The following is a 57,671-nucleotide window of genomic DNA, read 5'->3' on the forward strand; positions in this document are numbered from 1 at the left end:
CAATCTCCCAGACGTCAATCAGAGACGGGGAGTGTGACATTCCAACTTTGCAGAAACAGGACACTTCAACTTTGCGGCCACATCCAAAGATCGCATAAGACAGCTTATGGAACTATAATATCACCCGGCCCAAACCGATACAGCAAGCGTGTTTCGGCATAGTCCATGAATATCGCTGTTGAACCGCACGACTCGTGCCCTCTCGATTTTTGAGTTTTTCCGATAATCTTTCCTTGCAGACCCATGGAAATCCATCCGAGAAACGTCTCATTCCCAAAATAGACGATTGCGGGTCGGCTTCGGGTGGACGCGGAATTGGATGCAGAGCTCATAGAACGGGCGCAGCGCGGTGACCGGGAGGCCTTCGGGCAGTTCGTCTCGCAGCACTATGATTTTATCCACGCCATGGCATGGCGATGGTCGGGCAGCTCAACCGACGCCGACGATATCGCCCAGGAGGTCTGCGTCAAGCTCGGCTCGGCCATCCGGGGCTTTCGCGGCGCCAGCCGGTTCAGGACATGGCTCTATACGCTGACGCTGAACGCTGCCCGCGACCACAGGCGCAAGCACGCGCGCGAGCAGCAGACGGTTCGTGCCTACACCGACGAACCGCAGCGGGACACGACCGAAGAAGACGATACGGTCTCGACCGAGCTGTGGACGGCGGTGCGGGCTCTGCCGGAACGTCAATGCGCGGCTGTGCTGCTCGTCTATGGCGAAGGCCTCAGTCATGCCGCCGCCGCCGATGCGCTGGGGTGCTCGGAGGCGACCGTTTCCTGGCACGTCCACGAAGCGCGCAAGAGGCTGAAGGCCATGTTCGGCAAGGAAGAGGTATGATCTTGGACAAGGAACTCGAAAAACTCTCCCGCCAGATGCCGCCGACGCCGGATCCGGAGGCGCGTGCGCGCGCACTTGCTGCGGCGATGCAGGCCTTCGACGAAGCGGCAGATCAATCTCTGACCCAAGGAAATACGAAGGGCCGGCGTCAAAGCTCCATCTTCAACTGGATATGGAGTCCCGCCGTGAACAAGAAATTCCTCGCCGGTTCGGCCCTTGCAACCCTGCTCGTCGTCGCCCTCGCCGGCTATCTCACGATCGAGATGAGCCGTCACGGCGTGCCGATCAGCAATCAGGACAGCATTGCTCTGGACGAGGAGCGGCCCGCCGCTCCTGAACCGGGTATTGCGGAGACGACGGGCTCCGGCGACGCCGAGACCGCCGCGCTCAAAGGAACGGCAAAGAGTGCCGCCGAAGCCCAGGACGCCGTTGAGCTCCCGGCGCCTGCCGCATCGAGCGTCGTCGCCACGAAGCCGCAGTCGGTCGCTCCAATGAGCGCACCCTCCCTCGCCCCTGTTCCACTCATGGGGGAGAGCGGCCTGTTTCAGCCCGATCAGAATCGCGAGCGGTTCGCCAACGCCGATGATAATCCGATCAGGAGCGTGGCGACGGATCCGGTTTCGACCTTCTCCGCCGATGTCGACAGTGCGTCCTATTCCTTCGTTCGTCGTTCCCTGACCGGGGGGGCGATGCCCGATCCCCAGTCGGTCCGCGTCGAGGAGATGATCAACTATTTCCCGTATGACTGGCCCGGCCCCGAAAGCGCCGATGCGCCCTTCAAGGCGACCGTGACCGTGATGCCGACGCCGTGGAATCGCGACACGGAACTGATGCATGTGGCGATCAAGGGCTATGATCGCACGCCGGCAACGACGCCGCGTGCCAACCTGGTGTTCCTGATCGACGTGTCGGGCTCGATGGACGAGCCGGACAAGCTGCCGCTGCTCAAGAGCGCGTTCCGTCTCCTGGTCAACAGGCTGAAGGCCGACGACACGGTCTCGATCGTCGCCTATGCCGGCAATGCCGGGATCGTGCTCGAACCGACACCCGCGGCGGAGAAATCAAAGATCCTCTCGGCAATCGACCGACTGGAGGCCGGAGGCTCGACCGGCGGCGCCGAGGGGATCGAGGCGGCCTACGAGCTCGCGCAGCAAGCCTTCGTCAAGGATGGCGTCAATCGCGTGATGCTGGCGACGGATGGCGACTTCAACGTCGGGCCGTCGAGCGACGAGGACCTGAAGCGCATGGTCGAGGCGAAACGCAAGGACGGCATCTTCCTGACCGTCCTCGGCTTCGGGCGCGGCAATCTCAACGATTCCCTGATGCAGACGCTTGCACAGAACGGCAATGGGAATGCCGCCTATATCGACACCCTGGCAGAGGCGCGGAAGACGCTGGTCGAGGAAGCCGGATCGACGCTGTTTCCGATCGCCACGGACGTCAAGTTCCAGGTGGAATTCAACCCGGCGCGCATCGCCGAATACAGACTGATCGGCTACGAGACACGGACCCTCAACCACGAGGACTTCAACAACGACCGTGTGGACGCCGGCGACATCGGCTCCGGCCACAGCGTCACGGCGATCTACGAGATTACGCCCAAGGGAAGTCCTGCTGTCATGAACGACGACCTGCGTTACGGCGCGAGCAGCGCGGTTCCGGCGGAGACATCAGGCGACGCCCATCGGGGCGAGCTTGCCTTCGTCAAGATGCGCTACAAGCGGCCGGGCGAAGAAAAGAGCGCCCTCGTCACCCTGCCTGTCGACGACAAGAACGCCGTCACCTCGCTCGACGCCGCGCCGCAGGACGTCCGCTTCTCGGTGGCTGTCGCCGCCTTCGGCCAGAAACTGCGACGCGCCGCCCTCCTCGACTCCTATTCCTACCAGGCGATCGCCGATCTCGCGTCTGCAGCGCGGGGCCCGGACCCCTACGGCTACAGGTCGGAATTCGTCGGGCTTGTGCATCTGGCCGAGGGCCTCGACCAGCGATGAGGAGCCAGCGGAGCGCCGATGAATGTCCCTCGTCGGCGCTTGCCACGGCACTTCTGGCGTGACGAGATCTCGGCAGACCCGAAGCCCCCGTGCAAACGCATCACGCCGTCGCGCCTGCGAACACCTCGAAGCCGGTGTCGAAAACTGAAGGTTCCGGCGGGCGCTGCGGTGACTCGAACGCCTTCTCGATCGCAGTACGGCCAATGAGAAAACGGTTCGAGCGGATCGTCGAAAGCGGCTGCGGCAGCTCCCGGCCGATATCGAGACCGTTGAAGCCGAAGATCGCGAGCTGGTCCGGGATCGAGATTCTAGCGGCCATGCAGTGGAAAATGCCGCCGACGGCCATGTCGTCGTTGGAATAGACGATGACATCGAGCCCGGGATGCTCGGCACAGAGCCGTGCCGTCATCTCCTTGCCGACGCCGACGGAGCTCGGCGCTTCCGCGATCGCTTCCGCCGTGATCGTCAGGCCGGCGTCCCGCAGCGCGTCCACAAGGCCGTCGTAGCGAAGACGCGCCCGCCGGTCCGCCGTCCAGTCGTGGCCGGCATAGCCGAAGCGGCGATAGCCGCGCCCGACGAGATAACGCCCCGTAGCGTATCCGGCACGCCGGTGCGACATGCCGACGGCGATATCGATCGGAACCGCATCGATATCCATCATTTCGACGACGCGGATATCGCTTTGAATGAGCATGCGGCGCGTCGCGTCGGTGTGTTCGAAACCGGCAATCAGGATTGCGCTCGGTTTCCAGGACAGCAGCCCGCGCACGACCGCCTCCTCGCGGTCCATGTCGTATTCGGTGACGCTGATGACCGGCTGGTTCTCACTGTCCCGCAGGGCGGCGTGGATGCCCTGAAGCACTTCGGGAAAGACGATGTTCGAGAGCGAAGGGATGACGACGCCGACAAGATGGGAATCGAGCGAGGCCAGCGAGCCGGCAATCTTGTTCGGCACGTAGCCGGTGGCCCGTACCGCTTCCATCACCCTCTTTCGTGTTTCCTCCGCGACGGGGCCCTTGTTGCGCATGATGCGCGAGACGGTCGACTCGCCCACACCGGCACGCTGGGCAACGTCCTTGACGGTGACCTTGCTCTTCCTGTCGGGCAAACGCAGCCTTGGTTGCGTAGCTTCTCCCATTCTTTTTGCTCCAGTGCCGGTTCAAGAAGACCTGTCGGCTGTTTCCAACCGTTCGTTCCCGTAGAACCTTTATACCAAGTCGTCCGACGCTGCGAAGAGCGCCGGACGACTTGTTTCACAAGAGGCCGTGGCGCGAACGGCGAATACGCTTCACTTCTGTCCGACGTATTTCCGCCACGAGTGCTGCTCCCGGAAGCCGAGGATCTCGCGTGCCTTGCGATTCGACAGCAGGCTTTCGTATTCTCCCATCGGACGCGTGACCTTTACGCCCGGATAGAAGCGGTCGATCAGTTCCTGTGTCGGGAGGTCGGAAGAGGTTTCGTCGTTGGCGGCGTTGAACACCTCAAAGCCCAGCCCGTCCTTGTGAACGGCGAGCTCGACGATCTGACCCAGATCCCGTGCGTCGATATAGCTCCATGCAATTCTCTTGCGGAAACCCGGATCGGCAAACCATTTGGGGAAGAGTTCGTATTCGTGCGGCTCGATCACGTTGCCGATGCGGATGGCATAGATGTCGATGCCCGACCGTAGGGCGAAGGCCTGCGCGGTCTTCTCGTTGCAGATCTTCGACAGTGCATAGCTGTCCATCGGGTCGACGGGGTAATCCTCCTCCAGCGGGAAGTGGACCGGATGGCGGGGCTCGTTGGCGAACACGAGACCGTAGGTGGTCTCCGACGAGGCGATGATCACCTTCTTGATCCCGAGCTTCACCGCCGCCTCGATGACGTTGTAGGTCCCCATCGTGTTGATGCGGAACATTTCGTTGTCCGGCGTGAGCATGATCCGCGGGATTGCCGCAAAGTGGACGACCGCATCCACGGGCTGGGCCCGCAGCGACGGGTCGAATTCGTGCAGGCCCATGTAGCTCGAGAAGGCACTGAACACCTGGCCGCTGTCGGTAATGTCGGTGATCAGCGTGCGCACCTTGGGATTATCGAGCGGCTTGGTGTCGATGTTGAGGACCTGGTGGCCCTGTTCGACGAGGTACTGGACGACATGCTTTCCAGCCTTGCCGCTGCCCCCGGTGAACATAATGCGTTTGCTCATCTCATTCTCCATTGCTGCTGATGCTGCTGTAGGGGATGTCGCCTGCCCGCGGGGTCAGCCCGTCGCGGCGAACATCACGTTTTCCTGGCTGGCTTCCTGGTGGGTGAAGCCACCGGTGATACGGCCCTCCCTGAGGACGATGACCCGGTCGCTGATAGCGAGAACTTCCGGCAGGTCGGAGGAGACCACGATGATCGACATGCCTTCCGCGGCCAGCTTGTTGAGCAGGGCGTGGACCTCGGCCTTCGCGCCGACGTCGATGCCGCGGGTCGGTTCGTCGACGATGAGAATGCGCGGCTTGCGTGCCACCCATTTGGCGATGATGACCTTCTGCTGGTTGCCGCCCGACAGATTGACGACCTTCTGTTCCGGACTCGGCGTCTTGATCCCGAGCGCCTGGATGAATTCCCGGCAGCGCTTCGTCTCGCGGCCGCGATCGACGAAATCGAGCCGGCAATAGTCCGAGAGATGCGTGAGGCTGAAATTCTCGCGGACCGACATGTCGAGCACGAGCCCCTGCCCCTTGCGGTCCTCGGTCACGAAGCCCAGACCCTCGCTGATCGCAACCGAAGGGTCGCTCATTCTGACCGGCTTGCCATCGATCAGGATCTCGCCGACATAGGCCCGGCTGCCGAAGATCATTTCCATGACTTCCGTGCGACCCGCTCCGATGAGCCCGAAGAAGCCGAGGATTTCACCCCTGTGCAGGTCGAAGCTCACATCCCTGACATGGGCGGAATGATGCGTCGGGCGATACATGCCGAGATTGCGCACCGACAGCAGCACTTCGTCGGTGGCATGGGAGACGTGTTCGCCGAAGAACTGCGACAGTTCGCGATCGACCATCTTGCGCACCAGAAGGTCGCGCGTCATTTCGCCGACGGGACGGGAATCCACGGTCTCGCCGTCGCGCATGACGGTCACCATGTCGGCGATCTCGAAGATTTCCTCGAGCCGATGCGAGATGTAGACGATGCCGATATTCTGCGCGGCGAGCCGCTTGACCATGCGCAGCAGGACCGTCGCCTCGTGATGGCTGAGCGACGCGGTCGGTTCGTCCATGATGATGAGTTTCGACTGATAGGAGATCGCGCGGGCGATCTCGACCATCTGCTTTTGTCCGATGCTGAGGTCGCCGACCAGCATCGCCGGATTGAGTTTCATGTCGAGTTCGGCGAGAACGGCGGCGGCGGCCGCATTCATCTTCCGCCGGTCGATCAGCCCGGCCGCATTTACCGGTTCGCGGGCGAGGAAGATGTTCTCCGCGATCGAGAGATTATCGACGACCGCGAGCTCCTGGTAGATGATCGATATGCCGAGGGATCTGGCATGCACCGGATCGGAGATCACGACTTCCTCGCCTTCGACCGAGATCGTACCGCCGGGATCACAGCGCTGCACGCCGGTCATGATCTTCATCAGCGTGCTTTTCCCCGCCCCGTTCTCGCCCGCGATGGCATGAACCTGTCCGCGATAGAGGGTGAGATCGACCCCTTTCAACGCCTTCACGCCCGGAAAGGTCTTTGAGATGTTTCGCATTTCGAGAAATGGGGTCATGGTCTGCTCGAATACCGCTCCGGTGTGAATGGATGCGGAAGCAGTCGGCTCCCGCACCCGAGTTCTGCAGGTGTTACTTCGTGTAGCTGCCCAGATTTTCGGCCGTGACGACCGTGACGCCGGTATCGACGTCCGCCGGGCTCTTCTCCTCACCGGTGATCTGCGCCACCAGGTGCTCGACCGCCAGACGTCCCATCGTGACCGGACGCTGAACCATGATGCCGTCGATGAAGCCGTCCTTGACGCCCTTGACCGTGTCCGGCAGGTCGTCGAAGGCGAACACCTTCAGCACGCCCTTGCGATCGGAGAATTCCTTCTCGGCGAGAACCTTGGCGACCGCGGGACCGCCGACCTGGCTGATACCGAAGATGCCCTTGAGGTCCGGGTTGGCGCGCAGCAGCGCTTCCGTCACCGACACACCGCGGGCCAGATCGTCCTCGGTGCCTTCGGTGGCGGCGATGGTGATCTTCGGATAGGCTTCGAGTGCCTTCTTCACGCCGGCGATGCGTTCGTTCAGGTTCGATGCGCCGAGCTGACCGGTGACGATCGCCACCTTACCCTCGCCGCCGATGGCTTCCGCCATCGCCTTGCCCATGGTCTCGCCCGCAGCTTCGTTGATCGTGCCGATATACATGCTGCGGCCGCTGTTGGCGCTGTCGCTGTCGAAGGTGAGAACGGCAATGCCGGCATCGACGGCCTGCTTGATGATGCCTTCGACGGACTTGGGTTCGTTCACCGAGATCGCGATCCCGTCAACATGCCGCGCGATCAGGTCCTCGATGATCTTGACCTGCGTCGAACCCTGGGTGTTCTGCGGAACGACCCACTGATACTGCACGCCCAGCTTGTCGGCGGCGTCCTTCGCTCCGGTGTTGCAGTCGTCGAAGAACGGGACGGCAACCTTCGGAACGACGGCGACGGTAATGTCGGCCTTGTCCTTGGCAAAGGCTGCACCCGTTGCCAGCAGCGACATCGTCAGGATCGCCGCACGAGCGGAATTGAAAAGTACACGCATGAAATCCTCCTCCTCAACAAGCTCTCCTCGAGCCTGGATTCTTCGTGATTGATTTAGACGTTCGGCATGCTCATTCGTCTTGGCTCAGTTCTTTCCTCCCATGATCCTGCTCCGCAGCACGTCGAGGCTCACGGCGATCAGGATGACGCCGCCGGTGATGGCCTGTTGCGCATAGGTATTGATGTTGAGCAGCACGACGCCGTTGGCGATCACGCCGACGAGCGCCGCGCCGATGACCGCGCCGGTCACGCTCCCTGCCCCGCCGGCCAGACTCGCTCCACCGATCGCGGCGGCGGCGATGACGTCGAGCTCGGACCCGAAGCCGGAAGCCGGCTCGGCCGAAAGATAGCGGGAGAAACCGATGACGCCGGCCAATGCGGCAATCGTTGACGACAGGACATAGACCGACAGCTTGATACGGTCGACCTTGACGCCACTCAGCCGCGCGGCGTGCTCGTTCCCACCCGTCGCATAGACGTGCCGGCCGAAGCGGGTGCGGCGCATGATGACCGCAAAGAGCAGCATCAGGACGACCATGATGATGACCGGAACCGGCACGGGGCCGAGATACCCCTGCCCGAGGACGGCAAATCCCTCCGGCGTCTCGGGCGTCACCGGCACACCGCGGGTGATCATGTACATCAGCCCGCGCCCGATGCTCAGTGTTCCGAGTGTCGCGATGAATGGCGGCAAACCGATGAAGGTAATCAGGAGGCCGTTGCAGAGGCCGAAAACCAGGCCGACGCCCAGCCCGGCGGCAACGCAGATCTCGGTCGGGTAGCCCGCGCTGAAGCAGAGGGCGGTCACGAGCGAGGCAAGCCCCATGGCCGATCCGACCGACAGGTCGATGCCGCCGGTGATGATGACCATGACCATGCCGATGCTCATGATCGCCGTCAGCGAGAAGGCGCGGAACACACCCATCAGGTTGTTCGTCGTGAAAAAGTAGGGCGTATAGAGGCTGATCAGGGCCCCGACCACGACCAACGCGATCAGGACGTTGAACTCGCGCACCTGGAACAGCTTGCCGGCTTCGGTCAGCAGGCGGGAATGCAGCGATCCGGACGCGGTTTGGTGCTGATCGGTCGCAAGCATTTCTCATTCCTCCCAAAAGTTGCTCCGTTGCGCTGCCGCCTTGACCCAAGGGGCTCCTCAACCCCTTCGGCCGTCTCTGTCACCCATTCTCCGGTCGAGAACTGACGGCAGAATGGTCATCGAATGGCAGCGCTGTCATTTTCTTCGTTCAACTCATCGGTCTTGTCAACCGGCTTTTTACGATTTGCGGATATTCGCAATTCATCTGCGGATTCCCGCAAGTCGTGAGCAATGGAGGAGATGCGGCGCTTTTTGGATGTTGCGTTCATCCGTATACGGACGATAATATGGCAGCGCTGTCATCATAAAATCTGCTCGAACCTGATCGCAGGCGAGAAATCGAACCGGAGAGCCCGCTGATGCCCGACGCGACAAAGGCCGCCATGTCCATCGCCATGATTCATACGGTTGCAGGCCTGGTTCCGACACTGGACAAGCTTGCCAGGCGTGAACTGGAGGGCTGGGAGCCCTTCAACATTCTCGATGAAAGCCTGCTGAGGAATACGATCCGGGAGGGTAGCCTCTCGAAAGCGACGATGCGGCGCCTGACACAGTACGTTTGGTCGGCCGTCGACGGCGGTGCCGATGCCGTTCTCGTCACCTGCTCCTCGCTCGGTCCGGCCGTTGATGCCGCGCGACGCCTTTGCCCCGTGCCACTCTTCCGCATCGACACGGGCATGGCCCTCGAAGCGGTGTCGAAATCGTCGCGGATCGGCGTCCTCGCTACGTTGCCGACGACGCTCGGCCCCACCGGCGACGTCATCAGGAGGGCCGCGGCCGATACCGGGCGCGCCGATTGCCGCGTCACGGAAGAGCTGTGCGAGGGAGCGTTCCAGCGCCTGTCGGCCGGCGCCCGCGAGGAACACGATGCCATCGTGGTCGACGGTTTCCGGCGGCTTGCGCCGAAGGTCGACCTGATCGTCCTCGCCCAGGCGTCGATGGCGAATGCGCTCGCCCCTCTCGGCCCCGAGCCGGGCGGCGTGCCGGTGCTGACCAGCCCCGAACTCGGCATGCGCCACGTCAGGGAGCAGCTTTCAGCAGGCGTGCCCCGGCGGTGAACGCGCCGGGGCCTGCTCGTGCAGACCACGACATCAAGGCTGCCGGGCGGTGTCCCGGGCAGCGTCAAGCCAAGGAGTAGAATATGGAATATCGGCAACTCGGCCGCTCTGGCCTCAAGGTCTCGGCGGTGAGCATGGGCACCTTCTCGTTCGGCGGCAAGGGCGATTTCGCCATGGTCGCAAGCCAGGGCGTCAAGGAGGCGCAACGGCTGGTCGACACCTGTATCGACGGTGGCATCAACCTCTTCGATACCGCCAACATGTATTCCGCCGGACGTTCGGAGGAAATTCTCGGCGAGGTCCTGGAAGGACGTCGTGACAAGGTTCTCGTCTCCAGCAAGGCGCGAATGCGGATCGGGGACGGCCCCAACGACGAAGGCGTGTCGCGCTATCACCTCATCCGCGAATGCGAGCGGAGCCTGAAGCGCCTGCGCACCGACCATATCGACATCTATTTCATGCACGAATGGGACGGACTTACCCCGGCCGAAGAGATGCTTTCGGCGCTGGACACGTTGGTCAGTCAGGGAAAGGTCCGCTATGTCGGCTGCTCGAACTATTCCGGCTGGCACATCATGAAGGTGCTGGGGGTTGCGGATCTCAAGAATTATCCCCGCTTCGTCACGCAGCAGATCCACTACACGCTGGAAGCGCGGGAGGCGGAATACGAGCTCCTGCCGATCTCCGTGGATCAGGGCCTCGGCGTCATGGTCTGGAGTCCGCTCGCGGCCGGTCTTCTTTCAGGCGCGTTCCGCCGCGATCGGACGCCTTCCGACTCTCGCCAGGCGGCCGGGTGGAGCGAACCTCCGATCCGCGACAAAGAGCGCCTGTGGACCATCGTCGACGTTCTGGTCGAGATCGCCGGAGCACGAGGCGTCACGCCGGCTCAGGTCGCACTGGCATGGACGCTGTCACGACCGGCAATTGCCTCCGTCGTCGTCGGCGGGCTGACTGAACAGCATTTCCGCGACAACATCGCCGCGGTCGACCTGGAACTGAGCATTCAGGAGCTGGAACGACTGAACGCCGTCAGCCGTCTCCCCTACATCTATCCCTATTGGCACCAGCACAACTTCGCCAGGGAACGCTTCTGCGCAGGCGACTGGGCTCTGCATCAAAGCTACGAAGATCTCGGGAAAATCTGAGGAAGGCAGGCGGGTCCGGGACCCGCCTCCAAGACTTGCCTCCATCTCCGGCCGGATCAGCCGGCGAACGCCTTCAGCCAGCCGAGCCCGGCGACGGTTTCGCCCGCCGGGCGATATTCACAGCCGACGTAGCCGGCATAGCCGAGCGCATCGAGCTCCCGGAGAACCCGGAAATCATCGAGTTCTCCGGTTCCCGGTTCGTTGCGTGTCGGCACCGATGCGATCTGGATGTGGCCGGTGATCGGCATCAACTCGCGCAGCCCTCGGATCACGTCGCCATGAATGATCTGGCGATGATAGATGTCGAACTGCAGCTTGAGATTGCGGCGGCCCATATCGGCGATGAGGTCGGCGGCGAAATTGAAATCATTGAGGAAATAGCCCGGCATGTCGCGCGGGTTGATCGGCTCGATCAGCACGTCGAGGCCCGCCTCCCCGGCTTTGTCGCAGGTGAACGCCAGCGAGGAACGGTACGTGGCGCGGGCCTTGGCGTCCGAACGATCGGCGAGCCCGCTCATCACATGCAGCCGCCCGACACCGGTCGCCCGCGCATAGCGCAATGCCGTCTCCACGGATTGGCGGAACTCCCCTTCCCTTCCTGGCACCGCAGCCAGTCCGCGTTCTCCGCCCGCCCAATTGCCGGGCGGGAGATTGAACAGCGCCTGGGTCAACCCGGCGGCGTCCAGCCGCGCGCGGATGACGTCCGGCTCGAAGTCGTAAGGGAACAGAAACTCGACCGCCTCGAAACCGGCGGCAGCGGCAGCCGCGAACCGGTCGAGAAATCCGGCCTCGTTGAACATCATGGTCAGATTTGCGGCAAAGCGCGGCATGCTCACTGCCTCCCCGGCGCTTCGGGCAGTTTCAGTCCGGCGACCTGCGCCAGAAGGCGGGCAACCGAGGCGTCGTCGTCACGCCCCATGCCGGCGGCCGACGTCATGATGAACATCTGCAGGGCCGTCGAGGCGATCGACAGCGGGAACTTCAGGTCCCGCCCGATATCGGAAACGATCCCGAGATCCTTCGTGAAGATATCGATCGCGCTCCGCGGCGCGTAATCGCCCTCGAGGATATGCGGAACGCGATTTTCGAACATCCAGGAGTTGCCGGCGGACGCGGTGATGACTTCGTAGACCTTGTCAATGTCGAGGCCCAAGGCCTTGGCGAAAGTGATAGCCTCGCATGCAGCCGCAATGTGAACGCCGGCCAGCAACTGATTGACAATCTTGAACGACGCGCCGATTCCGGCCCGATCCCCCAGCTCGTAGACCTTCTGCGCAATGGCGTCGAGCACGGGGCGAACCTTGTCGAAGGCCTCCGGCCGGCCCGACGCCATGATCGTCAGCTGGCCCGCGGCGGCCTTACCGGCGCCGCCGCTGATCGGTGCGTCGATATAGTCGCGCCCCTGCGCCTGCACACGCTCTTCGAAGCCGCGTGCCATATCCGGCCCCATCGTGGCGAAGGAGAGCACGACGCCGCCCTTCGCCATCGCCGCAACCACACCGTGGTCGCCAAAGAGGACGGTTTCCGTCTGGTTCGCATTGACGACGACGGTGATGACGACATCCGCGCCGTCGGCCGCTTTGGCCGGGTCGCCGTTCGCCTTTCCGCCGGCCTCGACAAAGCGCGTCATCGCGGCCTCGCTGACGTCGCAGCCGGTCGTCTCGAAGCCGGCGCGCAGCAGCGAGGTGGCGACCCCCATTCCCATGGACCCGAGCCCGACGACGCAGACTTTCAAACCCGTTTGATTGCTCATCTATGAAAACACCTTCTGATCCGTCGTCATCCTGCCGCTCCGCAGGCGCTTGCTTTTCCTCTCCCGGAAAAGTAATGATAGCGTTGCCACTACATGGTTAGCCCATCTGCGAATTCCATTGCAAGCCCTTATTTTCGCCAGAAGATCAACGGCTTCGATGCGTTTCCGGAGGGCCGGCCCGCGGCCGGGCGGCCGCAGTCATATCTGGGAGGAAGAATGTGCTGATTGGCGCTGTTGCCGATGACATCACCGGGGCCACGGACCTGTGTCTCATGCTCTCTCGCGAGGGCATGCGCACGATCCAGGTGATTGGCGTGCCAACCGATGATGTCGAGCTTACTGACGCGGACGCCGTCGTCGTTGCCCTGAAATCGCGCACGATCCCGGCCGCAGAGGCGGTCGAGATGTCGTGTGCCTCCGCCCGCGCGCTTCTGGCCGCCGGCGCCGAGCAGCTCATCTTCAAATACTGTTCGACATTCGACTCCACGGATGCCGGCAATATCGGGCCGGTCGCGGAAGCGCTGCAGGATCTGACCGGGGCGCCGGTGACGATCGCCTGTCCGTCGTTTCCGGCCGCCGGGCGCACTATCTACAAGGGACACCTCTTCGTCGGCGACAGGCTGCTCTCGGAAAGCCCGCTCAAGGATCATCCGCTGACGCCAATGCGTGATCCCGATCTGGTGCGGGTGCTGCAGCGGCAGTGCCGCCGGCCGGTCGGCCTCGTGCAGGCCGAGACCATTGCGAAGGGTCCGGACGCCGTGAAAGCCGCCTTCGCCGAGCAATATGCCGCCGGCAAGCGCATACTGATCGTCGACACGCTGAGCGACGCCGATCTCAGGACAATCGGCAAGGCCTGCGTCGGGATGAAGCTCGTGACGGGCGGTTCCGGCGTCGCCATGGGACTGCCGGAGAATTTCAGGCAGAGGCGCGGTTTCGTGCCGCCGCCGAGGGAGACGCGGATGGCGGCCCCGGCCGGCCGCGCGGCCATTCTCGCCGGCTCATGTTCGGCGGCGACGCGCGGCCAGATCGAGGCAGCGAAAGCCGCAGGGCTGCCCGTGCTGCGGCTCGACATCGCTGCCGTCGCGGATGGGCGCCAGACGGCCGCCGATCTCGCCCAGTGGGCGATCAACACGCCGGCCGATCGACCGCCGCTGATCTACTCCAGCGCCGGTCCCGACGAACTGGCCGAGATCCAGACGCGGATGGGACGCCACGAGTCCGGTGCCCTAGTGGAAAGAACCCTGGCGGACGTCGCGCGTCGCCTCGCGGGCGCCGGTTTCTCCCGCTTTCTCGTCGCCGGCGGGGAAACGTCCGGCGCGATCGTCGAGGCGCTCGGTGTCAAGGTCCTGCTGATCGGGCCGGAGATCGACCCGGGCGTGCCGTGGACGCGAAGCATTTCGGGTCCCGATCTCGCACTGGCGCTCAAATCGGGAAATTTCGGTGCCGCGGACTTCTTCCTGAAGGCATGGGATCTGCTTGAATTGGAGACCGCAGATGCATGATCTCAACCGTCTGCGTGACGAGGTCTGCCGTGTGGGTCAGTCGCTGTTTCAAAGGGGGCTGACCTCCGGATCGACTGGCAATATCTCGGTCAGGACGCCCGACGGCGGCTGGCTGATGACGCCGACCAATGCCTCGCTCGGGAACCTCGACCCCGCTCGCCTCTCCCTGTTCGACGCGGAGGCCCGCTTCATCGACGGGGACGCGCCGACGAAGGAAGCGTTCCTGCATTTTTCGATGTACGGCGAACGTGCGGATGCCGGCGCCGTCGTGCACCTCCATTCGACCCATTCGACCGCGGTAAGCATCATGGCCGATGTCGATCCCGAGGATGTACTGCCGGCACTGACCGCCTATTACGTCATGCGCGTCGGGCGCCTGCCCCTCGTTCCCTATTACGCGCCCGGCGACAAGGCACTCGCCGAGGCGGTGCGCAGCCTCGCCAGCCGGCACCATGCCATGTTGCTCGCCAATCACGGACCGGTCGTCGCCGGGACGAGCCTCGCCAACGCGCAGTATGCAACGGAAGAGCTCGAAGAGACGGCAAAACTCTTCCTGATGCTGCAGAACCACGCCAAGCGCGTCCTGACGCCCGAGCAGGTCGCGGATCTGCGCCGACGCTTCGCCCTTCCCTGACCGGCCGCGCCGATCAGCAAACCCTATTTTCGATAGATTCGCAGGAGAAGAAAACTATGAACACGACGGCAAATGAAACGGTGGGCTTCGTCGGGGTCGGCCTCATGGGTCACGGCATGGCCAAGAACATCGTCGAGAAGGGATATCCCCTGACGGTCATCGCTCACCGGAACCGCAAGCCGATCGAAGATCTCGTCTCCCGCGGCGCGACGGAAGCGAAGTCGCTCGAAGAGCTCGCTGCCGCGTCCACCATCGTGTTTCTCTGCCTCACCAGTTCAAGGGAGGTCGAAGCCGTCGTCAACGCCATGAAGCCGAAGCTCGCCCGCGGGGCCGTCATCGTCGACTGTTCGACGGGGGACCCGACCGTCACCGCCCGGCTGGCGGACGAACTGAAGGCGCTCGGCATCCATTTCGCCGATGCCCCCTTGAGCCGAACGCCGAAGGAAGCCTGGGAAGGCACGCTCGATGCGATGGTCGGCGCCGACGATGATATCTTCGCACGAATCCGTCCGGTGATTGCGACCTGGGCCGGGAAGATCGTTCACATCGGCGGCATCGCCGACGGTCACCGGATGAAGCTGCTGAACAACTTCATCGCGCTGGGCATGGGCGCGCTGTTCGCGGAGGCGATAGCGCTGTCACGCAAGGTGGGGATTTCGGTCGACCGGTTCGACAGCGTGATCCGCGGCGGTCGCATGGACAGCGGCTTCTACCAGACCTTCATGGGCTATGTCCTCGAAGGCAACAGGGAAGCGCACCGGTTTACGTTGTCGAACGCCTACAAGGATCTCAAATACCTGGAATCCATGGCGAATGCGGCGACCGTCGCGACGCCGCTCGCCAGCGCGACGAAGAACTCCTACGCGGTTGCGGTCGCCGGCGGCGGCGGCGGACCGGAAGACTACGTGCCGCATCTCGCCGACTTCATCGCGAGACTCAACGGGCTGGAGACGAAATAGGCCGGCCATCCGGGATACGTGACGAGGGGCAATCGGGCGTGAGGTGTTTCCGCGCCGGAGCCTCTCGTCCGGGCTCCACGTCGGCGCACATCCCCGGAACGCGTGTCGGCGTCTTCACTAACCGCCCAGAACCGACATGTGGCGCCCAATACCGCTCTCGGCCGGACGAAAGGCGTCGAATGTGTGGCCTTTCGGCTTGCGCGACAAGGCACCGCGGATCAGTTGGTCAACGACCGACAAGTCGCCGGACCCGCGCAGAGCATCGCGAAGGCCGATAGCGCCCTCCTGCCCAAGGCAGGTGAAGAGATCACCGGTGCAGCTGACGCGCACCCTGTTGCAGCTTGCGCAGAAATCGCAAGACAAGGGCGTGATGAATCCGAGGCGGCCATTCGTTTCTGCGACCTGCACATAGCGAGCGGGTCCGCCGCTGCGATCCGGGACAGGGACGAGTGTCCACCGTTTCTCGAGCGACCGCCGCAAATGCTGGAGAGACAGGAAACTGCCGCTGCGGTCGTGGCCGGTATTCCCGAGAGGCATTTCCTCGATCAGCGTCAGGTCCATTCCGCGACGATGGGCGAAGTGGATGAGGTCATCCACTTCCTCTTCGAACGCTCCGGACATCGCGACCGTATTGATCTTCACCCTGAGGCCGGCGGCGAGCGCCGCGTCGATACCGTCGAGGACCGGCGGCAGGCGTCCGCGGCGCGTGATCTGCGCGTAGCGGTCGGCGTCGAGAGTATCGAGTGAGACATTGACGCGGCGCACGCCCGCCGCAAAGAGAGCCTCGGCATGACGGGAGAGAAGCGTGCCATTGGTGGTCAGGGTCACTTCGTCCAGATCGCCATCGTCCAGATGCGGTGCAAGAAGCTCGAACAACTGCATGACGTTCCTGCGCACCAGCGGTTCGCCACCCGTCAGCCTGATCTTGCGCACACCGCCCCGCATGAACACGCATGCCAGCCGATAGAGTTCCTCGAGCGTCAGCACCTCGCGCCGTGGCAGGAAGGCCATCTGCTCGCTCATGCAATAGACGCAGCGAAGATCGCAACGGTCGGTCACGGACAGGCGCAGGTAGGTGACCTGCCGTCCGAAACCGTCGACCAACGGAGAGTGCGCCGAGTGAGTTGCCGGGGCGAACCCCCGTTCATGCCGCATCGCGAAGGTTCCTTGCCGCCCGCACCGCGTGCCGCGCCCAATCGAGGACGTCTTGCCGATCAGGCGCGAGAAGACACCCGAGTTCGCCGGAAAACTGGTTCCACGCGGGCAGGTACTCGTCGCGCACGACCGTCAGCACCGGGATGCCCCGGACGCATGCCTCCTCGATCACGGCCCGGAATCCCTGCCCTTCGGACTCGCCCTTGCCGAAACGGTTGAGAACGAGCAGGTCCGTATGGTCGTCGAGGCGCGCCAGCAACGATCCGGCGACCGCCGCAAGGGCCTGCGGGTCGAGCCTGCATCCGCGCGCGCCGGAGCCCAGCGCTTGCGAGATCGCGACCAACTCGCCGGTGCCTATATCCTGGAGCGCAATCTCGCCGCAACATTCGCCGTCGCCCGTGCCTTCCCACTGCAGGAAGCCGATGACCTTTTGTCCGTCCACGCCGAGCACCACGGCGGTCGCCTTAAGGATGTCGTCCACCGGACAGTCTCTCTGGACATGGATGGCAGCCTGAAGCGGAAAGGCGAAGTCGTTCATGTGATCTTCCATGAGAGGTCCTTCCTGCAGAAGGGCATCCAGTCGATGACGTCGCCGCGCGCCACATGCATGGAATCGGCAGCGAGTACGATAACGCCGTCGCCGAGCGACAATGGCATGAGCGCCGCGGAACTGCCATGCCCGAGGGGCTCGACGATCGGCAGGCCGCTCTCGGTTCGGCCGACCACTTGCCCCGGCAGATACTCGGTCCGCCCCGGCCTGCGCTCCCATCCGACGCCGGCCACGGCCGTCTCCGGCCTCGCGCTCGGGCCACCAAGCCCGAGCATCGCGCCGATCTGACGGGCGACGAAGAGCTGGAAGCCGACATAGGCCGACAGGGGATTTCCCGGCAATCCGGTCACCAGCGTGCCTGCGATGCGACCGAAGAACACCGGTTTGCCGGGCTTGAGCGCGACGCGCCAGGCCTCCACCGTTCCGCCGGCGGCAAGGAGTGCCGGCCGGACGAAATCCCTGCCGCCGACCGAAGCGGCGCCGGAGGTGAGGATCAGGTCGAAGCGGCCGGCCGATGTGAGGAAGATATCGGTCATCCTGTCCATGTCGTCCGGGCAGATGCCGAGGTCGGTCATCTCGGCCCCGAGCCCTTCGCAAAGCGCAAGCAACATCGGTCGATTGGCATCGTGAATACTCGCGCCTTCCTCGCCGAGCTCGTCGCCGGTCGAAAGCACCGCGATCCGCGGCCGGCGGACAACCGGAATGTGACCATGACCGTTGCCGGCAAGAAGACCGACGTGGCGACCGCCCAGCATCGTGCCCGCAGAAACGAGCAGATCGCCCGATGCGATGTCCTCGCCTGCCCGGCGGATGTTGTCGCCACGCCGGGGGCGAACGTGAATCAACACCGTGTCACCCCGGTCGTCGCACTTCTCCTGCATCACCACCGCGTCCGAGCCGGCGGGGACCGGCGCACCGGTGAAGATGCGCAAGGCCGTTCCTGCCGTAAGGACGAGTGCCGCCGCACCGGCGGCGATCGTGCCGGCCACCGGGAGATGCCAGGGCCCCTCACCCGCGAAATCGGAAAATGCCACGGCAAAGCCGTCCATCGCCGAATTGTCGAAGAGCGGCATCGGGCGTCCGGCGCGGAGGCTCCGGGCCAGCACCCGCCCGCGAGCCTTGTGGACGGCGACATCTTCCACAGCCGTCAACGGCTGCACCATGCCGACTGCGATTTCGACGGCCTTTTCGACGGGCTTGAGGGGGACGTGGTCTCGCCCCCCGTCGCATCCGCAGACCAACTCGGGCAACCCGTCCATCATACCCTCCCTTCGTGTTCGGTCGCGGTTTGCGTCTCATCACAGCGAAACTCGGCGGTTTTCCTGTCGCAACCGCAGCCGAGGTCGCGCAACAGGCCGTCGCGCAAGCCGTAGATCCACCCGTGGATCGCAAGACTGCGCCCACGCTTCCACGCCGACTGCACGATCGGTGTATGAGAAAGATCTTCGACCTGGTGGGCGACGGTCAGTTCACACAGACGGTTCAGCCGCTCCTCCTCGTCGACAATCGCATTCAACTCGCGACAGTGGGCCTCGGCGACATCGCGGATCGGCTGCAGCCAGTGGTCGATTATGCCGTGCCGATGCCCGTCCATTGCTGCGCGCACCCCGCCGCAACCATAGTGACCGCAGACGATGATGTGCTTGACCTCCAGTGTCTCGACGGCAAACTCGAGGACCGACAGCAGGTTGAGGTCCGCCCGGTGGACGAGGTTTGCGACATTGCGGTGGACGAAAACCTCGCCCGGTTGCAGGCCGGTGATGACATTGGCGGGAACCCGGCTATCCGAGCATCCGATCCACATGTATTCCGGCCGTTGCAGCGCCGACAGTCTTTCGAAGTAGCGGGGGTCCTCCGCACGCTTCGCCGCGGCCCATCGAACATTGTGATCAAAGAGGTCGGAGAGCATCAGGGCGCCCCTGCCGTGCGCAAAGGCTTGCCGGTGATGTTGTCGGGCAGCAGACACTGCATCATTGCACCAGTGGCCCGTCGGCGCCGAGCAGGTCGATCCCGGTAATCGTGGCGTCCGCGGCAAGGATTGCGATATATTGCGACACCGCCTTCGACCAGGTGGAGGCTTCGAGCCAGCCGGCGATGCGCTGTTGCACGAAATCAAACGGCAGTTGCTCGCCGTCGATCCGCCGCTCCAGCCGGATGATATGATACCCGAACCGGCTTTCGACCGGCCGTGTGGTGATCTCACCCTCGGTCATCCGCGCCATCGCCCGCTCGAACTCCGCGACCGTGCTGCCTCGAGTCAGCTGTCCTAGATTGCCGCCCTGGGCGGCCGACGGACAAGCGGAATGCGTGCGTGCCATGGTCTCGAACTCGACCGGATGTTCGGCGAGCACCGCGGCCAGCCTCTCGGCATCGCCGCGCGCTGCGGCGCGGGCTTGCTCGTCGGCCGGGTCGGCGGCGATCAGAATGTGGCTCGCCTCGAAGATCGGCTCGCTGCGGAACTTGGCGCGGTTGTTTTCATAAAAGCGCAGACACTCCTCCGCCGTCGCCGAGGGCACAGAGACCTCCTCCTCGATCAGCCGGCGTATGGCGGCATCCTCGTCCGTTTCGCTGCGGCCCTCGGGGTCGGTCTCAGGCGAGACTGCAACCCGCCGTTCGCGGGCCCGCTGCAGCAGCAGTTCCCGGACGGCGAGCGCCCTTGCCGCGGCGAGGAGTGCGGCGCCGGGGTTCTCGGCCGGATGGTTCTGCGCCTCGGCGAGGATCTCGCTTTCGGCGATCGCCACCCCGTTGACCGAGATGGCTCCAAGGACCGGTCGCGCCTTCGGCGGAATCCGGGTGTCGGGTTCCTGGTAGGTCGAATAGCTGTCCTTCACACTCGCGCGCAAAGGAGCGGCGCCATTGGAGGCCTTGTCGAAAAGCGTGACCATGGTTCACTCCGCAGGGATTCGGTTGACGGAAGCACTCCGATTGCGCTGACGAACGACCTGGTAGCCGGGCCGCCAGAGGTAGCGCACCGGTGCACTCAGCATGTGAACGAGCCTCGTGAACGGGAAGAGCAGGAAGATCGTCAGCCCGAGGAAGAGATGCAGTTTGAAGACCAGCGCCGCGTCGGCGATGTAGGAAGCGGCCTGCGGGTCGAACGTGAAGATGCCCTGTGCCCAGCTCATGAACTTCACCATTTCATAGCCGTCGAGATGGGCGAGCGACGTCGGAATGGTCGAGAGCCCGAGGAAGAGCTGCATCCACAACAAGATGATGATGAGCGTGTCGGTCGTGCTCGACGATGCGCGCACGCGCGGATCGAAGAGCCGGCGATGAACGAGGAGCGTAGCGCCGATGATGGCCATCGTGCCGGCGATGCCGCCCGCCACCACGGCCAGCAGTTGCTTGGCGCTGTGGCTGATGCCGAGCGTGTCGAAGATCACGATCGGGGTCAGCAGACCGACGAGGTGGCCGGCGAAGATGAACAGCACACCGAGATGGAAGAGCACCGAGCCCCAGATCAGCTGTCTGCGGCGCAGCAGCTGGCTGGAACCGGAGCGCCAGGTATAGGGCTCGCGATCATAGCGGATGACCGAGCCGAGGATCAGCACGACGAGCGCGATATAGGGGTAGATGCCGAACAAGAGTGAATTGAGAAAACCAGACATGTTCTGCCTCCTAGACCGGTATCGTGTTCAAGGGATCGTTCGGCTTGCGCGCCGCCGCCCGCATCTGCGTGCGCAGTCGGTCCGGGCCGCAACTGTTGTCACCCGCGTTTCCGCCGAAGGTCACCGCCTCGTCCTCCCAGATACGATCGAGCGCGGAGAGATCGTTCGGATCGTCCTCGGCGCCGTCGAGCAGCTCCTTGAGCAGCTTCTGGTCCGGTGTCGTCTTCGACAGCAGGCGCAGCGCCAGGAAGGGGTCGGCGTAGACCGATTGACGTTTCTTCAACCGCTCGCCGAGCGCCGCCGTGATGTGGGCGGTCTGGGCGAGCAGGTCGTCGACCTCCTCGACGGAGCGGGTCGACAGGAATTCGAGGAAGAGCGGCAGGTAGTCCGGCAGTTCCTTCGCATCGATGACGAAGCCGTTGTCCTCGTACATCGTCATCAGGTCGACCATCGCCTGACCGCGGTCGCGGCTCTCGCCGTGCACATGCTCGAAGAGATGCAGCGACAGCGAGCGGCTGCGGTCGAACAGGTACACGTATCGCTCCTGCGCGTCATAGAGGTCCTGGCCGGCGAGATCGTCGAGCAGACGGCCTAGCAGAAGCTTGACCTCCCGGGCGATCGTATCGTCGCCGTCAAGCGCCGATTTCAGCTCCGGCGCCCCCGCCAACAGTTCGTCGCTCGGATAGCTCAGCAGCAGTGAGATGATTTTCAGCGCCTTGTGCATCAGACCTGCTCCTTGAAAATGTCGGTCGGGGTCTGGACGACCTTGCGACGCTTGGCGCCGAAGAGATCGCTGTCCGACGTGCCACCCGAGCAACCGTTGCCGAAGGAGAAACCGCAGGAACCGCGGACGTCATAGGCGTCCTCGGTCACCTCGCGATGCGTCGTCGGAATGACGAAGCGATCCTCGTAATTGGCGATGGCCATGATGTGGTACATCTCCTCGATCATCTCGGCGCTCATGCCGACCTTGGCGGCGATCGAGGCGTCGATGACGCCGTCGATCGTCTTCGAGCGCATGTAGGCGCGCATGGCGAGCATGCGCTCCAGTGCCGAAATGACGGGAGCTTCCTTGCCGGCCGTCAGCAGGTTGGCGAGATAGCGGACCGGAATGCGTAGCGAGCGCACATCCGGCAGCGGCCCGTCCATGCCGAGCTTGCCCGACTGGGCCGCCGACTGCAGCGGCGACAGCGGCGGGATGTACCAGACCATGGGAAGCGTGCGGTATTCGGGGTGGAGCGGGAAGGCGATCTTCCAGTCCATCGCCATCTTGTAGACCGGCGAATGCTTGGCCGCTTCCAGCCAGGCATCAGGAACGCCGTCCTGGCGCGCCTGGTCGATCACGGCGGGGTCGTTCGGATCGAGGAAGATCTTCAACTGTTCTTCATAGAGATCCTGCTCATTGGCCGTGGAGGCAGCCTCTGAAATCCGGTCGGCATCGTAGAGGATGACACCGAGGTAGCGGATGCGGCCGACGCAGGTCTCCGAGCAGACCGTCGGATGGCCGGCCTCGATACGAGGATAGCAGAAGATGCACTTCTCGGATTTGCCGGAGCTCCAATTGTAGTAGATCTTCTTGTAGGGACAGCCGGAAACGCACATGCGCCAGCCACGGCACTTCTCCTGGTCGATCAGGACGATGCCGTCATCCTCGCGCTTGTAGATCGCTCCCGAAGGACAGGCGGCCGCACAGGTCGGGTTGAGGCAGTGCTCGCACAACCTCGGCAGGTACATCATGAAGGTATTCTCGAACTGGCCGTAGATCTCCTTCTGCACGCCTTCGAAATTGTAGTCCTTCGAGCGCTTCTCGAATTCACCGCCGAGAATTTCTTCCCAGTTCGGACCCCATTCGATCTTTTCCATCCGCTCGCCACTGATCATCGAGCGAGGCCGGGCTGTCGGCATTGCCCGGCTTTCGCCGGCGGTCTGCAAATGGCCGTAGTCGAAGTCGAACGGCTCGTAATAGTCGTCGATTTCCGGCAGGTCGGGATTGGCGAAAATCTTGGCGAGGATGCGCCACTTGGCGCCCATCTTCGGCTCGATCTTGCCGTTCGATTTCCTGACCCAGCCGCCGTTCCACTTCTTCTGGTTTTCCCATTCCTTCGGAAAACCGATGCCGGGCTTTGTCTCGACGTTGTTGAACCAGGCGTATTCGACACCCTCGCGATTGGTCCAGACGTTCTTGCAGGTGACCGAGCAGGTATGACACCCGATGCACTTGTCGAGGTTGAGGACCATGCCGATTTGTGCACGGATTTTCATTCTGCCGCCTCCTTGTTGTCTGCGATGCCTTCGCTGTGCGGCCCTTCGAGCCAATCCACCTTGTCGAGCTTGCGAACGACGACGAACTCGTCGCGGTTGGCGCCGACCGTGCCGTAATAGTTGAAGCCGTAGGCCTGATGGGCATAACCGCCGATCATGTGGGTCGGCTTGGTGATGACGCGCGTGACCGAGTTGTGAATACCGCCGCGCTGGCCGGTGATCGGCGAGCCGGGCGTGTTCACGATCTTCTCCTGCGCGTGGTACATGAAGATCGTACCGTCCTTCATGCGCTGCGAGACCACCGCACGCGCGACGATCGCACCGTTGGTGTTGTAGACCTCGACCCAGTCATTGTCGGCAATGCCGGCCCGCTTGGCGTCGGGCTCGGAAATCCATACGACCGGACCGCCGCGATTGAGCGTCAGCATCATCAGGTTGTCGCTGTAGGTGGAGTGGATGCCCCACTTCTGGTGCGGCGTGATGAAGTTCAGCACGAGATGCGGCTTGCCGTCCGCCTTCGAGCGGATCGCCGGGTTGATCGTCTTGGTATCGATCGGTGGCCGGTAGACGCAGAAGCCTTCGCCGAAGGCGCGCATCCACAGGTGATCCTGATAGAGCTGCTGGCGGCCGGTCAGGGTGCGCCAGGGGATCAGTTCGTGCACATTGGTATAACCGGCATTGTAGCAGACCTTTTCCGATTCCAGGCCCGACCAGGTCGGCGACGAGATGATCTTGCGCGGTTGCGCCACCACGTCGCGGAAGCGGATCTTCTCGTCCTCCTTCGGGATCGCGAGGTGGGTATGATCGCGGCCGGTGAACTTCGACAGCGCCTCCCACGCCTTCACCGCCACTTCGCCATTGGTTTCCGGCGCAAGCGACAGGATGACCTCCGTCGCGTCGATGTCGCTCTCGATCCGCGGACGTCCCTTGGTGACCCCCTCCTCCTGGACGACACCGTTCAGCCGGGCGAGCAGATCGACTTCATGCTCGGTGTTCCAGGCGATCCCCTTGCCGCCATTGCCGAGCTTGTCGAGCAGGTTTCCGACCGAGGTGAACTTCTTGTAGAGGTTCGGGTAGTCGCGCTCGACGACGACCACCGCCGGCATGGTCTTGCCGGGGACCGGCTCGGTCTCGCCCTTCTTCCAGTCCTTGACGTCGAACGGCTGGGCAAGTTCGCCTGCCGTGTCGTGGAGAGTGGGCACGAGCACGACGTCCTTCTCGACGCCGAGGATTTCCGGGGAGACGTCGGAGAACGCCTTTGCGATGCCCTTGAAAATCTCCCAGTCGCTGCGCGCTTCCCAGGCCGGATCCGCTGCGCTCGACAACGGGTGGATGAAAGGGTGCATGTCGGAGGTATTGAGGTCGTTCTTCTCGTACCAGGTGGCGGTCGGAAGGACGATGTCGGAATAGACGCAGGTGGTCGACATGCGGAAGTCGAGGGTGACCAGGAGGTCGAGCTTTCCTTCCGGCGCCTCGTCGTGCCAAACCGCTTCCTTCGAAGCCTGCCGGCCCTCTTCGCCGAGATCCTTGCCGAGCACGCCGTGCTTGGTGCCGAGCAGGTGCTTGAGGAAGTATTCGTGCCCCTTGCCGGACGAGCCGAGCAGGTTCGAGCGCCAGACGAACATGTTGCGTGGCCAGTTGGCCTTGTCGTCAGGGTCTTCGCACGACATGGAGAGCGTCCCGGCCTTCAGCTGTTCGGCGACGTAATCCCTGGCCTCCTTGCCGGCGGCCGCTGCCTGTTTCGACACCTCGAGCGGATTGGTCTTGAGCTGCGGCGCCGAGGGGAGCCAGCCCATGCGCTCGGCCCGGATATTGTAGTCGATCAGCGAAGCGTCCCACGGACCTTCGGGCGCGGTCGGCGACAGGATGTCGTCGATCTTCAACGTCTCGTAGCGCCACTGGTCGGTGTGGGCGTAGAAGAACGACGTCGAGTTCATGTGGCGCGGCGGACGGTTCCAGTCGAGGGCAAAGGCAAGCGCTGTCCAGCCCGTCTGGGGCCTCAGCTTCTCCTGTCCGACATAGTGGCTCCAGCCCCCGCCTGACTGGCCGACGCAACCGCACATCACCAGCATGTTGATGATGCCGCGATAGTTCATGTCCATATGGTACCAGTGGTTCAGGCCGGCGCCGAGAATGACCATGGAGCGCCCCCTGGTCTTTTCGGCATTGCTGGCGAACTCACGGGCGACCGCGATGATCTGGTCGCGCGGAACGCCCGTGATCTTTTCCGCCCAGGCCGGCGTATAAGGCAGGTTCTCCTGATAGGATTTCGCCGAGTTCGGATCATTGAGGCCGCGATCGAGCCCGTAATTGGCTACGAAGAGGTCGAAGACAGTCGCGACGAGCGCTTCACCGTCGGCGAGCTTGACCTTGCGAGCCGGCACCTTGCGCACCAGCACGCTGTCATGGTCGGTGCCTTCGAAGTAGTCGTGCTCACGATTGCCGAAATAGGGAAAGCCGACATTGGCGATCGTGTCATGGTCGTCGTCGAGGATGAAGCTCATGGCGAGTTCGACGTCCGCGCCCTTGCCGTCCTTCGCCTCGAGGTTCCACTTGCCCTGTTCGCCCCACCGATAGCCGATGGAGCCGTTCGGCGAGACGAACTGCTTCGTCCTGGCGTCGACCGCGACCGTTTTCCATTCCGGATTGTTCGTCTCGTCGAGCGCGCCGGTGAAATCGGAGGCGCGCACGAAGCGGTCGGCGACGAAGTGCCCGTCCTTGCCGGTGAGCTTCACCAGCATCGGCATGTCGGTATAGCGACGACAGTAGTCCTCGAAATACTCGGCCTGCCGGTCGAGATGGAATTCCCTGAGGATGACGTGGCCGATCGCCATGGCAAGCGCGGCGTCCGTCCCCTGTTTCGGATGCAGCCAGAGATCGGAGAATTTCGCGGCTTCCGAATAGTCGGGCGAAACCACGACCGACTTCGCCCCCTTGTAGCGCACCTCGGTATAGAAGTGGGCATCCGGCGTGCGCGTTTGCGGCACGTTGGACCCCCAGAGCATGAGGAAGCCGGCATTGTACCAGTCGGCCGATTCCGGCACGTCCGTCTGCTCGCCCCAGGTCATCGGCGATGCCGGCGGCAGGTCGCAGTACCAGTCGTAGAAGGACATGCAGACGCCACCGAGCAGCGAAAGATAGCGCGAGCCGGCGGCATAGGAGACCATGGACATGGCCGGGATCGGCGAGAAGCCGACGACCCGGTCCGGTCCGTAGGTCTTGGCGGTATAGGCATTCGCGGCGGCGATGATCTCGTTGACCTCGTCCCAGGTCGCGCGAACGAAGCCTCCGAGGCCGCGCATCTTCATGTAGTCGGCACGCTTCTCCGGATCTTCCTGGATTGCGGCCCAGGCGCCGATCGGCGTCCGCATCAAGCGCTCCTTCCGCCAGAGCTTGAGCAGACGCGAACGGATCAGCGGATGCTTCACCCGATTGGCCGAGTACATGTACCAGCTGTAGCTGGCGCCGCGTGCGCAACCACGCGGCTCGTGGTTGGGAAGATCCGGCCGCGTGCGGGGATAATCCGTCTGCTGGGTTTCCCACGTGACGATCCCGCCCTTGACGTAGATCTTCCACGAACACGAACCCGTGCAGTTCACGCCGTGTGTCGAGCGCACGATCTTGTCGTGCTGCCAACGCTTGCGGTAGGCATCCTCCCAATCCCGGCTTTCTGTCGTGGTGACGCCGTGTCCTTGCGAGAATGTGCCGGCGTTCTTGCGCGCCAGGAAGTTCAGGCGATCGAGCAGATGGCTCATAGTGTTCTCCTCCGATTTCAGGCGGTTGCGGCAGCCGGGCTGACCCGACCGCGCTCGAGGTCGTAGAGCAGCCCGCCCCTGCGGGTGTAGACGGCCCAGGTGATCGCCAGGCAGGTGACGTAGAAGATCAGGAAGGACCAGAGTGCCGCTTCCGGTCCGCCCGTCAGCATGATCGACGTGCCATATCCCTTGGGGATGAAGAAGGCTCCGAAGGCCGCGATCGCGGAGGTGAAGCCGGTGATCGCCGCCGATTCCTTCTCGGCCTGCAGGCGACGCTCTTCCGCAGTCGCCTGCGGCATCAGCCGGCCCATCTCCTTTCGCATGATCGCGGGGATCATCTGGAAGGTGGAGGCATTGCCGACACCGGTTGCGAAGAAGAGCAGCAGGAAGGAGGCGAAGAAGCCCCAGAAGGCATTCGGCTGCTCCTTGATGCCGATGAAGTAGAGCACGCCCGAGACACCGATCATCATCAGGACGAACGCCCAGAAGGTGACGCGACCGCCGCCGAACCTGTCGGACAGCCAGCCGGTGCCGGAGCGCGAAAGCGCGCCGACCAGCGGGCCGAGGAAGGCGAACTGCAGAACATTGACGTCCGGAAACAGCGTCTTGGTAAGCAGCGGGAACCCTGCGGAATAGCCGATGAACGAGCCGAAGGTGCCGGTATAGAGCCAGCACATGATCCAGTTGTGCTTGCGCTGGAAGATCACCGCCTGCTCGGCGAAGGAAGCCTTGGCCGAGGCGATATCGTTCATGCCGAACCAGTTGCCGAGGGCCGCCAGGATGATGAACGGCACGAAGATGAAGCCGGCATTCTGCAGCCAGAGGGGAGCCTCGCCTGTCGCGGACGCGACCATCGTCGGATCACCGCCAAGTCCGCCGAAAACGCCGGCTGTGATCGCCAGCGGCACGACGAACTGCACGACGCTGACGCCGAGATTACCGAGGCCCGCATTGAGGGCGAGCGCATTGCCCTTCTCCGCCTTCGGAAAGAAGAAGGAGATGTTCGACATGGAGGAGGCGAAGTTGCCACCGCCGAAGCCACAAAGCAGTGCGAGCAGGAGAAGGATTACATAAGGCGTGTCGGGATTCTGCACCGCATAGCCGATGCCGAGCGCCGGTATGATCAGCGACCAGGTCGTGAGCGTCGTCCACAGCCGCCCGCCGAAAACCGGCACCATGAAGGAGTAGAAGATGCGAAGCGTTGCGCCGGAAAGGCCCGGCAATGCCGCCAGCCAGAAGAGCTGGTCAGTGGTGAAGGTGAAGCCGACCAGCGGCAGCTTGGCCACGACGACAGACCAGACCTGCCAGATGGCGAAGGACAGAAGCAGCGCCGGGATCGAGAGCCACAGGTTGCGGCGCGCGATGGCTCGGCCCTTCTCGTTCCAGAAGGCAGGATCTTCGGGCCTCCAGTCGGTGAGAACGGTGGTGTTCTCCTTGACCGGCTTGCGAACGCCTTCCCCCATGCCCTTCATTTCCGGGAAGAACGGCAGCTCGGCCAGCTTCTCGCCGACAGCCTCCTTCTCCATCTGGCGGACGGCAAGATGCATCCAGGTGAGCGATCCGAGCGCGATCAGGAAGAGAAGCATGAAGCAACTCGTCCAAAGGCCAGTGAGATCAAGCAACATGCCGAAGACGATCGGCAGGATGAAACCGCCGAGACCGCCGATCATGCCGACCAGGCCACCCACGGAGCCGACACTCTTCGGATAGTAAACCGGGATGTGCTTGAACACCGCGGCTTTGCCGAGTGCCATGAAGAAGCCGAGGATGAAGACCGTGACGGTGAAGCCGATCAGGCCCATCTCGGCATGGAAGGCGATCGGGCCGTTGACGCCCTGCACCACGTAGTCGGTCGGCGGATAGGCGAGCAGGAAGGTTGCGGCGACAGAGACCAGGAAGGTCCAGTACATGACGCGGCGAGCGCCGTAGACATCAGAGAGATGCCCGCCATAGGCGCGGAACAGACTGGCCGGAACAGAGAAGAAGGCGGCAATCATGCCCGCGGCGCGAATGTCGACGCCATAGACGTTGATCAGGTATTGCGGCAGCCAGAGCGCGAGCGCGACGAAGGCGCCGAAGACAAAGAAATAGTAGAGCGAGAAGCGCCAGACCTGGACGTTCTTCAGCGGCTCGAGCTCCATCCAGGTGCTCTTCGGCTTTTCACCGGTGCGACGGCGCTCGACGAGAACCGGGTCATCCTTGGTGGTGAACCAGAAAACGATTGCCATCACCACCAGCGCGCCCGCCCAGACCTGGGCGACAGCGTGCCAGCCGAAGGCGACGAGGACCAAGGGGGCCAGGAACTTGGTGACGGCCGAACCGACATTGCCGGCGCCGAAGATACCGAGCGCCGTGCCCTGCTTTTCCGGCGGATACCAGCGCGACACATAGGCGACCCCGACGGCAAACGACCCGCCGGCGATGCCGACGCCCAGGGCTGCGACCAGCATTTGCGGGTAGGTCGTGGCGTAGGTCAGGAAGAAGGTTGCGACGGCGGCGGCCAGCATGGTGGCGGTGAAGACGACACGACCACCATAGCGATCCGTCCAGATGCCCAGGATGACGCGGATGAGCGAGCCCGTCAGGATCGGCGTGCCGACCAACAGGCCGAATTGGGTTTCCGAGAGATTCAGGTCCTTGCGGATCTGAATGCCGATGATTGCGAAGATCGTCCAGACGGCGAAACAGACCGTGAAGGCGACGGTACTCATCGCCAATGCTGTCTTCTGCCCCTGAGGACTGCCACCCACTGAGTTTGGCATTGCCATGCTCCCGTTTCGAAGTTCCAGGTATTACACAGCACACAAAATCGCAGATTCGCGGTAATCGTCGTTGATTTGGGTCAATAGACCTTTGACGCGAATTATTCGTACACTAATAGAACTATTTAATACGATGACTTGATATCTTTTGACTGCAAATTACAATAATTTATACTTCTTAATTGACATTTTTCGTGTTGTGAATTGAAATCGCTGGAGAGTGAGGCAGGTGCTTTAGAATGCATATCGACGACATCGAGAAACTGAAGCGTCTGAACATTTTCCAGGACGTGAAGGAGAGCACCTTCAGCCGGGCCATAGCCCCGAGCTTCCTGCAGTCTTTTCCGGCCGGGACCGTACTTCTGCGCGAGAATACGTCTGCTGACTTCCTCTATATCGTTCTCGAAGGGCTAGTCGAAATGTCGGCAGCCTCGGACGACAGCGACACTGTTACCGAAATTCTCGGCCCGGTAAACCTGTTTATACTTGCGGCCGTCTTGAACGATAACGTCTGCCTTCAGTCCGCCCGCACGCTCACGCCGGCGCGCATTCTCATGATCCCGGCTCCGCTGATCCGCGAACTGCTCGGCCAAGACCAGGGCTTCATGAGGGCGGTCGTGTTCGAACTGGCGCGAGCGTATCGTCGCACCGTCAAGGAACTGAAGAAGCAGAAACTGCGCAGCGGGGCAAAGCGTCTCGCCAACTGGATCCTGCGCGAATATGTCAGGCAGGGGCAAAATGTCGCGATGAAGCTGCCGTTCGAAAAGCGCGTGCTCGCCTCCTATCTCGGGATGACGCCCGAGAACCTGTCCCGCGGCTTCGCCACGCTTGCGCAATACGGGGTGCAGGCCAGTGGCGGCAGTGTTCTCCTGTCGGATCTTGCCGCCCTGACCGGCTACGCCAATCCGTCTCCGCTGATCGACGGAGAGGAGCCGAGCGTGATGACCACGCGGGGAGACGACGGCCGGATGGAGCCACCGACGGTTTGAACCGTCCCCACGGGGCAGCGACCCGCTCGACCGCCGACCTGTTCAGAGATTCTCCTTCAGCAGGATCTCGATGCGTATCCGTTCCTGCGAGACGATGGGTTCGCGCTGTTCGAGGCGCGCGCGCATGATGCGGGTCGCGCTTCTGACGGCATGGCCCGGATCCTGGGCAATGACGGCGTCGATCCTTTCGTCTCTGAGCGCTTCCTCGCTGAAAGGCGTGAGCTCGTGGACGACGACGGTCAGCGGTCGCGGATCGGTGACCGCCTCGATGGCAGAGACCGGGACCCTTGCCTCGGCGCTCAGCACGTAGACCGCCGCGATATCCGGATTGTGCTCCAGTGTCCTGCGGATCACGAGGCCGGCGCGACGCTCGTCGCCATAGGTTTCCAGTGACGGCAAGGGGACAAGGTGGGGGAACTGGTCGTCGATGATCCTGTCGAAGCCGAGCCTGCGCTCTATGCTGTCCTGTGCCATCATGGTTTCGGCCACGACCATGATCTTCCCCGGCGTGCCCGCGAGAAACCGGCCGACCAGCTTTCCCGCCGTGGCGCCGGCGGCGAAATTGTTCACGCCGACGAAATCCGCCGCCGGCAGCTTTTCATGACCTGAAAGAAATTGAACGACCTTGATGCCGCGCTCGATCAGCCGGGCCATGGCATCGCGCACCTGCGGCGATTCCGGCGCCATGATCGCCACACCGTCGAGTTCGCCCGGTTCGAGTCCGGAGAGATACCTCGCGACCGCATGCGGGTCGGACATCGGCATCTGCATCAGATCGATGTCGGTGAGATCCGAACGCAGCGCTTCGCGCGCCTCCCCCACCTCCCTGAGGATCCGTTGGAGATACTGATCGCCCGCGAGCGGCAGGACGAATCGGAAGCGATAGATGCGGTTGCGCGCGAGATTGACGGCCGCCGGATTGCGCACGAAGCCGATCCGCTCGATCGCCTCGTTCACCTTCCGCGCCGCCTTCGCGCTGACATTCGGCCGATCGTTCAGCACACGGTCCACCGTGGCAAGACTGACACCTGCGGCTTCCGCGAGGTCCTTCGCTGTGGGTCTCATGACGCCTTTCTACATATCGACACCGGAGTCGGCATAGACTTCTCCAACAATTTCAAACGAAAAGCAAGAAATTGAGGTGCGCACCTCACAATTTCCTTGCATTGAGGTGCGCACCTCAATTATAGACTCTTCCAAGGTCGAGAACCCGGACGCGAGCTGCGTCCGGCAAGCACTCGATATCGCGGCCGGAGGAGGAAAACTGCCGGCCCGGAGGACTGCGCATTGCATTGGTTGCCCTGGAGGGGGCGTCGAACGCATCCCGATGGAGATCGGGATCGGTCAAGGGAGGAGAACGTCATGAAGTCAGCATTCCTGAAATCCACGGTTGCCGCGGGCATACTTGCCTGGGCGAGCCTGTCGGGCGCGGCCGCAGTCAAGGCCGAAGAACTCACATTGTGCTGGGCCGCGTGGGACCCGGCCAACGCACTGGTCGAACTCAGCAAGGATTTCGAAGCCAAGTCCGGCCACAAGATGAAGTTCGAATTCGTGCCGTGGCCGAACTTCGCCGACCGCATGCTCAACGAGCTGAATTCCGGCGGCAAGCTGTGCGACCTGATGATCGGCGACAGCCAGTGGATCGGCGGCGCCGCAGAGAACGGTCAGTATGTGAAGCTCAACGATTTCTTCGACAAGGAAGGAATCAAGATGGAGAACTTCATCCCTGCGACCGTTGTCGGCTATGCCGAATGGCCGAAGAACTCGCCGGACTACTGGGCCCTTCCCGCCTTCGGCGACGTGGTCGGCTGGACCTATCGCAAGGACTGGTTCGCCCGCCCCGAACTGCAGGATGAATTCAAGAAGAAGTACGGCCGTGATCTCGCCGTGCCGAAGACCTTCGCGGAACTAAAGGACATCGCCGAGTTCTTTCAGGGGCGCAACATCGACGGCAAGACCGTCTACGGCGCGGCGATCTATACCGAGCGCGGCTCGGAAGGCATCACCATGGGGGCGATGGACGTCCTCTATTCCTTCGGCTTCGAATACCAGAATCCCGACAAGCCCTATGACATGGAGGGCTTCGTCAACTCGCCCCAGGCGATCGCAGGTCTCGAATACTACAAGACGCTCTACGACTGCTGCACGCCTCCCGGTTCGTCCGACACCTACATGTCGGAGAACATCGATGCCTACAAATCGGGCCAGGTCGCGCTGCAGATGAACTTCGCCTTCATCTGGCCGGGGATCAACGCCGACCCGAATGTCGGCGGCGACAAGTCCGGCTATTTCCCCAATCCCGCAGGTCCCGACGGCAAGCAGTTCGCCCAGCTCGGCGGCCAGGGCATCTCGGTGGTCGCCGCCTCCGCGAAGCAGGATGCCGCACTCGAATACATCAAGTGGTTCGCCCAGCCCGAGATCCAGCAGAAATGGTGGTCGCTCGGCGGCTATTCCGCCCTCCGCTCGGTCGTGGAAGATCCGGGCTTCGCCACCAGCCAGCCCTATGCCCAGACCTTCCTCGACTCGATGGCCATCGTGAAGGACTTCTGGGCGGAGCCGTCCTATGCCTCGCTCCTGCAGGCGACGCAGAAGCGCTTCCACGACTATGTCGTTGCCGGACAGGGCACGGCCAAGGAAGCTCTCGACGGCCTCGTCAAGGACTGGACCGAGGTCTTCGAGGACGAAGGCAAGATCTGAGCCCCTGCCCCGGATCGCTCGACCCGGGCGATCCGTCCAAGCGGTGCCGGCATCAGCCCGGCACCGCAGCCCATTCTCTTTTCCATGCGGGGGTTAGCCCATGTCCGAGAGCGCCATCGACCGCCTCGCGCGCACAACGCCGTCCGGTATCTCCAGGAGGGTCTCAGGCCTCTCCGACCGGGCGATCGCCTGGATCTTCGTGACGCCGACGATCCTCCTTCTCTTGGCGGTCAACATCTTTCCCTTGATCTGGACGGTCAGGCTGAGTTTCACCAATTTCCGGGTCAACAGGCCCGGTGAGGCACCGGAATTCGTCGGACTGCGGAATTACTCCCGCATCCTCACCGATGGCGACATCTGGCTCACGATGCAGGCGACGGCGCATTTCCTGTTCTGGACGATCGCGCTTCAGGTGCTGATCGGCTTCACGCTTGCCTACCTGATCAACAAGAAGTTCCGTGGAAACGATCTCTGGACGACGATCATCGTGCTGCCGATGATGCTGAGCCCGGCCGTCGTCGGCAACTTCTGGACCTTCCTCTACCAGCCGCAGATCGGCCTCTTCAATTACGTGATCGGCTTCTTCAGCGGCGTCGATCCTTCGAGCTTCTCGATGATCGGCGATGTCTCGCTCGCACCCTGGGCGATCGTCATCGTCGACACCTGGATGTGGACGCCTTTTGTCATGCTGATCTGCCTCGCCGGATTGCGGTCCATCCCCGACAGCATCTACGAGGCGGCCGAATGCGACCGGGCGAGCAAATGGCGGCAGTTCTGGACCATCACCATTCCGCTGGTTCTGCCCTTCCTGATGCTCGCGATCCTGTTCCGGGGCATCGAGAACTTCAAGATGTTCGATCTCGTCGTGCAGCTGACCGGCGGCGGGCCGGGCTCGGTAACCGAACTCACCTCGATCAACCTCAAGCGCGAGGCCTTCGAGAAATGGCGAACAGGCTATGCCTCGGCCTATGCGGTGATCCTCTTCGTCACGGTCTTCGGCCTCGCCTCGATCTATGTGAAAGCGCTGAACAAGGTGAAAGAACGATGAGCAATTACTCCGTCACCGAGCCTTCGGCTCGCCAGAAATGGTTCGCCGGCATCCTCGTCGTCTTCTATGCCGTCGTGACGATCTTGCCGCTCGTCTGGATCATCGCCACCGGCTTCAAGAGCCCTTCCGACGCGATCGCCTACCCTCCGAAGGTGCTGTTCGAGCCGACGCTCGAAGGCTACGTGAACCTCTTCACGACCAGGACCCGCGTCTCGGATGCGGACCTCCAGGCCCTCGGAGAACCGAAGACCTGGTATGAGAGACTCGTGCGGAAGGACGGGCTGGTGATTGCTGGCCCCTCCCGCTTCGGCGAGCGTTTCTACAACTCGGTCGTGATCGGCTTCGGGTCGACGCTGCTCTGCATCGTGCTCGGAACGGCGGCGGCCTATGCCTTCTCCCGCTTCAAGGTGCCGCTGAAGGACGACCTGCTGTTCTTCATCCTGTCGACCCGCATGATGCCGCCGATCGCCGTTGCGATCCCGATCTTCCTCATGTTCCGTTCGCTCGGCCTGAGCGACACCCATGCGGGCCTGATCCTTCTCTATACGGCGGTGAACCTGTCGCTCTCGGTCTGGCTGCTCAAGGGCTTCATCGACGAGATCCCGATCGAATACGAGGAAGCGGCACTGATTGACGGCTACACGCGCTTCCAGGCCTTCTACAAGGTCGTGCTGCCACAGGCCGTGACGGGCATCGCGTCGACCGCGATCTTCTGCCTGATCTTTGCCTGGAACGAATATGCCTTCGCGGTGCTCCTGACCTCGGGCACGGCGCAGACCGCGCCGCCCTTCATTCCGACGATCATCGGCGTCGGCGGTCAGGACTGGCCGGCCGTCGCCGCCGGTGCCACGCTCTTCCTCGTTCCGGTCGTCGTTTTCACGATCGTCCTGCGCAAGCATCTCCTGCGCGGCATCACCTTTGGGGCTGTACGCAAATGACCCAATTCTTCAACAGGCTTCGCCGGCTGCGGCGTAACGAATGGGAGCTCGTCGCCTCGGCGCTGATCGCTCTCGGCGTCTTCATGATGATGCAGCCCTTCGCGCTGTCGCTCTATACCTATTCCTTCGTCGTGACATTGGTGGGCACCGTGATGTTCGTCATCGTCAGCCACTTCCCGGAGTAAGACATGGCGCAGATCAAAATACAGAACCTGCGCAAGGAGTTCGGCGCCTTCACCGCCGTCCAGTCCTCGAGCTTCACGATCGAGGACGGCGAGTTCTTCATGCTGCTCGGACCCTCCGGCTGCGGAAAGACGACGACGCTCAGGATGATGGCGGGCCTCGAGCTGCCGAGCAGCGGCGAGATCCATATCGACGGCGAGGAGGTCGGCATGAAGCCGGCGAGCCAGCGCGATATCGCCTTCGTCTTCCAGATGTTCGCGCTCTATCCGCACATGAACGTGCGCCGGAACATTTCCTACCCCCTGTTGAGCCAGGGCGTTCCCAAGGCGGAAGTCAGGACGCGGGTCGAGGAGGTGGCGAGAATCCTGAGGATTGAAGACATCCTCGACAAGCCGGTGGGCGGGTTGTCGGGCGGCGACCGCCAGCGTGTGGCGCTCGGGCGTGCGATCGTGCGCCGGCCGAAGGCCTTCTTCATGGACGAGCCGCTCGGCGCACTCGACGCGGAATTCCGCGAGCACATGGCGGAAGAATTGCGGGCGCTTCACGACCGGATCGGCGCGACCACCGTCTATGTGACCCACGACCAGCTCGAAGCCATGCAGATGGGCGACAAGATCGTCGTCATGAACCATGGCGTGGTCGAGCAGTTCGGCCAACCGCAGCAAATCTACGACTGGCCGGCGACCCGCTTCGTTGCCGACTTCATCGGTTCACCGCCGATGAATTTCCTGGAGTTCGAGGGCATGATCGGTATCGGCGGCGACCACGTCGTTCTCGACGGGCATCGCGTCGCGGTTCCGGTATCCCGGCAGGGCGCCGAGGGAAGGCTGACGCTCGGCGTCCGACCGGAACATGTCCGCTTTTCCGATGCATCTACCTATCGGGGCAAGGTGCTCGCGACGGAATATCTCGGCACGACCCAGATCGTTACGCTTTCGACGCCGAACGGCAAGATCAAGGCGCGGATCTCCTCCGCCGAAACCGTCAGGGAGGGTGAGACGGTCGGGCTGGAATTCGACGGCCGCACGCTGACCGTCTTCGCAGGCGAGCGTGGACATGCCCTGATCTCCGAAGGAAACGAAGGGGTGCTGCACCATGGCTGATGTCGTCCTCCAGTCCATCACGAAAAGCTTCTCCGGCCACAGGGCGCTCGACGACGTGTCGATGACCATACCCGACGGGTCCTTCGTCGTGCTGCTCGGCCCAACGGGCGCCGGCAAGACGACGACGCTCAGGATGATTTCGGGACTCGATCATCCCGACCACGGCGATGTGTTCATCGCCGGCCGGTCGATGAAGGGCCTCACGCCCGCGGAGCGCAATGTCGCGATGGTTTTCCAGCAGTATTCGCTCTATCCACACCTGACCGTTCGCGAGAACCTCGCCTTCCCGCTGAAGTCGCCGCTTCTGCGAACCCCACCCGCCGAAATCGAGCGCAAGGTGCGGGCCGTCGCCGAGACGCTCCGCATCGCCCACAAGCTCGACAACAAGGCGACGGCGCTTTCGGGCGGCGAGATGCAGCGGGTGTCGATCGGCCGGGCGCTCGTCCGCACGCCCGAGATATACCTGATGGACGAGCCGTTGAGTTCACTCGACGCGAAACTGAGGGCCGACCTGCGCGTCGAGCTGAAGAGCATCCAGGCGAATTCCGGGGCGACCCTCCTCTATGTCACGCACGACCAGGTCGAGGCCATGACCATGGCGACCCATATCGGCGTCCTGCATCACGGGCGGCTGGTACAGTTCGGCTCGCCGCGGGAAGTCTACGAACGTCCCGTCAGCCTCCATGCCGCCCAGCGGCTCGGGCAGCCGCGCATCAACGTCCTGCCGGCGAACCTCTTCCCGGCGGCACCCCCGCGTGCGGCCAGCATCGGTCTTCGGCCGGAGCACATTCGCCAGGGTAGTGGCGAGGAGAGTCTGGTCACGCGCGTCGAAAGGCTCGGCGACCAGACGCGCCTGCACCTGTCCTTCCGCGGACACACCATCGTCACCGTCACGGAGCCCCATACGACCCGGCGTGACGGAGAGATCGTCAAGATCGAACCCGTTGATCCACTCTACTTCGATGCCGACGGCATGCGACTCGCTTAAGGAAGGTTTCCATGGCTCAGTTCATCAACAAGAAAGAAGACGTCGTCATCGAGGCCGTGGAGGGCCTGCTGGCAACGGGCGGCGTGCCGCTGGCACGCCTCGACGGCTATCCGCATATCCGCGTGATCGTCCGGGCGGACTGGGACAAGTCCAAAGTCGCGCTCGTCTCGGGTGGCGGATCCGGTCACGAGCCGGCGCATGCGGGCTTCGTCGGCGCGGGCATGCTGACCGCGGCGGTCTGCGGTGACGTCTTCGCTTCGCCGAGCGTCGATGCGGTGCTCGCGGGCATACTGGCGGTCACCGGTCCGGCCGGGTGCCTCCTGATCGTCAAGAACTACACCGGCGACCGGCTGAACTTCGGACTGGCGGCCGAACGGGCGCGGGCCTTCGGGCTCAATGTCGGCATGGTGATCGTCGACGACGACATCGCGCTTCCGGACCTGCCGCAGGCCCGCGGCGTCGCCGGAACGCTGTTCGTGCACAAGATCGCCGGAGCGCTCGCCGAAAGCGGCGCCGATCTCGAAACGGTGACGGCTGCCGCGCGCAGGGTGATCGGCGCGACGAAGAGCATCGGCATGTCGCTCGACACCTGCACCGTTCCGGGGTCGCCGAAGGAAAACCGCATCCCGGCAGGCATGGCCGAGCTCGGCCTCGGCATCCATGGCGAGGCCGGGGTGGAGCAGGTCGACTTCTCCGGTGCCCGGTCGGCGATGAATGCCGTCGTGGCCAAGCTGCGGTCGGCGATCGGGGACAAGCCGCACGTCGCATTGATCAACAATCTCGGCGGGACGTCGGTTCTCGAAATGTCGATCCTCGCCCATGAACTGATCCAGTCCGACATCGGCGGGCTGATCAGCCACGTCGTCGGTCCGGCGGCCATGATGACGTCGCTCGACATGCGCGGCTTCTCCATCTCGCTCTACCCGGCGGAGGCCGACGACATCGCCGCCCTTGCACGGCCGGTCGGCCCCGCCGCCTGGCCGGGTCTCTCCCCCGTCCGGCCGGTATCGGTCGTCGCCTTGCCGGATGGGCTCACCCCGATCATGCCGCTGCCATCCGACCACAGGCCGACCCGCGAATTCCTCACCGACTGCTGCAACGTGCTGATCGCGGCTGAGGAGGGCCTCAATGCGCTCGACGCCAAGTCCGGTGACGGCGACACCGGGTCGACGCTCGCCGGCGCCGCCCGCGCGCTCGTCAAGGCGATGAACAGGCTGCCGCTTTCCGACCACACGCAACTGTTCCGGGCGATCGGCCTCGAACTCAGCCAGACGATGGGCGGGTCTTCCGGGGTCCTGCTCGCGATCTTCTTTGCCGCGGCCGGTGACGGCGCATCGAGTGGCCTGCCAATCCGGGACGCCTTGCGGGCCGGGCTTGCGCGCATGCAGGAGATCGGCGGAGCAAAGGTCGGCGACCGCACGATGGTCGATGCCCTCGCTCCGGCTCTCGATGCCCTCGAAGGCGGACTGAAGGCAGCCGCAGAGGCTGCGCGCGCCGGAGCCGACCGGACCGCGACGCTTGCCAAGGCCCATGCCGGTCGTGCCGCCTATCTCAGCTCGCGGCAGCTCCTGGGGCACGCCGATCCGGGCGCCGAGGCCGTGGCCATCCTGTTCGAGTTCCTGGCGCGGTCAGCGAAGGGTGAGGCAGCAAGCGCAGCGGCACGCTAGAAGCAACCGACGTCGAGAAGTATCCGGCCCGTCCGCAACGATCACGTCAGGGATGTGAGAGCGGACGGGACCGGCAGACGGCGAATTCTTCACCCCATCGATTGGGAGGCGAGCGTGAAGACCATAGCCTGCCCGTCCTCACCCGAACCATAATCGGCATGCTCGCCGAGTGTCATCGTCGTGACGGTATCGAACACCGGCAACCCGCATTGCTGGACGAAATTGGCGAATGCTCCCGTCTTGAAGTGCGTATCGAGCCGGAGAAAGGTGTCTGCGTGAGCGATCACATGCGGATGCACAACGGCAATCGCCTCCTCGTCGGAGTGGGCGACCACCGGCCCGACGACATGGCCGCGGCCGAAACGGCGGCACATGGAAAAAGCCCTGAGGCTCTGTCCGCGAAAGAGCCCGTAGGAGACCGATTGCTCGAAGAGCCGCGCAAGGTGTAGCCGCCGGACGGCGCCGAAGGCGGGGGCATCGAGCGCCGCGATCTGATCGAGATGAGCAGGAGAGAGCTCCCGAAGCGTCAGCCCCGCCGGGATGGGCGGCGCGTCCGGCAACGGGCGCGCATCGCCCTGACACTGATGGACAGATGCCCTCGGCAAGAAACCCAGCGAGAGATAGAGCCGATACGCCGCGCGCGTCGCGTTGAGCCTCAGTCGGCGTGTTCCGAACTCCCCGGCAATCAGCTTCCGCATCAGCCATTGTGCCGCACCGTTGGTCTGCAGCCGCGGCGACGTGATGACCATGCCGATGGTCGCGAAGTCGTCACCGTGGGGAAACCACATGGCCGAGCCGAGCACCCGGTCGATCTCGTCCAGCGCGGCAAATCCCCGTCCGATATCGAGCAGGAAGCGCCAGTCCTCGGCACGATGCGGCCATCCGACTGCAATTGAGAGGGCGTGCAGTTGCGAGAGGTCGACGTCCGCGATGTCGGCAAGATGCATGCGGAACGTGTCGACAACCAGGCTATCCGAGACTCCGGCCTCCAGCATTCCTCTCTCTTCCCCCAACCCTTCAGTTATCGATCCGACGTGTTCGCGAACCGCGACGCGTCCGAGACTAAACTGCGGCCGGCAAAACAATCCGCTTCTCTTCCACCTCTGCGCGCAAGATTCGACTGAAAGGCGCACACCTTCGGCATCCGCTCCCCGTCCCCAGCATTAGTCTTGCCTGACGCCTTCCTCCAGAAGTTCCAATCCCCCGAGGGGCGACCGGCCCGGTCGCAACCAAAGCAGATGTGGCGGCACGAATGCAAGCAATCGACATCCTGGACAAGCTCGTTTCCTTCCCCTCTGTCGTCGGCACGCCGAACGACGCGATCATCGACTGGGTTCGCAGCTATCTCGAGGCACATGGTGCGGTCGTCCACGTCCTGCCCGGACCCGAGGGGGATCGGGCCAACCTCTTCGCAACGCTTGGCCCGCGCGACACCGCCGGCTACGTCCTCTCCGGCCACATGGACATCGTTCCGGCCACCGAACCCGGCTGGACCAGCGACCCGTTCCGCTTGCGCAAGGAGGCGAACCGTCTCTACGGGCGCGGCACCACCGACATGAAGGGCTTCCTCGCCGCCGCACTCGCAACCGTTCCGAAATTCGCCAGGCTGACGCTGGCGCGGCCGATCCACCTCGCCTTCTCCTATGACGAGGAGGCGGGTTGCCGGGGTATTCCACACATGCTCGCACGCCTTCCCGACCTTTGCGCACAGCCTCTCGGCGCGGTGATCGGGGAGCCGAGCGGGATGCAGGCGATCCTCGCCCACAAGGGCAAGGCGGCGGCGAAGGTCACGGTCGAGGGTCGCGCCGGCCACTCCTCGCGTCCCGACCTCGGGCTGAACGCGATCCACGGGATGGCGACGGTGCTGAGCAAGGCAGTCGCCGCGGCAACCGCGCTCACTGCAGGGCCGTTCGATGCGACCTTCGAGCCTGCCTATTCCTCGTTGCAGGTCGGCCTGTTGAACGGTGGGCGGGCGGTCAACGTCATTCCCGATCTCTGCGAGGCGGAGCTGGAGGCGCGCGCAATCGCGGGTGTCGATCCGCGACTTCTCCTCGTGCCCGTGCGGGAAGCCGCCGAGGCGCTCACGGCGGAAGGTTATGGTGTGACCTGGGAGGAGCTCAGCAGCTATCCGGCCCTGTCGCTTCCGCGCAGCACACCTCTCGCCGGCCTGTTCTGCGACCTCACCGGCCGCGAGCCGCTTGCGGCGGTGAGTTACGGGACGGAAGCCGGGCTCTTCCAGCAGGCCGGCATCGACGCGATCATCTGCGGCCCCGGCGAGATCGACCGCGCCCACAAGCCGGACGAATATATCTGTACCGAGGAGCTCTCCGCCTGCGAGGCGTTGCTGGAGAGTCTCGGTCGGCGGTGCGTGGCCTGAGCGAAAGAACGCCATGACCTTCCTGTTCCATTCCGACGCAGTGCGCGGCGCGGTGTTTCGAGAGATCTTTGCTCGCGAAATACCCGAACTGCCATTTTCCATGGATCCGGCGACGGTCGACCCGGACGCCGTCCGATACCTGATCACCTGGACGGTTCCTCCGGATCTCGCACGCTACCGCAATCTCGAAGTGCTCTTCTCGATCGGCGCCGGCGTCGACCAGTTCCGGCTTGCCGAGGTCCCGGCTTCCATGAAGATCGTCCGCATGGTCGAGGACGGTATCGTCCGGATGATGCAGGAATATGCGGTGCTGGCGGTGCTCACCCTTCATCGTGCCCTCCCCGCCTATCTCCGCCAGCAGCGCGACGAGGTCTGGCAAGCCCTGCCACAGCCACAGGCGTGCGAACGTCGTGTCGGCGTGCTGGGGCTCGGCATGCTCGGCCAGGCGGTGATCGAACGGCTGAAGCCCTTCGGCTTTCCGCTTTCCGGCTGGAGCCGGTCGCAACACGATATCGACGGCGTGACCTGCTTTGCAGGCGAGGCCGGTCTCGACGCCATGCTCGCTCAATCCGACATCCTCGTCTGCCTGCTGCCGCTCACCAACGAGACGCGAGGATTTCTCGATGCCGGCCTCTTCGACAGGCTGCCGCGCGGCGCCGGGCTCGTCCATGTCGGACGCGGCCCGCAGCTGAACCATGACGACCTGATCGCGGCTCTGGATGGCGGGCAACTCTCGGGCGCGATGATCGACGTCACCGAGCCGGAACCGCTGCCTCCCGGGCATGCCTTCTGGAACCATCCGAAGATCGTGCTGACGCCCCATGTCGCAAGCGTCACCCAACCACGAACCGCCGCCCGCGCCGTGATCGACAACATCAGGCGCCTGCGCGACGGGCTCGATCCCGTCGGGCTCATCGACCGCAGCCGCGGCTACTGACCTTCAAACCTGAAAGGAAAACCATGTCGCTCCTCAAGACCATAGATCCGAATCCCTCCTTCGCGCCGCGCGAAAGCCTGCCGCAACCAGACCGCCTGATTTCCGGAAGCCCGGCCTTCAAGACCTGGGCGCAGGACGTCGCCCACGGGGACCTGGTGCATACCGGCGTATGGGAAGCGACGCCCGGCGAAACCCGCTCGATCAAGGGCGAGACCTTCGAATTCTGCCACATCCTCGCCGGCGTCGTCGAAATCACGCCCGAGGGCGGCGCGCCCGTGATCTACAAGGCGGGCGACAGCTTCGTCATGAAACCGGGCTTCACAGGTGTCTGGAAGACGATCGAAACCGTCCGCAAGATCTATCTCACGGTCACCCCGAAGAACTGACCGACGAAGCCCGGCATCGATCGTGAACACGATGCGCTTGCCGTAGAATACGCTGCAGCGAGCCGGCAAAACGGCTTTTTCCGCCATCGCCGGCTCGTTGCTCGGATCAAGCTGCTCCGCTGGGTCGCCTACCATCCCTTCCAGTGATGAAAGGTATACCCATGACACTGAGTTTCGATCCAGACAGCCTGTCCTTTCCGGTCGGTCACTTCATCGGCGGCCAGTTGGTCGCCGCAGACGGCGTGATCGACATGCATCGTCCGTCCGATGGGCAACCCTATGCCGGCTGTCCCGTTGCCGATGGCGAGGTTGTCGACGAGGCTGTGCAGGTGGCCAGGAAGGCGCTGAAGGACAGCAATTGGGGTGGCCTTCGCCCGCGTGAACGCACGCGCGTGCTGCAGCGCTGGGCCGATCTCATCGAGGAGGATGCCGGGACACTCGCCAGGCTCGAGGCCGTCTCCTCGACGCGGCCCGTCGGTCATCTGGTCGAGGGCGATATTGCCGTTTCGGCCGAACAGATCCGTTTCTTCGCGGAATTCGCCGACAAGGAGGGCAGCGATCTCGTTCCGACCGACGATGCCAGTCTCGGCATGATCATGAGCGAACCCTACGGTGTTGTCGGCGCGATCACACCCTGGAACTTCCCGCTCTCGATGGCGGCATGGAAGCTCGGTCCAGCACTTGCCGCCGGCAATGCCGTGGTGATCAAGCCGTCGGAAATGACACCCTTCACCACCATTCGTCTTGCGGAGCTTGCCGTTCGCGCGGGCGTGCCGGCGGGGCTCGTCAACGTCGTGCTCGGCGACGGCCCGGTCACCGGCACTGCGATCACAGGTCACCCGGACATCGCCAAGGTGAGCTTCACCGGCTCGACCCGCGCCGGTGCCGCGATCATGGAGAACGTCGCCCGAACCGGCGTCAAGCCGATGACGCTGGAACTCGGCGGCAAGAGCCCGCAGCTCGTCTTTGCCGATGCCGATCTCGACAAGGCCGCGGCCGCGATCGCCGGCAGCATTCTCTCGAATGCCGGGCAAGCCTGCGTGGCCGGATCGCGGCTAATCGTCGAAGAAGCGGTCGCCGAACCTCTCGTCGCGGCGATCATCAGTCGCATGAAGGTGACGACTGCCGGTCCGACATGGGATGCGGCGACCCAGTACTCGCCGATCATCTCCGAACGGCAGCGCGAACGCATCCATTCCATCGTCTCGGCGGCCGTCCGCGCCGGTGGTGAATGCCTGACGGGTGGAGCCCCGATGGATGCATCCGGCTATTTCTATCAGCCGACGCTGATTGCCGGTGTCGATCAGGACTCGCCCGCCGTCATCGAGGAGATCTTCGGGCCGGTGCTGACGCTGCAGACCTTCCGCGACGAGGAGGAGGCCCTCTCGCTGGCCGACCACCCGGCCTACGGGCTGGCGGGCGGCCTCTTCACCCGGGACCTTTCGCGTGCCATCCGCCTTACGAGGCGGCTGCAGGCCGGCACGGTCTGGGTCAACCGCTATAGCCGCTCGCGCGACCACATCCTGCCGACGGGCGGCTACAAGCGCTCCGGCATCGGCAAGGATCTCGGCCGCGAGGCCTATCACGCAAACCGCAGGACGAAGAGCGTCCTCATCAATCTCTAGGAAACCGTCCGAGGAAATCCATGAAGGTCTACAAAATTGCACAGATCCCCGGCGATGGCGTCGGACGCGACGTCACCGCCGCAGCCTGGGCCGTCCTGACGAAAGCGGCGGAAGCCGGAGGGTTCAGGCTCGAAGGCCGCGAATTTCCCTGGTCCTGCAAGTTCTACAAGGAAACCGGGGCGATGATGCCGGCAGACGGGATCGAGACATTGCGCGGCTTCGACGCCATTCTGCTCGGCGCCGTCGGCTGGCCGGCCGAAGTGCCGGATTCGGTCTCGCTTCACGGCCTTCTCCTGCCGATCCGCAAGGCCTTCGTCCAGTACGCCAACATTCGCCCGCACCGGCTTCTGCCCGGTGTACAGGGCCCGCTGAAGGCGGAAGGCTTCGACATTCTCTGCATCCGCGAGAACACGGAAGGCGAATATTCAGGGGCTGGCGGACGCGTCCATCAGGGCATGGACAATGAAGTCGCCGTCGAAACCTCGATCTTCACCCGCAAGGGCGTCGAGCGCATCATTCGCTTCGGCTTCGAGCAGGCGCGCGCGCGGCGAGGCAAGCTCGCCTCAGTGACCAAGTCCAACGCCCAGAAGTATTCCATGGTCCTCTGGGACGAGATCACGAAGGCACTCGCCGCCGAGTACCCCGATGTCGAGGTCACGAGCTACCATGTCGATGCACTTGCCGCCCGCATGGTCATGGCACCGGAAAGCCTCGACGTCATCGTCGCCTCCAACCTCTTCGGCGATATCCTGACGGATCTCGGTGCTGCCATCCAGGGCGGCCTCGGCTTTGCGGCCTCTGCCAATATCAATCCCGACCGCTCTGCGCCTTCCATGTTCGAGCCGGTTCATGGCTCCGCACCGGACATTTCCCATCTCGGCATCGCCAATCCGATCGCCGCCATCTGGTCGGGCGCGATGATGCTCGAACACCTCGGCGAAGCGGAAGCGGCCACGGCCGTAATGACGGCAATCGCAAGGACGACCGCCGCCGGCATCGGCACGGTGCCCGGCGAGGACAAGACCGACACGATCACCAAAGCCGTTCTCGCGGCCATTGCCTGACAACGCATTTTCAAACGGATGACCACCATGAAGACCCTCAGCGACAAAGATCTTTTCCGCCAGGCCGGCCTCATCGGTGGCAAGTGGTGTGCGGCTGTCTCCGGCAAAGTGATCGAGGTCATCGACCCCGCAACGCAGAAGGCAATCGGCACAGTGCCGGACATGGGACGCGAGGACACCCGCGCCGCAATCGCCGCCGCCGGTGCAGCCTATCCCGCCTGGCGCGCCAAGACCCACGCCGAACGCGCGGCGCTTATCGAGAAATGGTACGCGCTCATGGTGGAGCACGAGGCCGACCTCGCGCTGATCCTCACCACGGAACAGGGCAAACCCCTGAACGAGGCGACCGGTGAAATCCGCTACGGCGCGGGCTTCGTCAAGTGGTTTGCGGAAGAGGCCCGCCGCATCGGCGGCACGACGATCCCCTCGCCGACGCCTGACCGCCGCATCGTGGTTCTCAAGGAGCCCATCGGCGTCTGCGGCATCATCACCCCCTGGAACTTCCCCAACGCGATGATCACACGCAAGGTCGCGCCGGCGCTCGCCGCCGGTTGCACGGTCGTCATCAAGCCGTCCGACTTCACGCCCTATTCGGCGCTCGCGATCGCGGTGCTCGCCGAGCGTGCGGGTATTCCGGCCGGCGTCATCAACGTTGTCACGGGCCAGCCTTCCGAGATAGGCGCCGAGATCATGGAAAACGAGACCGTGCGGAAGATCTCGTTTACTGGATCGACGCGCGTCGGCTCGCTCCTGATGCGCGGAGCCGCGGATTCGGTGAAGCGGCTGTCGCTCGAACTCGGCGGCAACGCCCCCTTCATCGTCTTCGACGACGCCGATCTCGACCTCGCCGTCGAAGGCGCGATCATGTCCAAGTTCCGCAACGGCGGCCAGACCTGCGTCTGCGCCAACCGCATACTGGTCCAGTCCGGTGTCTACGACGAATTCGCCGCCCGGCTTACCGCCCGCGTCAACGCGATGAAGGTCGGCCCCGGCACGGAGCCGGGCGTCGCGATCGGACCGATGATCAACCAGGCGGCGATCGAGAAGATCAATCGTCACATCGAGGATGCCCTGTCGAAGGGCGCACAGATAGCTTCGGCCGCGACAACCGACGGTCTTGGACCCCAGTTCACGGCACCGCTGGTGCTGACCGGCGCGACGACCGACATGCTGCTTGCCCTTGAAGAGACCTTCGGTCCGGTCGCTCCGCTCTTCCGCTTCGAGACGGACGACGAGGCGATCCGGATCGCCAACGACACGCCGTTCGGTCTTGCGGCCTATTTCTACACCCAGAGCCTGAAGCGCTCCTGGCGGGTGGCCGAGGCGCTCGAAGCCGGCATGATCGGCCTCAACACCGGACTGGTCTCGACCGAAGTCGCTCCCTTCGGTGGGGTGAAACAGTCCGGTCTCGGTCGCGAGGGCGCCCAGATCGGCATCGAGGAATATCTGGAGATGAAAACCTTCCACATTGGAGGACTCGCCTGATGCCGTCCCCCTGCCGGATGGCCGTCACTTATCCCAGTCACCGGTCGCCAGTGCAAACGGCGACCACTCGGTGAATTGATAACGAAGGGGAAGCGCGTCACCCCTGCGGACGACACGTTCGGGGCGAAAGCGCCAGTAGCGCTCCGCTCCGGCGACCGAAGCATCAGCCGGGGCGTCCGGCAGCAACTCGGCCTCGCCCGTCATCTGCACGAGGGTGCCCGTCGAAAAGTCCGTGAAGACCAGCCCGGCCCGCGGATTGACGGCGATGTTTCCGAGCGTGTTGAAGAAGCGGTTGCCGGCAAGATCCGGAATGGTGAGCCAGCCGTCGTCGCCGACGCGAACGAACCCCCGCCGTCCGCCGCGGTGAGAGACATCGACCTGTCGACGGCCGTCGACGTCGGCATAGGTGCCGACGAAGAACGTATCCGCGCCTTCGATGAGGTTTCGGGCAGCCGGGTCGAGAGCAGTGCTTGTCACCGGCTCTGCCACCGACGGCAGTGCCGGATCGCGGACGAAGCGGGGCTCCCGGAGCTGGATGTATTTTGGGCAGTTGCCGAAGCTCTGCTCCACGACGACATCGAAGCCTCCCTGGTGACGGTGCACGGTGCCGTTCAGCCGATTGCGGCGGCGGGTCGTCAGGTCGATCCCGAGAAGGCCGATGGCTGCACCATCATCCATTCCGGCGTCGGCAGGGTCCGCCGGATCCCGCGCGAGTTCGACCGTCAACCGGTGCGCGTCGGGCGCCCGGAGGAACCCCGCGCGACCCGCCCGCAAGGTCGGCCAGACCAGCCCCTCCCCGTCGACCGCGGCAAGCACCACCATCGGCAGGAGAGGATAGAATTCCCGGTGCTGGTCGATCAGATGATCGCGCAGCACTCGGCGGCCGACCTCGTCCATGCGCGTCTCCACGCCATAGCGCCTCTGGAGGGCGCGCTCGCCCTCGTGCCATGGCGAGCGATCCGACGCGAGATTGTCCATGGCGATCTCCCCTCAGGCATCGATCCCGATCGGCGTCTTCTGGAATTCGACGAACCCCGGCAGCACCTCGATGCGCCCGAGCCACTGGCGGATGTTCGGATAGGGCTTAAGGTCGACATCCCCTTCCGGCGCCCGCTCGACATAGCTGTAGAGAGCGACGTCGGCGATCGTCGGATGATCGGCGGCGATCCAGTCCCGTCCGTCGAGCGCGCCTTCGATCAGGGTGAGGATCGCGTGCGAACGGGGAATGACCTCTTCCGGACGATAGGGCGCCTTGAAGACATTGATGAGCCGCGCCTGTGCCGGCCCGTGTGCAATCTGCCCGGCGGCGACCGAGAGCCATCGCTGGACGGCGGCTGCACCGGCAGGATCTTCCGGCAGCCAGTCGGTCCGGCCCGTCTTCTTGGCGAGATAGACGAGGATCGCGTTGGAATCGCAGATGAGCGTGCCATCGTCGTCGAGAACGGGAACCTGTCCGAACGGGTTGATCGCAAGGAACGCGTCGGACTTATGCTCGCGCTTGGCGAAGTCGACGTACTGGAGCTCATGCGGAATGCCGAGCAGTGAAAGGAAGAGCCGCGCCCGATGAGCGTGGCCGGACAGCGGATGATAGTAGAGTTTCATGTCGGGTCTCCTGCGAACGACGATGAACCGCAGAGTGATTGTTATTCTCGATGTTGATAAGCACCGATCCGAGAATTAGACTGTTGCGACAGGTGGAATAATAGTTTCAGGAAACACGGGCATGGATCGCTGGCAGGCGATGCGGATATTTACGCAGGTGGTGGACTGCGGCGGCTTCGCACCGGCCGCCAGACTGCTGCATATGAGCCCCCCGGCCGTGACCCGCGCCGTTGCCAGCCTCGAAAAGCACATCGGCACGCGGCTCCTCGTCCGCACGACCCGGTCGCTGAAGCTGACGGCAGCGGGCGAAGGCTATGTCGCCGACTGCCGGCGCATATTGGCGGAGATCGCCGAAGCGGAGGCGAACGCCGCCGGCAGTTTCACCCATCCGGCGGGACTGCTGACCGTCACCGCCCCCGCTCTCTTCGGGCGCATCCACGTGCTGCCGGTGATCCTCGACTTCCTCGATCACTACCCGGCCATGCAGGTGAAGACGGTCTTCGTCGACCGCGTCACGAACCTCGTCGAGGAGGGGCTGGACGTCGCGGTGCGGATCGCGGCCCTGCCCGCCTCGGGCCTCGTCGCGCGGCGCGTCGGATCGATCCGCCAGGTTCTCTGCGGGTCACCGGACTATTTCAGCCGTTTCGGGGAGCCTCGGACACCGCAAGACCTTGTGCACCACCGCATCATCGGACGCGACCGCCTTTTCGGTCATTCGGAATGGTTGTTCGGACGCGACCAAGATATCCGCGTTCCGATCGCTCCCCGTCTCATCTGCAATACCAATGATGCGAGCATCGCCGCGGCTGTCGCCGGATGGGGCGTTTCCCGCTTCCAGTCGTATCAGATAGCGGCCGACGTCGAAGCCGGACGGCTCAAGGTTGTCCTTGCCGATTACGAGCGTGAGCCCGTGCCGGTCCATCTGGTGCATGCCGAAGGCCGCATGGTGTCGGCCCGTGTGCGGGCCTTCGTCGACTTCGCTGCCGAGCGCCTCAGGTATCGACCGGGCGTCAATGCAATCCCGGACGTCCGCCCTTAACGAATCTTGTCGATCATCTTGTAGTAGAGGCCGACAAGCGGCAGGAACCACGGCTTGCCGAAATGCCCCGGCACCGCCGGCCAGTCGAGCCCCTTCAAAGGATTGCGGTCGTCCCGTCCGAGCATCGCATCCGCCATCACCACGCCGAGATGGGTGGAAAACTGCGCCCCGTGGCCGGAGTAACCCATCGCATACCAGAGCCCCTCGTGGTAGCCGGCACGGGGATAGCGGTCCCTCGTCATGTCGACCAGACCGCCCCAGCAGTAGTCGATTTCGACATGTGCAAGCTGCGGAAAAATCCGGGCGAGGCTTTCCCGCAGGATCTCGCCGCTCTTTGCATCGGAGCGCTGGTCGGACGTGGCGGAGAAACGGGCGCGTCCGCCGAAGATCAGGCGATTGTCCGGCGACAGCCGGAAATAATTGCCGATATTCATCGAATTGACGCAGGTGCGGTTGCCGGGCATCGTCGCCGCCACTTCCTGATCGGTGAGCGGCCGTGTCGCGATGATGAAACTGCCGACGGCGATGATGCGGCGGCGGAAATAGCCGAAATTGGGCGTCGTATAGGCTCCGGTCGCGATCAACACCTGATCGGCCGTCACCGTTCCGCGCGTCGTCTGCAGGATGTGACGCGCACCGGCCGAGCGCTGACCGGTGACCGCCGCATTCTCGTAGATCATCGCGCCGCGCCGACAGGCCGCATCGGCGAGACCGGCGGCATAGCGGCCCATGTGCATCATCGCGCTCTTCTTCGACAGCATCGCGCCGTGAAAGGGAGACCCGACCTCGTTCCTCAGGTCGGTCGCCGAAAGAAGCGCCGTGTCGGGATCGACCTCGCTGTGCACGGCCTCGAAATTGCGGGCGATCGCCTCGAAATGCTGCGGCTTCGAAGCCAGTTTCAGCTTGCCGGCACGGCGGAAATTGCACTCGATGCCTTCCTCCGCGACCAGTGCCTCGATTTCATCGACAGACTCGTCGAGCGCCTTGTAAATGGCGATGGCCCGCTCCTTGCCGAGCTCCGCCTTCGCTGCGAGATAGCTGTGGGCGAGGCCGTTGTTGAGATGTCCACCATTGCGACCGGATGCGCCGGAGCCCACCCGATCAGCCTCCAGCACGACGACCCGCGCGCCGCCCATAGCGAGCCTCCGGGCGGCAGCAAGCCCGGTGAAGCCGCCGCCGACAACCGCGACGTCGAAATGACCCGTGACGTAGCCTTCGGCCCCGCCGGAGAAGGCCGATGCCGTGTCATGCCAGTAGGACAGGTATTTCATGACAAGTCCGCCTCACCTAGAGCCCGACAACGCCCGGCAGCCCGGAAATGTCGGCGATCTCGGTATAGCCGTAATAGGGGTTCGCCGGCTCGTGACCGCGATTGACCCAGACCTTGTTCTTGATGCCGAGATCATGCGCCGACATCAGGTCGTAGCGGAACGAGGACGAGCAGTGGAGAATATCTTCCGGGCCGCAGCCGAGCATGTCGAACATATATTCGAACGCCTGAAAGCGCGGCTTGTAAGCCTGCGCCTGCTCGGCCGTATAGACCTTGTGGAAAGGCGCGCCGAGCTTTTCGACATTCGACATGATCTGGGAATTCATCGCGTTGGAGAGGATCACCAGAGGAATTTCCTTGGCGACCTTGGCAAGGCCCGCCGGAACGTCGGCATGCGGACCCCAGGTCGGTACGCGCTCGTAGACCATGCGTGCGTCCTCGTCCTTGAAGGAAACGCCGTTGCGCTTGCAGCTCCGCTCGAGCGCATTGTGCACGACCTCGGCATAGGGCTTCCAGTCCCCGAGGATCTCGTCGAGGCGGTAGGCGGCGAAGTTCCTGATGAACTCCAGCATCTTCGGTTCGTCGAGCCGTTCGCCGTAAAGGTCGCGTGCCGCTTCCGCCATCTGGAAATTGGTGAGCGTACCATAGCAGTCGAAGGTGATGTATTTCGGGCGGAAGGTCGTCATGTGGGTCATCCTTTGAGAAAGCGGCACAAGCGCCGTATCAGCTGTTGGGATGATCATAAGCCGCCTTCCGGCGCCAAGCCCGACTGAATTGCCGCGCCTCGAAGCAGAATATTCTGTATGCGGAGCATCGGCTGGCAGATGGTTGCGGGGGTGCCCGTCGGCACTCTCACCCTTGACGCCCGAGGCGGGGCGGTTTTGATCGCCCAAGGGCATGGCGCGACGGCAACTTGATGCAGCCGTGCGGAAGCGGCATCCGAGCCAGGCACTCGGCGAGGCGAGTGGCCTCGGCTTCGTCGCCGGCGCCTTCTCGACCTGATCCTCAGCCTTAACGACGCGATAACAAGCGCCACGAATGGAAGGCCCGTTGGATTTGACAAATCCGGACAGGTGGGCGGGGTCCACCTGGCCGGACGCGCGCCCGCGCGCACCGAGCCCCACAGCATAAGATGCGGTCATCCGCTGGTGCTACGGCGGAAGATGTCGAGGCCGAGACCGCCTTCGGACGATCTGCCGGCCCCGAAGCCTCGACACTATGGGCAAGACATGAAGGATCTGCCCATGCGAACATTGCAGACACAGTTGGAGCGCTTCGGAGAGCAGCACCTCGAGGGCGCCTTGCGCCTCTCCCGACAGGCCGGATGGCCACATCGCCTCGAGGACTGGCGGCTGGCGCTTTCGCTGAGCGACGGCGTCGCCGCCGTCGACGGCGATGGACAGGTCGTCGGCACGGTGTTCGTCACACCCTTCAAGACGGACGCCGCCACCATCAACATGGTGATCGTCGACGAGGCGATGCGCGGGCAGGGTCTCGGGCGCAAGCTCATGGATGCGGCATTCCGGCTCGCCGGCAACCTTCCGCTACGGCTCGTCGCGACGACGGAAGGATTGCCGCTCTACGAAAAACTCGGCTTCCGTCAGACCGGAACCATTCTCCAGCACCAGGGCATCGCCGCCGAGATGCCGGCGCCTGCGGGCGTCGAACCCACCTCGCTGGCGGACCTGCCGGCGATCATTGCCCTCGACCGTGCCGCCTGTGGAGCCGACCGGGAACGGCTGATCGTCTATCTCGCCACGATCGGCGAATTCGCGGTTCTTCGCCGCGACGGACATGTCGACGCGTTCGCCGCGTTGCGGCCTTTCGGCCGCGGCGAGGTGATCGGCCCCGTCGTCGCGTCGACGCTCGAGGACGCAAAAACCCTCGTCTCACATTTCATCGCGAAACGGCCTGGTCGTTTCCTGCGCGTCGACACCAGCGCCGAAGCCGGGCTCGCCGACTGGCTTGCCGCGCAGGGTCTCGCCCATGTCGGCGGCGGCATCACCATGGCCCGCCCCGTCGAGCACCGCGGGACGCCCGCGCCCACCACCTTCGCCCTCGCCAACCAGGCCCTCGGCTGATCCGGAGAAGATCATGTACAGCAATTCCCTCATCGAACTCGATCGCGCTCACCTCATCCATCCGGTCGCCTCCTATCGCGGCCACGAGCAACAGGGTGTGCGCGTGCTCGCCTCCGCCAGGGGTGCGACGGTGACCGATGCGAGCGGCCGGCAACTGGTTGACGGCTTCGCCGGCCTCTGGTGCGTCAATGCCGGCTACGGGCACGACAGCATCGTCGAGGCCGCCGCCCGCCAGATGCGCGAGCTTCCCTATGCGACCGCCTATTTTGGGCTCGGCTCCGAGCCGGCGATCCGCCTCGCCTCCGAACTCGCCGAACGCGCGCCGGGCGATCTCGACCACGTCTATTTCACACTCGGAGGATCGGATGCCGTCGACAGCACGATCCGCTTCGTCCGCTATTACTGGACCGCGCGCGGCGAGCCCCGGCGCGACCAGTTCATCTCGATCGAGATGGGTTATCACGGCTCCTCCACCGTCGGTGCCGGCCTCACGGCCCTGCCGGCATTCCATGCCGGCTTCGGCATCCCCTTCGACTGGCAACACAAGATTCCGTCGCCCTATCCCTACCGGAACCCCGTCGGCGAGGATCCGCAAGCCGTCATCGCCGCTTCTCTTGCGGCCTTGCGGGCGAAGGTCGAAGAGATCGGACCGGAACGGGTCGCCGCTTTCTATGCCGAGCCGATCCAGGGCTCCGGCGGCGTCATCGTGCCGCCCCGCGGCTGGCTGAAGGCGATGGGCGATCTCTGCCGGGAACTCGGAATCCTCTTCATCGCCGACGAAGTGATCACAGGCTTCGGCCGGACCGGGCCTCTTTTCGCCTGCAGCGAGGAAGGTGTCGTTCCCGACTTCATCACCACCGCCAAGGGTCTCACCTCCGGTTACGTTCCGATGGGCGCCGTGTTCATGGCGGACCATGTCTACCAGACGATCGCCGACGGCGCCGGCCCCTCGGCGGTCGGCCACGGCTACACCTATTCGGCCCATCCGGTCAGCGCCGCCGTCGGTCTCGAAGTATTGAAACTCTACGAGAACGGCCTTCTCGAAAACGGCAGAAAGGCCGGCGCTCGGCTGATGGCCGGCCTCGAGGCCCTGAAGGATCACCCGCTGGTCGGCGAGGTTCGGGGGCGCGGCATGCTCGCGGCGGTCGAACTGGTCGTCGACAAGAAGAACAAGACGCCGCTGCCCGCGGAAGCGCAGGCGGCGCGGCGCATCTTCGACCGGGCCTGGGAAAACGGCCTCGTCATCCGCGCCTTCGCAAACGGCGTGCTGGGTTATGCCCCGCCGCTCTGCTGCACCGATGCGGACATCGACGCGATCCTCGAGCGCACGGCCGTGACGCTGGACCAGACACTCGAGGATCCGGATGTGCGCCAGGCGCTGAAAGACTGAATGCCTCCGGAGAAGCCAGGCCCCCAAATGTCGCGGGGGCCGGCAGATTCGCAATTTTGTGCCGCGCCGCTGTGTCTTTTCGGCGGAATCGGTGCGGTGCGGATGCCACACTTGATAAATGAAATGGCCCGCGGAACCAAACGGCGGGCTCGAAATGAAGGCGAGACAGTCGCCCGAACCGGGAACGAAATAATCTGCCGCAAGCGCGAACGGCGCGCGGCGAAACTGGGGAAACGGACTTGAGCAAGCAACTGCCTGATTTCAAGTACATGACCTTCGACGTGGTCGGCACCCTGATCGATTTCGAGGCGGGCCTCAAGGACTGCCTTGCCGGGATCGCCTCGGAAGCCGGCGTGACCATCGATGGTGAAGAAGCCCTGACGCTCTACAGGCAGGCCCGCTATTCCGACGGTGCAGACCTTTTTCCCGACGATCTGGTCCGGGTCTATCTCGCGATCGCGCCGACGCTCGGGCTTCCGGCCGAGCGACGCTACGGCGAGCGGCTGCGCGATTCCGCCAGAAGCTGGAAAGCGTTTCCGGACAGCGCCGAGGCGCTTGCCCGCCTCGCGCGTGACTATCGGCTGGTCGCCATGACGAACGCGCGGCGCTGGGCGTTCGACCATTTTGCGGCCGAACTCGGCAATCCGTTCCATGCCGCCTTCACGGCCGACGACACGGGGACCGAGAAACCAGATCCGGCCTTCTTCGAACGGGTCTTCGATTTCGTCGCTTCGGAAGGCGCCGGCAGGGAGGACATCCTGCATGTCGCCCAGAGCCAGTATCACGACATCGGGATTTCCCGGAAGCTCGGCATGACCAATTGCTGGATCGAGCGGCGCCACGCCCAGAAGGGCTACGGCGGCACGATCGAGCCTGCCGCGTTCACCACGCCTGACTATCACTTCACGTCCATGGCCGACCTTGCCGATGCCGTGGCAACGGCCCGAAAATGACCTGTCTTCAACACCAGGGGCCAGCCCGCGAAAGACGGGCAGCCCTCAACCGACAACAAAAAGGGGAAATAGCATGACCGACAAGATTACCAACTGGAACAGAAATGACGACGCGATGGTCGAAGACGCCATCCGCCGCGGCGCGACACGCCGCGAACTTCTTCACATGATGCTCGCCGGCGGCGTCGCGCTCTCGGCCGGCGGCCTCGTCCTCGGACGCGCATCCAACGCGGTCGCGGCCACCCCGACGAAGGGTGGCCATCTGAAGGCCGCCGGATGGTCGGCATCGACCGCCGATACGCTCGACCCGGCCAAGGCATCACTGTCGACGGACTATGTCCGTTGCTGCGCCCTCTACAATCGCCTGACCTTCCTCAACAAGGACGGCATCACCCAGATGGAGCTCGCCGAGAGCATCAAGACGGCGGACGCAAAGGTCTGGACAGTCAAGCTGCGCTCCGGCGTGACATTCCACGACGGCAAGACGCTGTCTTCCGCGGACGTCGTCTTCTCGCTGAAGCGGCACCTCGATCCGGACGTCGGTTCGAAGGTCAATTCGATCGCCAAGCAGATCACCGGCATCAAGGCCGTGGACCCGCTGACTGTCGAGATCACGCTCGCCAACCCGAACGCCGACCTGCCGACGATCCTTGCCATGCATCACTTCATGATCGTGCAGGACGGCACCACCGACTTCTCAAAGGGCATCGGCACCGGGGCATTCAAGGTCGAGACCTTCCAGCCGGGCGTGAAGTCCGTCTTCGTGAAGAACCCCGACTACTTCAAGGCCGGCGGGGCCAACATCGACTCGTTCGAGTATTTCGCCATCAGCGACGACACGGCCCGCGTCAACGCACTTCTCTCCGGCGACGTTCATCTCGCTGCTTCGATCACACCGCGTTCGATGAAGCTCGTCGAAAGCCAGCCCGGCTTCGTGCTGTCGCAGACGACATCGGGCAACTACACCGACCTCAACATCCGCCTCGACATGGAACCCGGCAGCAAGGCCGACTTCGTCCAGGGCATGAAATACCTGATCAACCGGGAGCAGATCAAAAAGTCGGTCCTGCGCGGGCTCGCCGAGGTGGCGAACGATCAGCCGATCTCCGCCGCGAACATCTACCACAACGCCGAGCTCAAGGCCAAAGCCTACGATCCCGAGAAGGCCAAGTTCCACTTCGAGAAGTCCGGCCTCCTCGGCCAGTCGATCCCGATCGTCGCATCGGATGCCGCCACCGCCTCGGTCGACATGGCCACGCTCGTCCAGCAGGCCGGCAGCGAGATCGGCATGAAGTTCGACATCCAGCGCGTGCCTTCCGACGGCTATTGGTCGAACTATTGGCTCAAGGCGCCGGTCCATTTCGGCAACATCAACCCGCGCCCGACTGCGGACATCCTCTTCTCGCTGCTCTACGCCTCCGATGCGCCGTGGAACGAAAGCCACTACAAGTCGGAGAAATTCGACAAGATGCTGGTCGAGGCCCGCGGCTCGCTGGACGAAGCCCAGCGCAAGGCGATCTATGGCGAAATGCAGGTCATGGTCGCCGAGGAAGCCGGCACGGTGATCCCCGTCTACATCTCGAACGTCGACGCGATCTCCGGCAAGCTGAAGGGCCTCGAGGCCAATCCGCTCGGCGGCCAGATGGGCTATGCCTTCGCCGAATATGTCTGGCTCGAAGCCTGATAGCCGCTGAAAACCGGGAAGGCGCCCGTCGCCTTCCCATCATCTTCACCGATGACGTCTCAGTTTTTTGCCCGTAATCTTAGCGGGCCCGTGCATCGCATCGCCTGCCGTATCGATGCTCAACCGAAGAGGGGCCCTCTCATGAGCCCATATGTCCTCAATCTTGTCGGAGCGCGGCTTCTGATCGCGGCACTGACACTGCTGATCGTTTCTTTCGCGGTCTTCTTCGCCACGGCGATGCTTCCCGGCGACACCGCGACGATCCTGCTCGGCCAGGCTGCGACACCGGAAGCGGTGGCGGGGCTCCGTACCGCGATGCATCTCGACGAGCCGGCGTTCATC

50 protein-coding genes (1 of these 50 running past the window's edge) are annotated in these 57,671 nt (G+C 63.7%); 27 read left to right on the top strand and 23 right to left on the bottom strand.

Going from position 1 to position 57,671, the window contains the following annotated elements; translation table 11 throughout:
* Positions 1-315: 315 nt before the first annotated feature.
* Together EUU22_RS01515 and EUU22_RS01520 are read left to right on the top strand one after the other, a co-directional pair.
* Positions 316-837 (top strand): RNA polymerase sigma factor, encoded by a 522-nt coding sequence (locus EUU22_RS01515; RefSeq protein ID WP_129330352.1) that lies wholly within the window; start codon positions 316-318, stop codon positions 835-837.
* Positions 834-2,828 (top strand): vWA domain-containing protein, encoded by a 1,995-nt coding sequence (locus tag EUU22_RS01520; RefSeq protein WP_129330353.1) that lies wholly within the window; start codon positions 834-836, stop codon positions 2,826-2,828. The genes EUU22_RS01515 and EUU22_RS01520 overlap by 4 nt, the downstream gene beginning before the upstream one ends.
* A 100-nt stretch (positions 2,829-2,928) precedes the next feature.
* Here the strand turns inward: EUU22_RS01520 and EUU22_RS01525 are convergent, their stop codons facing one another.
* The 5 genes from EUU22_RS01525 to EUU22_RS01545 form a co-directional block, all read right to left on the bottom strand.
* A complete protein-coding gene (locus EUU22_RS01525) occupies positions 2,929-3,966 on the bottom strand; it encodes a LacI family DNA-binding transcriptional regulator (RefSeq protein WP_129330354.1) in 1,038 nt (345 codons plus the stop codon).
* Positions 3,967-4,116: 150 nt separating this feature from the next.
* Positions 4,117-5,013: an NAD-dependent epimerase/dehydratase family protein gene (locus tag EUU22_RS01530; RefSeq protein ID WP_129330355.1), complete on the bottom strand. Its 897-nt coding sequence runs from the start codon at positions 5,011-5,013 to the stop codon at positions 4,117-4,119.
* 54 nt (positions 5,014-5,067) lie between these two features.
* Positions 5,068-6,570, bottom strand: a complete 1,503-nt coding sequence (locus EUU22_RS01535; RefSeq protein ID WP_129330356.1) for a sugar ABC transporter ATP-binding protein — start codon at positions 6,568-6,570, stop codon at positions 5,068-5,070.
* 73 nt (positions 6,571-6,643) lie between these two features.
* The gene (locus tag EUU22_RS01540; RefSeq protein WP_129330357.1) at positions 6,644-7,585 is read right to left on the bottom strand and encodes a sugar-binding protein; all 942 of its coding nucleotides are present in this window, start codon (positions 7,583-7,585) and stop codon (positions 6,644-6,646) included.
* A gap of 84 nt (positions 7,586-7,669) precedes the next feature.
* Entirely contained in the window at positions 7,670-8,680 is a 1,011-nt protein-coding gene (locus EUU22_RS01545; RefSeq protein ID WP_129330358.1) for an ABC transporter permease, read from the bottom strand.
* A 359-nt stretch (positions 8,681-9,039) separates the two neighbouring features.
* Here EUU22_RS01545 and EUU22_RS01550 point away from each other — a divergent pair, with 359 nt between their 5' ends.
* Together EUU22_RS01550 and EUU22_RS01555 are read left to right on the top strand one after the other, a co-directional pair.
* Positions 9,040-9,738 (top strand): aspartate/glutamate racemase family protein, encoded by a 699-nt coding sequence (locus tag EUU22_RS01550; RefSeq protein WP_129330359.1) that lies wholly within the window; start codon positions 9,040-9,042, stop codon positions 9,736-9,738.
* An 83-nt stretch (positions 9,739-9,821) separates the two neighbouring features.
* On the top strand, positions 9,822-10,883 hold the full coding sequence (locus EUU22_RS01555; RefSeq protein ID WP_129330360.1) for an aldo/keto reductase: 1,062 nt from the start codon (positions 9,822-9,824) through the stop codon (positions 10,881-10,883).
* A 56-nt stretch (positions 10,884-10,939) separates the two neighbouring features.
* Here the strand turns inward: EUU22_RS01555 and otnI are convergent, their stop codons facing one another.
* Both otnI and ltnD read right to left on the bottom strand, forming a co-directional pair.
* Positions 10,940-11,713, bottom strand: a complete 774-nt coding sequence (gene otnI, locus EUU22_RS01560) for a 2-oxo-tetronate isomerase (RefSeq protein ID WP_129330361.1) — start codon at positions 11,711-11,713, stop codon at positions 10,940-10,942.
* A gap of 2 nt (positions 11,714-11,715) precedes the next feature.
* Positions 11,716-12,636 (bottom strand): L-threonate dehydrogenase, encoded by a 921-nt coding sequence (gene ltnD, locus EUU22_RS01565; protein WP_129330362.1) that lies wholly within the window; start codon positions 12,634-12,636, stop codon positions 11,716-11,718.
* Between the two features lie 218 nt (positions 12,637-12,854).
* On the opposite strand from ltnD, the gene otnK reads away from it, so the two are divergent.
* From otnK to EUU22_RS01580, 3 genes are read left to right on the top strand one after another with little or no spacing between them, the layout of a single operon-like run.
* Positions 12,855-14,138: a 3-oxo-tetronate kinase gene (gene otnK, locus EUU22_RS01570; protein ID WP_129330363.1), complete on the top strand. Its 1,284-nt coding sequence runs from the start codon at positions 12,855-12,857 to the stop codon at positions 14,136-14,138.
* Positions 14,131-14,772 (top strand): 3-oxo-tetronate 4-phosphate decarboxylase, encoded by a 642-nt coding sequence (gene otnC / locus EUU22_RS01575; protein ID WP_129330364.1) that lies wholly within the window; start codon positions 14,131-14,133, stop codon positions 14,770-14,772. The genes otnK and otnC overlap by 8 nt, the downstream gene beginning before the upstream one ends.
* A 32-nt stretch (positions 14,773-14,804) precedes the next feature.
* Positions 14,805-15,731: an NAD(P)-dependent oxidoreductase gene (locus EUU22_RS01580; RefSeq protein WP_280956456.1), complete on the top strand. Its 927-nt coding sequence runs from the start codon at positions 14,805-14,807 to the stop codon at positions 15,729-15,731.
* Between the two features lie 117 nt (positions 15,732-15,848).
* On the opposite strand, the gene moaA is transcribed toward EUU22_RS01580, so the two are convergent.
* From moaA to EUU22_RS01630, 10 genes are all read right to left on the bottom strand, one after another.
* Positions 15,849-16,886, bottom strand: coding sequence for a GTP 3',8-cyclase MoaA (gene moaA / locus EUU22_RS01585; protein WP_129330366.1), 1,038 nt, complete (start codon positions 16,884-16,886; stop codon positions 15,849-15,851).
* Positions 16,876-17,436 (bottom strand): DUF2478 domain-containing protein, encoded by a 561-nt coding sequence (locus tag EUU22_RS01590; protein WP_245484878.1) that lies wholly within the window; start codon positions 17,434-17,436, stop codon positions 16,876-16,878. Before EUU22_RS01590 ends, moaA begins: the two co-directional genes overlap by 11 nt.
* Entirely contained in the window at positions 17,421-18,695 is a 1,275-nt protein-coding gene (locus EUU22_RS01595) for a molybdopterin molybdotransferase MoeA (RefSeq protein WP_165351043.1), read from the bottom strand. Before EUU22_RS01595 ends, EUU22_RS01590 begins: the two co-directional genes overlap by 16 nt.
* Positions 18,695-19,345 (bottom strand): carbonate dehydratase, encoded by a 651-nt coding sequence (gene can / locus EUU22_RS01600; protein ID WP_129330368.1) that lies wholly within the window; start codon positions 19,343-19,345, stop codon positions 18,695-18,697. Before can ends, EUU22_RS01595 begins: the two co-directional genes overlap by 1 nt.
* Before the next feature lie 61 nt (positions 19,346-19,406).
* A complete protein-coding gene (locus tag EUU22_RS01605) occupies positions 19,407-20,321 on the bottom strand; it encodes a peptidylprolyl isomerase (RefSeq protein WP_129330369.1) in 915 nt (304 codons plus the stop codon).
* 3 nt (positions 20,322-20,324) lie between these two features.
* A complete protein-coding gene (gene narI / locus EUU22_RS01610; protein ID WP_129330370.1) occupies positions 20,325-21,044 on the bottom strand; it encodes a respiratory nitrate reductase subunit gamma in 720 nt (239 codons plus the stop codon).
* A 10-nt stretch (positions 21,045-21,054) separates the two neighbouring features.
* A complete protein-coding gene (gene narJ / locus EUU22_RS01615; protein ID WP_129330371.1) occupies positions 21,055-21,768 on the bottom strand; it encodes a nitrate reductase molybdenum cofactor assembly chaperone in 714 nt (237 codons plus the stop codon).
* Complete coding sequence (narH, locus tag EUU22_RS01620; protein WP_129330372.1) at positions 21,768-23,306, bottom strand: nitrate reductase subunit beta; 1,539 nt, start codon at positions 23,304-23,306, stop codon at positions 21,768-21,770. The genes narJ and narH overlap by 1 nt, the downstream gene beginning before the upstream one ends.
* A complete protein-coding gene (locus EUU22_RS01625) occupies positions 23,303-27,061 on the bottom strand; it encodes a nitrate reductase subunit alpha (RefSeq protein ID WP_129330373.1) in 3,759 nt (1,252 codons plus the stop codon). Before EUU22_RS01625 ends, narH begins: the two co-directional genes overlap by 4 nt.
* Before the next feature lie 17 nt (positions 27,062-27,078).
* The gene (locus EUU22_RS01630; RefSeq protein ID WP_165351044.1) at positions 27,079-29,823 is read right to left on the bottom strand and encodes a nitrate/nitrite transporter; all 2,745 of its coding nucleotides are present in this window, start codon (positions 29,821-29,823) and stop codon (positions 27,079-27,081) included.
* Positions 29,824-30,062: 239 nt separating this feature from the next.
* Between EUU22_RS01630 and EUU22_RS01635 the strand changes: the two genes are divergently transcribed.
* Positions 30,063-30,812: a cyclic nucleotide-binding domain-containing protein gene (locus EUU22_RS01635; RefSeq protein ID WP_129330374.1), complete on the top strand. Its 750-nt coding sequence runs from the start codon at positions 30,063-30,065 to the stop codon at positions 30,810-30,812.
* 42 nt (positions 30,813-30,854) lie between these two features.
* Here the strand turns inward: EUU22_RS01635 and EUU22_RS01640 are convergent, their stop codons facing one another.
* Complete coding sequence (locus EUU22_RS01640; RefSeq protein ID WP_129330375.1) at positions 30,855-31,877, bottom strand: LacI family DNA-binding transcriptional regulator; 1,023 nt, start codon at positions 31,875-31,877, stop codon at positions 30,855-30,857.
* A gap of 297 nt (positions 31,878-32,174) precedes the next feature.
* Here EUU22_RS01640 and EUU22_RS01645 point away from each other — a divergent pair, with 297 nt between their 5' ends.
* From EUU22_RS01645 to EUU22_RS01675, 7 genes are all read left to right on the top strand, one after another.
* Positions 32,175-33,509: an ABC transporter substrate-binding protein gene (locus tag EUU22_RS01645; RefSeq protein ID WP_129330376.1), complete on the top strand. Its 1,335-nt coding sequence runs from the start codon at positions 32,175-32,177 to the stop codon at positions 33,507-33,509.
* A gap of 100 nt (positions 33,510-33,609) precedes the next feature.
* Positions 33,610-34,557: a carbohydrate ABC transporter permease gene (locus tag EUU22_RS01650; protein WP_129330377.1), complete on the top strand. Its 948-nt coding sequence runs from the start codon at positions 33,610-33,612 to the stop codon at positions 34,555-34,557.
* Complete coding sequence (locus EUU22_RS01655) at positions 34,554-35,495, top strand: carbohydrate ABC transporter permease (RefSeq protein ID WP_129330378.1); 942 nt, start codon at positions 34,554-34,556, stop codon at positions 35,493-35,495. The genes EUU22_RS01650 and EUU22_RS01655 overlap by 4 nt, the downstream gene beginning before the upstream one ends.
* Complete coding sequence (locus EUU22_RS01660) at positions 35,492-35,680, top strand: hypothetical protein (RefSeq protein WP_129330379.1); 189 nt, start codon at positions 35,492-35,494, stop codon at positions 35,678-35,680. The genes EUU22_RS01655 and EUU22_RS01660 overlap by 4 nt, the downstream gene beginning before the upstream one ends.
* A gap of 3 nt (positions 35,681-35,683) precedes the next feature.
* A complete protein-coding gene (locus EUU22_RS01665) occupies positions 35,684-36,781 on the top strand; it encodes an ABC transporter ATP-binding protein (RefSeq protein WP_129330380.1) in 1,098 nt (365 codons plus the stop codon).
* Positions 36,774-37,769, top strand: coding sequence for an ABC transporter ATP-binding protein (locus EUU22_RS01670; RefSeq protein WP_129330381.1), 996 nt, complete (start codon positions 36,774-36,776; stop codon positions 37,767-37,769). Before EUU22_RS01665 ends, EUU22_RS01670 begins: the two co-directional genes overlap by 8 nt.
* A gap of 11 nt (positions 37,770-37,780) precedes the next feature.
* Entirely contained in the window at positions 37,781-39,436 is a 1,656-nt protein-coding gene (locus EUU22_RS01675) for a dihydroxyacetone kinase subunit DhaK (protein WP_129330382.1), read from the top strand.
* A gap of 89 nt (positions 39,437-39,525) precedes the next feature.
* Here EUU22_RS01675 and EUU22_RS01680 read toward each other — a convergent pair whose 3' ends face one another.
* Entirely contained in the window at positions 39,526-40,428 is a 903-nt protein-coding gene (locus EUU22_RS01680; RefSeq protein WP_129330415.1) for a GNAT family N-acetyltransferase, read from the bottom strand.
* A 260-nt stretch (positions 40,429-40,688) separates the two neighbouring features.
* Here EUU22_RS01680 and argE point away from each other — a divergent pair, with 260 nt between their 5' ends.
* The 6 genes from argE to EUU22_RS01710 all read left to right on the top strand — a co-directional run bounded on the left by argE (position 40,689) and on the right by EUU22_RS01710 (position 47,310).
* A complete protein-coding gene (argE, locus tag EUU22_RS01685) occupies positions 40,689-41,813 on the top strand; it encodes an acetylornithine deacetylase (RefSeq protein ID WP_129330383.1) in 1,125 nt (374 codons plus the stop codon).
* 13 nt (positions 41,814-41,826) lie between these two features.
* Complete coding sequence (locus EUU22_RS01690) at positions 41,827-42,750, top strand: 2-hydroxyacid dehydrogenase (protein WP_129330384.1); 924 nt, start codon at positions 41,827-41,829, stop codon at positions 42,748-42,750.
* A gap of 23 nt (positions 42,751-42,773) precedes the next feature.
* The gene (locus tag EUU22_RS01695) at positions 42,774-43,136 is read left to right on the top strand and encodes a cupin domain-containing protein (RefSeq protein ID WP_129330385.1); all 363 of its coding nucleotides are present in this window, start codon (positions 42,774-42,776) and stop codon (positions 43,134-43,136) included.
* A gap of 161 nt (positions 43,137-43,297) precedes the next feature.
* A complete protein-coding gene (locus tag EUU22_RS01700) occupies positions 43,298-44,761 on the top strand; it encodes an aldehyde dehydrogenase family protein (RefSeq protein ID WP_129330386.1) in 1,464 nt (487 codons plus the stop codon).
* 20 nt (positions 44,762-44,781) lie between these two features.
* Entirely contained in the window at positions 44,782-45,825 is a 1,044-nt protein-coding gene (locus tag EUU22_RS01705; RefSeq protein WP_129330387.1) for a tartrate dehydrogenase, read from the top strand.
* A 27-nt stretch (positions 45,826-45,852) separates the two neighbouring features.
* Positions 45,853-47,310, top strand: coding sequence for an NAD-dependent succinate-semialdehyde dehydrogenase (locus EUU22_RS01710; protein ID WP_129330388.1), 1,458 nt, complete (start codon positions 45,853-45,855; stop codon positions 47,308-47,310).
* A gap of 24 nt (positions 47,311-47,334) precedes the next feature.
* On the opposite strand, the gene EUU22_RS01715 is transcribed toward EUU22_RS01710, so the two are convergent.
* The gene (locus EUU22_RS01715) at positions 47,335-48,288 is read right to left on the bottom strand and encodes a pyridoxamine 5'-phosphate oxidase family protein (protein WP_129330389.1); all 954 of its coding nucleotides are present in this window, start codon (positions 48,286-48,288) and stop codon (positions 47,335-47,337) included.
* A gap of 12 nt (positions 48,289-48,300) precedes the next feature.
* A complete protein-coding gene (locus EUU22_RS01720; RefSeq protein ID WP_129330390.1) occupies positions 48,301-48,912 on the bottom strand; it encodes a glutathione S-transferase family protein in 612 nt (203 codons plus the stop codon).
* 121 nt (positions 48,913-49,033) lie between these two features.
* Here EUU22_RS01720 and EUU22_RS01725 point away from each other — a divergent pair, with 121 nt between their 5' ends.
* Positions 49,034-49,951: a LysR family transcriptional regulator gene (locus EUU22_RS01725; protein ID WP_129330391.1), complete on the top strand. Its 918-nt coding sequence runs from the start codon at positions 49,034-49,036 to the stop codon at positions 49,949-49,951.
* Here the strand turns inward: EUU22_RS01725 and EUU22_RS01730 are convergent.
* Both EUU22_RS01730 and EUU22_RS01735 read right to left on the bottom strand, forming a co-directional pair.
* Positions 49,948-51,222, bottom strand: a complete 1,275-nt coding sequence (locus EUU22_RS01730) for an NAD(P)/FAD-dependent oxidoreductase (RefSeq protein ID WP_129330392.1) — start codon at positions 51,220-51,222, stop codon at positions 49,948-49,950. The genes EUU22_RS01725 and EUU22_RS01730 overlap by 4 nt on opposite strands.
* Positions 51,223-51,238: 16 nt before the next feature.
* The gene (locus tag EUU22_RS01735) at positions 51,239-51,907 is read right to left on the bottom strand and encodes a haloacid dehalogenase type II (protein WP_129330393.1); all 669 of its coding nucleotides are present in this window, start codon (positions 51,905-51,907) and stop codon (positions 51,239-51,241) included.
* A gap of 558 nt (positions 51,908-52,465) precedes the next feature.
* Between EUU22_RS01735 and EUU22_RS01740 the strand changes: the two genes are divergently transcribed.
* From EUU22_RS01740 to EUU22_RS01760, 5 genes are all read left to right on the top strand, one after another.
* Positions 52,466-53,302, top strand: coding sequence for a GNAT family N-acetyltransferase (locus EUU22_RS01740; protein WP_129330394.1), 837 nt, complete (start codon positions 52,466-52,468; stop codon positions 53,300-53,302).
* A 13-nt stretch (positions 53,303-53,315) separates the two neighbouring features.
* Positions 53,316-54,692 (top strand): aspartate aminotransferase family protein, encoded by a 1,377-nt coding sequence (locus EUU22_RS01745; RefSeq protein WP_129330395.1) that lies wholly within the window; start codon positions 53,316-53,318, stop codon positions 54,690-54,692.
* A 239-nt stretch (positions 54,693-54,931) separates the two neighbouring features.
* Complete coding sequence (locus tag EUU22_RS01750; protein WP_165351045.1) at positions 54,932-55,645, top strand: HAD-IA family hydrolase; 714 nt, start codon at positions 54,932-54,934, stop codon at positions 55,643-55,645.
* A gap of 73 nt (positions 55,646-55,718) precedes the next feature.
* Positions 55,719-57,329, top strand: coding sequence for an ABC transporter substrate-binding protein (locus tag EUU22_RS01755; RefSeq protein ID WP_129330396.1), 1,611 nt, complete (start codon positions 55,719-55,721; stop codon positions 57,327-57,329).
* 141 nt (positions 57,330-57,470) lie between these two features.
* A protein-coding gene (locus EUU22_RS01760; RefSeq protein ID WP_129330397.1) for an ABC transporter permease crosses the window boundary here: on the top strand, positions 57,471-57,671 show its 5' portion. 750 nt of this gene lie beyond the right edge of the window; 201 of the gene's 951 nt are visible here — the first part of the coding sequence; it begins with the start codon at positions 57,471-57,473; its stop codon lies beyond the right edge, outside the window.

Origin of the sequence: Ciceribacter ferrooxidans (assembly GCF_004137355.1) — a bacterium.
GTDB classification, from domain to species: Bacteria; Pseudomonadota; Alphaproteobacteria; order Rhizobiales; family Rhizobiaceae; genus Allorhizobium; species Allorhizobium ferrooxidans.

Bases quoted from the DNA above. Each gene is read 5' to 3' on its own strand.
- narI (WP_129330370.1), bottom strand. From the start codon at position 21,044: ATGTCTGGTTTTCTCAATTCACTCTTGTTCGGCATCTACCCCTATATC.
- EUU22_RS01655 (WP_129330378.1), top strand. From the start codon at position 34,554: ATGAGCAATTACTCCGTCACCGAGCCTTCGGCTCGCCAGAAATGGTTC.
- EUU22_RS01730 (WP_129330392.1), bottom strand. From the start codon at position 51,222: ATGAAATACCTGTCCTACTGGCATGACACGGCATCGGCCTTCTCCGGC.
- EUU22_RS01640 (WP_129330375.1), bottom strand. From the start codon at position 31,877: ATGAGACCCACAGCGAAGGACCTCGCGGAAGCCGCAGGTGTCAGTCTT.
- EUU22_RS01720 (WP_129330390.1), bottom strand. From the start codon at position 48,912: ATGAAACTCTACTATCATCCGCTGTCCGGCCACGCTCATCGGGCGCGG.
- EUU22_RS01525 (WP_129330354.1), bottom strand. From the start codon at position 3,966: ATGGGAGAAGCTACGCAACCAAGGCTGCGTTTGCCCGACAGGAAGAGC.
- EUU22_RS01595 (WP_165351043.1), bottom strand. From the start codon at position 18,695: ATGGACGGGTTGCCCGAGTTGGTCTGCGGATGCGACGGGGGGCGAGAC.
- EUU22_RS01630 (WP_165351044.1), bottom strand. From the start codon at position 29,823: ATGCCAAACTCAGTGGGTGGCAGTCCTCAGGGGCAGAAGACAGCATTG.
- EUU22_RS01670 (WP_129330381.1), top strand. From the start codon at position 36,774: ATGGCTGATGTCGTCCTCCAGTCCATCACGAAAAGCTTCTCCGGCCAC.
- EUU22_RS01690 (WP_129330384.1), top strand. From the start codon at position 41,827: ATGACCTTCCTGTTCCATTCCGACGCAGTGCGCGGCGCGGTGTTTCGA.
- EUU22_RS01635 (WP_129330374.1), top strand. From the start codon at position 30,063: ATGCATATCGACGACATCGAGAAACTGAAGCGTCTGAACATTTTCCAG.
- EUU22_RS01735 (WP_129330393.1), bottom strand. From the start codon at position 51,907: ATGACGACCTTCCGCCCGAAATACATCACCTTCGACTGCTATGGTACG.
- otnC (WP_129330364.1), top strand. From the start codon at position 14,131: ATGCATGATCTCAACCGTCTGCGTGACGAGGTCTGCCGTGTGGGTCAG.
- EUU22_RS01665 (WP_129330380.1), top strand. From the start codon at position 35,684: ATGGCGCAGATCAAAATACAGAACCTGCGCAAGGAGTTCGGCGCCTTC.
- EUU22_RS01540 (WP_129330357.1), bottom strand. From the start codon at position 7,585: ATGCGTGTACTTTTCAATTCCGCTCGTGCGGCGATCCTGACGATGTCG.
- EUU22_RS01520 (WP_129330353.1), top strand. From the start codon at position 834: ATGATCTTGGACAAGGAACTCGAAAAACTCTCCCGCCAGATGCCGCCG.
- EUU22_RS01545 (WP_129330358.1), bottom strand. From the start codon at position 8,680: ATGCTTGCGACCGATCAGCACCAAACCGCGTCCGGATCGCTGCATTCC.
- EUU22_RS01605 (WP_129330369.1), bottom strand. From the start codon at position 20,321: ATGGTCACGCTTTTCGACAAGGCCTCCAATGGCGCCGCTCCTTTGCGC.
- EUU22_RS01535 (WP_129330356.1), bottom strand. From the start codon at position 6,570: ATGACCCCATTTCTCGAAATGCGAAACATCTCAAAGACCTTTCCGGGC.
- otnI (WP_129330361.1), bottom strand. From the start codon at position 11,713: ATGCCGCGCTTTGCCGCAAATCTGACCATGATGTTCAACGAGGCCGGA.
- EUU22_RS01700 (WP_129330386.1), top strand. From the start codon at position 43,298: ATGACACTGAGTTTCGATCCAGACAGCCTGTCCTTTCCGGTCGGTCAC.
- EUU22_RS01675 (WP_129330382.1), top strand. From the start codon at position 37,781: ATGGCTCAGTTCATCAACAAGAAAGAAGACGTCGTCATCGAGGCCGTG.
- argE (WP_129330383.1), top strand. From the start codon at position 40,689: ATGCAAGCAATCGACATCCTGGACAAGCTCGTTTCCTTCCCCTCTGTC.
- EUU22_RS01740 (WP_129330394.1), top strand. From the start codon at position 52,466: ATGCGAACATTGCAGACACAGTTGGAGCGCTTCGGAGAGCAGCACCTC.
- EUU22_RS01590 (WP_245484878.1), bottom strand. From the start codon at position 17,436: ATGGAAGATCACATGAACGACTTCGCCTTTCCGCTTCAGGCTGCCATC.
- narJ (WP_129330371.1), bottom strand. From the start codon at position 21,768: ATGCACAAGGCGCTGAAAATCATCTCACTGCTGCTGAGCTATCCGAGC.
- EUU22_RS01705 (WP_129330387.1), top strand. From the start codon at position 44,782: ATGAAGGTCTACAAAATTGCACAGATCCCCGGCGATGGCGTCGGACGC.
- EUU22_RS01645 (WP_129330376.1), top strand. From the start codon at position 32,175: ATGAAGTCAGCATTCCTGAAATCCACGGTTGCCGCGGGCATACTTGCC.
- EUU22_RS01530 (WP_129330355.1), bottom strand. From the start codon at position 5,013: ATGAGCAAACGCATTATGTTCACCGGGGGCAGCGGCAAGGCTGGAAAG.
- EUU22_RS01725 (WP_129330391.1), top strand. From the start codon at position 49,034: ATGGATCGCTGGCAGGCGATGCGGATATTTACGCAGGTGGTGGACTGC.
- ltnD (WP_129330362.1), bottom strand. From the start codon at position 12,636: ATGAGCAATCAAACGGGTTTGAAAGTCTGCGTCGTCGGGCTCGGGTCC.
- EUU22_RS01695 (WP_129330385.1), top strand. From the start codon at position 42,774: ATGTCGCTCCTCAAGACCATAGATCCGAATCCCTCCTTCGCGCCGCGC.
- EUU22_RS01555 (WP_129330360.1), top strand. From the start codon at position 9,822: ATGGAATATCGGCAACTCGGCCGCTCTGGCCTCAAGGTCTCGGCGGTG.
- can (WP_129330368.1), bottom strand. From the start codon at position 19,345: ATGCTCTCCGACCTCTTTGATCACAATGTTCGATGGGCCGCGGCGAAG.
- EUU22_RS01755 (WP_129330396.1), top strand. From the start codon at position 55,719: ATGACCGACAAGATTACCAACTGGAACAGAAATGACGACGCGATGGTC.
- moaA (WP_129330366.1), bottom strand. From the start codon at position 16,886: ATGCGGCATGAACGGGGGTTCGCCCCGGCAACTCACTCGGCGCACTCT.
- EUU22_RS01650 (WP_129330377.1), top strand. From the start codon at position 33,610: ATGTCCGAGAGCGCCATCGACCGCCTCGCGCGCACAACGCCGTCCGGT.
- EUU22_RS01625 (WP_129330373.1), bottom strand. From the start codon at position 27,061: ATGAGCCATCTGCTCGATCGCCTGAACTTCCTGGCGCGCAAGAACGCC.
- EUU22_RS01550 (WP_129330359.1), top strand. From the start codon at position 9,040: ATGCCCGACGCGACAAAGGCCGCCATGTCCATCGCCATGATTCATACG.
- narH (WP_129330372.1), bottom strand. From the start codon at position 23,306: ATGAAAATCCGTGCACAAATCGGCATGGTCCTCAACCTCGACAAGTGC.
- EUU22_RS01745 (WP_129330395.1), top strand. From the start codon at position 53,316: ATGTACAGCAATTCCCTCATCGAACTCGATCGCGCTCACCTCATCCAT.
- EUU22_RS01660 (WP_129330379.1), top strand. From the start codon at position 35,492: ATGACCCAATTCTTCAACAGGCTTCGCCGGCTGCGGCGTAACGAATGG.
- EUU22_RS01710 (WP_129330388.1), top strand. From the start codon at position 45,853: ATGAAGACCCTCAGCGACAAAGATCTTTTCCGCCAGGCCGGCCTCATC.
- EUU22_RS01715 (WP_129330389.1), bottom strand. From the start codon at position 48,288: ATGGACAATCTCGCGTCGGATCGCTCGCCATGGCACGAGGGCGAGCGC.